We start from the raw sequence: 57,671 nt of genomic DNA on the forward strand, positions 1-57,671 counted from the left end.
AGACCGACCGGTTCCGCGGGAGATCATTGAAACATGCTTGCTTGCTGCCGGTACAGCTCCCAATGGTGCTAATAAACAGCCCTGGCATTTTGCAGTGGTGAGTGATCCCGGAATCAAAAAGAAAATTCGGATCGAAGCGGAAAAAGAAGAGCAGGAATTCTACAATCGTCGTGCACCGGAAGACTGGCTTGAAGATCTCGCGCCACTGGGAACCGATGAACACAAGCCCTTCCTCGAAAAAGCTCCTTACCTGATCGGCATTTTTGCTCAAAGCTATAAACTGGATGAAAACGGCGAAAAAGAGAAGCATTACTATGTGAAAGAATCCGTAGGTATTGCAACGGGAATGCTGATCACCGCCCTGCATAATGCCGGCTTGGCTACACTGACACATACCCCAAGTCCTATGGGCTTTTTGAATGAGATCTTGGGACGGCCTGCCTACGAAAAACCGTTTTTATTACTGGTAGCCGGATACCCGGAGGACGGAGTGAAAGTGCCCGATATTTCGAAGAAGTCTCTGGGAGAGATCGCGAGTTTTATTTGATCGCACATTATCGGCTTAGCGAGCCGAGGTACGTACCACAGTTCGCTGAGCCGTGAAAATTGACCGCATATTTTTAGACTTTAAGGAACGATGCCGAATCACAAAAAAACAGCTAAATAAGCTTGCGAAGTTTATTTGAGTATCTTAACTGCATATTTTTGAATTTGGGGATATGGCTCATCTGTAACTATGTAAAAGTTGCCATTCCCGTCTGCATATTCTGGTTTTAGTAGACTTTCCTTCATTTCTTTACCACGGAAAGAGAATAACAGCCGGCCATTTTTGTAGTAGAAGTCCAAAGATCTTTCAAACTCTAAATCAGGATACTTTCGAGTAACTGCCATTTCTTTTGCTATTTCATCCGGATCAGAAATATTGGTTGGCCAGGATATCCTGTTCACTAAAATACTATCGTTTACAAAATATGGAACCGTACCTCCGCTGAAAGGCACGAATGCTCTTTCAGTTCCATTCCCATCCACATAGTTTCCCGGCTTCACGAATGTATCAATACCTCTTTTAACTTCTCTAATTTTATGACCTTCTACGTCGTAGAAAACAAACGAAAACTCAGCTCCACTCATGATTGCGATTTCATTTCCAATTACGGCTGTCTCTGATCCTAAACCGGTCATATACTCATTCTCTTTATCAAATATCACCTTAAAATCAGAGGTGAGTCTCAAATTATTTGCATAATCCAACACATAAATATGAACCCCAATTTTATTTGTAATATTTGATCGTAGAATAACCTCACCACTTTCTGTAATCCCACAAAGTAAAAGCCTTGAATTTCCAATCCCATCTAAACTATAGGAGCGTATAAAATTACCCTCTACATCAAACACATCAATTCTTGACCCGCCAATATTTGATATCAGGATTTTGTCTCCGTAGGTACTTAAACCTCTAACACCGTCAATATCTCCCGGACCTTTTCCCTTATTGCCGGTTTTCCATCTTAGCTTTCCTTCTTTGTCAAAGGAAATGATTTGGTTTAAACCATTATCAACCAAATATAGATTTTGATTTGCATCTGTATGCAAACTTCGAATATTTCTTGCAGATGATAATACCGCCTCCCCTTGAAATTGCATATCACCAAATGTCATTATCTTTTCTAATTGGATAGGAGGGTTGGTTTCATTCTGCCAAATCCCAAATTCTCCATTTTGGATTACGTTATTTCCACTCTGTTGATTTTCTTCAACTCCAACGCAACCAGTGATGAAAACAGACCAAACCATGATTATTATACTCTTGCATCGATTTTTCATAGTACCCTTTCAATTTAATGGTTATAAAATTCTTAATGCATCATATTAATAAAAATGGACTTGTGATAAAAATCCTTAACCTGGCTCCATACGCTCTGCGTTGGAACCAATGTCTTCTTAAGCAAAGCTGTTACAACAACATCTCATCCCATTCACTTTGATTGTATCTTTACCAGATGAAGTCCAAAGAATCTAAATCCACATCTAAAAAATCCTCCCTCAAAAAAGAACTCATTCAATGGGGTATCATTTTTTTGATCGGGGCAGGTTTATACGGCACCGGCTACCACACCGAAGTGATCGGCAAGCTACAAAGTGTTTTACTTTACACCGGAATCCTTCAGCCGGATACGGATGAATCGATTATGCATGGCAACCGGGCCGACTACAACATGCCTCTGCTAACCATCAATGGAGAAGAAGCTTCACTTTCTGAGTTTGAAGGCAAAACCATTTTCATGAATTTTTGGGCTACGTGGTGTCCGCCTTGTATTGCTGAAATGCCGAACATTCAACGGTTATATGATGATGTAAAAGAGGATGAAAGCATCGTGTTTGTGATGGCCTCGCTGGATCGTGATCCCCAAAAAGCCTGGGATTTTGTGCATCGGAAAGAATTTACGTTTCCGGTGTACTCGGTGATCGCCAAACCCCGGGTTTATGATGCTTCAGTGGTGCCTACTACCTACGTGATCTCTCCACAAGGTGAAATTGTAATGAAACACCAGGGCATGGCCAGGTATGATACGGATAGCTTTAAGGAGTTTTTGAAGGCTGTTTCCTCGAATCAACCGACGGAATGGAACACAGACAAGGCGGACTCTGTGGATGCCCGTTAATTAAGGCCTTTTTTGGCTCAGCGAGCCGAGGTACGTACCGCGATTCGCTGAATCGCCTTTTGTTTTAATCATTCCGCTTTTCTTCACTTATCAAAAAAACGTACCTTGGCGCCGGTTAAATCCTCATTCATTTTACGTTTAGATCTATGGAAAAAGTCATTGCCGGCATTCAGCAAATTGGAATTGGAATTCCTGATGTGTACAAAGCCACGAATTGGTATCGCAAGCATTTTGGGATGGATATCAAAGTGTTTGAAGATGCCGCTACTGCCGAACTGATGCTCCCCTACACCGGCGGAAAGCCACACGACCGAACCGCGATTTTAAGCCTCAACATGAAAGGCGGCGGCGGATTTGAGATCTGGCAGTACACCAGTCGCGAACCTCAACCCGCTGATTTTGATATCCAAATGGGCGACTTAGGTATCAACTGTGGAAAGATCAAATCCATAGATGTACCAAAGTCTTTTGAGGAAATGAAAGCAGCCGGCGTGGAGGTCATTACTCCGTTAGAAAAAAACCCGACGGGCGAGTATAATTTCTTTGTGAAAGATCTTTATGGAAATATCTGGCAGGTAGTAAAAGGACTGGATTTCTTCAAAACCAAAACACCTTCAACAACCGGGGGCGTAGTTGGCGCGGTTATCGGTTCCACGGATATTGAAGCAGCTCGAAAGTTGTATTCCGAAGTGTTGGGTTATGATGAGGTCGTGTACGATGAAACTGCCACTTTTGCTGACTTCAAAGGATTGCCAGGCGGAGATGATGAATATCGCCGCGTTTTACTCCGGCATTCGAAACCACGTCAAGGTGGATTTAGCGCCATGTTTGGCCCAACGGAAATTGAACTGATCGAAGTAAAAGGACGTGAACCGCGCAAGATCTTCAAAGATCGTTACTGGGGTGATCTCGGCTTTATCCATCTATGCTTTGATGTGCAGGGCATGGATGCGTTAAAAGGAGAACTCGAAGCTAACGGCTTTCCCTTCACCGTTGATTCTGCCAATAGTTTTGACATGGGTGAAGCCGCCGGGCGATTTACCTATGTGGAAGATCCCGACGGCACACTCATCGAATTTGTGGAAACGCATAAAGTTCCGATCATCAAAAAGATTGGCTGGTATATTGATATGACCAAGCGCAATCCCAAGAAAAATTTACCGAACTGGATGATCAGCGCACTTCGTTTCAGTCGTATGAAGTGATAGTTTTGAAGTGATTGAAGTGATGAAGCAGGCGGTATCAAGTTACTTTATCACTTCATCACTTGTTCACTCCTTACTTAATCAGCATCATTTTTCGGGTTTGCAGGAAGTTACCGGCCTGAATGCGATAGATATACATTCCGCTTGAAAGGCTTGAAGCATCAAAACTGACCGTATGTTCACCCGCTGATATTCTTCCGTTTACCAAGGTGGCTACTTCGCGACCCAGCATATCATACACCTTTAAGCTTACCTCACTGCTTGCCGGTAGTTGAAAGCTGATGTTGGTGGCCGGATTAAATGGATTCGGGTAATTTTGGCTCAGCTTAAACGCACTGATTGCGCTCGTTTCTTCATTACTTACTCCCACATTATCTGAGTTCGGCTCGGTTTGGAAACGAACCTGTAAGGTGGTAGTTCCAAATTGATTGGTAGATGAGTAGGTCATAGGCTCCGGATCTTCTTCATCCACGATCCAATACAAGTGCTGTGTTTCTTCATTGAAGGTGGCCGAAGCCGGCAGGTTTGTCACCGAAACCATGGCTTTACTTATGTCTTTGTTTCGGGCGCTTACATACAAACTGAGTGTGTCTCCCATCACAGCAATGATCGGATCGTCACTTAAAATTCCAGGGGTATCGTAGTTCGTATTAATGCTTCGATTTCCATAAATACCATTTAGATCTACATACGAGTTTTGGCTGAGGAATTTCCCTTCTTCCGTATTTCTGCTTTGATAGGTTCTGTAGTTGCTCAGATATTTTTTCTTGAGCGTATAATCCCAGTCGTAGTTGATATAAGCTGTGGTTCGATCATCTAACCGGAGGGTATAATTTGCCCGGGCAAAAGTGGTGTCTCCTGCCGCATTGAAATTGTAATATTCAAAACCATAGTTGAAGAGATCTTCATCAAACAAATTGAAAGACTCATAATTCTTAAACAGCTGCTCACTCGCAAAGTCAAATCCGTAACTAATGCTCTGAACCTGACGATAACTCTCCCCAATCAGTTCATAGATATATTGCGTTCGCGATGCCAAAAATAGCTCTCCGGTTCCCAATACATAATTTCTCACCTCAACCTGATTTCCATTGGCATCGTAATCAAACTCCGTTCGTGTGATCGGCTCATCGATTACAGGATTGCCTTGCGCATCTACGCTGTCTGCGTAAAAGCTGTAGTTTAGCACGGAATCGACCTGAGTGACCGTTGGATACAACTCATTATCCTGATCGGGGTTTGGAATAGTTCGCTGGTAGCTTCTGTACAGGTTTTGAAGCACCCAGGTTGAATCGCCCCGGTAGTAACTTCTTCCCTCCACAAAATCATTGGTATAAATAAAATGAACGCTATCCCGCCCAACCAAACCGTCCATGGTGTCGTTGAGCCATTTACTGATCTGGTAAATTGGCATCCGATCTTCACCGTACAAGTAATACGTATAGCTCCAGTTGATAATGGTTCCATCCGGGTTGAAATACTTGTTGGATGACATATATTCATTAGCAGTGTTTTGATACCTGATCTCTGACTCCACCACATACTGCATGCTCGACTGCTGATATTTATAATTGATCGTCAGGGTATCAATGCTGTTCTCATCCTGATATCTTAACGTACGCTGATATTTGTACCATCCCAAAGCAGGACTGTAATTATCAATGAAATACTCCTCATCGGCATTGTCAGATGCCGTTTCCGGGTATCGATATTTGAAACCCGTATACGGCAATGAATCTCCCGGCAGGTAGTTAAGAGAATACGAACTATCCACATCTTGTTCAGAGTACCACGATTTTTGCTCTGATGAAGGATCCCACTCAGCCGATTCCCGGTTCCACTTGTATCCATGGTATGTGGACGTGTGTGCAATTTCATTATCCCCTTCCAGCCAGTAGTATGTGTACTGATCGGGAACATGGGCTGTATCTGCAAATCCTTTTGCTTCCGAGTAAGACCAGGTAGTATCTCCGGTTAAAGGAACCTGCATCTTCGCCATCTGCTGATCCATCAGGATGGGATAATTCGTGAACTTCTTTTCCAACTCAAACCATGCCACATCATTGGCTTTTGTTTGAGGAGAAACGGCATAGATAAACCCTTGAATCACATTATTCTCATATTTTGAATCAATGCTTTTTTTGAGCTCCGCCGTTTGGGCAAAAATAGATAAGCTGGTGAGCACACCAAAAAGTAGTAGCGTAAATCGTTTCATGATCTTCTGATTTTTGTTGAATACATCCGGGTATAATCCGGTTGCATACAAAATCAAAAGAACCGTACAGGTTTTAAATCACCCAAAGGGGGTATTTAGTGAGATAGTGATAGAGTGATGAAGTGATGACGTAGGTGGTATTGATTTACTTTCTCACTTTATCACTTTACCACTAAACAACTTTTCTTCGGAGGGCGAGCCGAACGGCGGCAGCGCGGGAATTCACCTGCATTTTTTTGTAGATGTTTTTGATGTGCGTTTTTACGGTCCATGGACTTAGAAAAACCTGCTCTGCAATCTCTTTGTTGGTTTTGCCATCCACAACCTGCTCAAGAATCCGGATCTCGGCGGGAGTCAAATCAAAAGGAACGGCTTTCATCTCTTCGGTTTCTAATGCCGCCCCTTTTTCCATGGAAGTCATCAAACCCAACATTTTACGGGCAATGCCGGGGGAGATCGGCGCGCCCCCCTTTTTTACTTCCCGAATAGACCGAACCACATTTTCAATCGGCTCATCTTTTAATAGATATCCGGTTGCCCCAACCTGTATGGACTCAAAAATCCGTTCATCATCCTCAAAAACCGTAAACATGATGATGTCAATTTCGGGATAGGACTGTTTTATTTGAAACGTCGCCTCAATGCCGGAAAGTCCTGGCAGCTCAATATCCATTAACAACACATCGGGCCGAACCTCCGCTTTATCGAGGTTTTTTATGCATTGCTCGGCATTTTCCACAGCAAAATTCAGTGAAACCTCTTCATAAAAAGAAAGAAGTTCCGACATCCTTTTTCTAAAAATGCTGTGGTCTTCAATTACAGCAACATTGATTTTTTTCATGCCCCGTGGTTTAGGTCATTAATGTTTATGCTATAATCCGTTATTTCTGGCCCTTAGCCAATACCCCGTTTTTGGTAATTTCTTTAATTGCTCAGGGTTGTGGCCGGGGAGCTAACGGTTCGCCGCCTTCGAGTATATCAAGGCTGTCTTTGTTTACTTCCTGCAGAAAATACCTGCCGGAGGTTGTTTGGTATGCCAAGCGATATTTTTTATTCCTGCTATACAGGTCCATATAGCCCGACAATCTGCCTTTCCGTAAAATAAGCACCGCCTGTCCCGTCTCTGAATCATCCACATACGCGGATATGGAGCGGATGCCCTTGATGGCTTCATCCACACGGCGAATGTTTAGAGTGAAGATGAAAGCACTGTCATCATCGGCATAAATCCTTATCTCGTCACTTTTAGTAAGGGTTTCAAGAGCATTCCTATCCAATTCAATAAAAGTGGTTTCAGGCTTTGTGCCGGCACTTTTTAGGCCGGATTTGCTGCTTTTAACCTCTTTTTTTGTTTCCGGTGCCCCACAAGCTGTAACCAGTAAGCAAACCATTAAAATGAAGCCATGATGTTTTACTATGATTTTTCTCATGGCTCCCTGATGGTTATTTGATAAGAACCATTTGTCGGGTGAACGACTTATTAGCGGTGGAAAGGCGATACATGTACACCCCACTTGAAAGAGTGGAGGCATCAAAGGTTACGGAATGCTCTCCGGCCGCTTGATTTTGATCTTTCAAGATCGTCGCCACTTTTTGCCCCTGCATGTTGAAGACATCCATCCGAACCGTTTGGGCATGATCGAGGCTATACCGGATAGTGGTAGTCGGGTTAAACGGGTTTGGATAGTTTTGGAGCAGTGAAATACGTTGTGGTTTTTCGGATACCTGGTTTTCATTGCTTGTAACTACTTCTTCAGCTAAAACAATGTTGTTCCAAACGCCATATTCTCCATTTGATGCATCATCAGTGAACATTGGGTCAAATCCGCTTACACTATATATAAGATTTGTTACCCCTTGTTCGCCGGTGCCATCATCTAAGCGCAGAGGAATTTTGTTGGTACTGACGTTATCTACGTTGGCTTTGTAAACAATGTGAAAGGTTTCGCCGGCGGTTACTTCTATGTTCCAGTCACGTACATCTATTTGCTGCCAGCCATTTCCCAATTCAGTAAAATCAACGGATTTTGTTTTCACCAACTGGCCGGGCGTACCGTTTTGGTCGCTATAAAATGATATATCAAGCGTTCCATTTCCTTTAACTCCGATAGGCTCGCCGTCGCTATTTGTACCTGAGACGAGGTAAATCTCTACAAAATGAAGTTGAGCATTTATCTCTGATTCAAACTTATTACTAAAGCCAAGCATATTTTCACTGCCTGCGGAATAAGGAATTTCCCAATAGTATTTGGGGGTGTCACTATACGTTCCATACGTCGAAAACTCGAACGATTTCTCTCCTTCTGCGGAAATTGTGAATGAAATTGTTTCTGAGTCTATCGCTTCGTCATCGCTTGGAGACTTGTTAACCAACATCAGATAGACTTCATCATATACCTCATTGGCTTGGTTCAAACTAAAAGAACCGTTTGTAAGCTGTTCCACCTCAATGGCATCGCCTTTTTTTGTTACTAAAACAGCCTCCGCATTAAGATTGGAGTAAGAAACAGATCCTTGAAAGTTTTTTACCTGGGTAAAGCCCACATATTCAATTCCACCGGCTTCAACTTCAATTACCTCATTACTTAAATTTGGCTCTGAGAATGCAACATCTGCTTTAATTGAATTCAAAAACGGGTGTGAGTAGCCGTATCTGCTATCTACATCGGTATCATTAATTAAGTTTGCGACTCCCCAATTAACCAGTAAATCCCCAAAGTTTAAACCTGAGCCAAGATCAGACAGCACACTATTAACTCCATCGGCTCCACTTAACGGCTCTTGGGTGAGAAGTCCTGAGTTCTCAAACCCAAACTGACTCCATAAGTAGCTGGTAAATGCCGCGGCTCTTCCATAATCAGGCAGAACGTTTCCGCTTCGGTTCCATCTAAAAATTGGCACGTTTGTATCTGACAAGTAGTCTCCAATACTATTATGGGGGAAATATCCATTGAGCAATGCGGCAAAATTGGACTGCGCTTCATTTATGAAGGTGAATTCATTATTTCCTGCTCTGTCATTGTAGTTGTAATGAATAATATGCTGGTACTCATGCGATAATGTTCCAAGCGGGCCTTTGGCATTGATTTGTCCATTAGAGTAAATTCCGGGATAGGAATCGATGTACAGAATATCTCTTTCGTTAGAACGTGCGCCAATAGATTGAGCTGTTGCATCAGGAAATTGATCTACTCCGTAAAAAAACCCAGCCGTATAACCGCCGCCTTCCTCCGGATCCCAGCCGTCTTTAATATCGGTAACTAAAAAGTCTACCAATCCATCGCCGTCGTAATTTGGAGGGCTTCCTAAAATCTCATTACTCAACTCGATAATTCCTTTGTTGGGATTGAAGGAGTTTGGATTAGAACTATCTTCGAGATATTTAAACAGGCTGTCGGCTACATCATTGGTAAGATGTCCGTTATTAATTTCGTCAATTTCTAACCATATCTGGGTGTAGTTTCCTTTTTTTATGAGGCGAAATTCCTTTTCATCAAACTCGTCCGTTTCTAAGTTGCTTACAAAAAATGTTTTCTCATCGCCTACCTGATCAACTACTACCTGGCTTTTAAGCAATGATTTTGCCTTATTTGGAAGCTTATTCAATTTCAGCATAAACTCTTTATTGTTCAGTTTATCTGAAACGTGTACCGGGTAGGACTTTTTCTGTATTTCTTGCTGTTGCGTGTAGGCTTCTTGCTGAGCTAATGCTTTTCCATTAGCCAAAATCATAAACATCAATAATAAAATAGTCGTGCGCATCATTACTTTTCCTCATTAACTTTATAAAAATAAACTTTGAAAAACCTTTGGCTTTCTACTGCCTCAATTTTACCGTATACCGTTCCTTTTTTGCCATTTAGGTTTTGAAATTCATTTTCGATGAAATTTTCATCCCCAATTAACAAATACGATTCTGACCCTGAAACAAAAAGTGTTGGCCGTGCAAAAGGCTCATTCCCCGAATAATTAAATTGACCTCTTTTTTCTTCTAAATTACTAATGTCCGATTCTGAGGTAAATTGCTGCGTTGTAAAATTAACTGTTACTGCATTCCCCTCATTGTTCTGTTTTTTTGATGAGGCGCATCCGGCAAGCAACATCAAACTACCCCATATAATTATTTTAATGATCTGTTTTTCCATGTTTTAATCTTTCTTTAGTGTTTGCCTGTTTTGTTAATATCAACAATACTTGTTAATAAAGCACTATTTAAGCAAAACGGTCTGCAAGCCGGTTTATGAGATACCCGCTTTCTTCCAAAGCTTGAGTCGCAAACTTCCCAAAGAAATCCGTAACACCTTCAAATTCTTTGATAAAACCTTCGCGGTCATTCTCTTCCACCAATTTGGCCAGCTTCTGATGATGATCAAAAAACTTGATCAACAATTCCCGGCGCTCTTTATTGGCGAAAACAATGTCGGCATACAGCTCGGCATCCTGCGCAAAAATTCGGCCAGTCATCATCAATTCTGCGCGATAAATAGGAGAAGAATAATCCAGCATGTCGTTGGGTTTCAGATCATATTCTTCCATAAATGAGCCGTGGAGCAGGGCCACAAAGTGTCGTAATCCTTGTACCAGGTGCATCACATGATCGTGTTTTTCGGGGTCGGCTTCGATCACCCGCATGCCCCATAGCCGGCACTGCTCCACAAACCAAAGCGCGTGTTCGCCGCCGCGCGCATCACAAAAAACCATGAGCTGTTTGGAGAGGTTTTGCACATCCGGGCCATGCATGGGGTGTAATCCAACCACCGGACCTTCATGCGCCTTCAGCATAGCTTGAATGGGAGCCGATTTATTACTGGTGAAATCAGCCAAAATCGTTTTTTTGTTGAGCCGGCCGCTGAGCCTCCCGATCACACTTTCGGTTACTTTAATGGGAACCGTGACGATCACCATATCTAATTTGGGGACCCATTCTTCCAGTTCATACCAATTGCTTTTGTCGATGGAATAAGTGACATGCCCGGTTTGATCAGCGATACGTTTATATAATTTTCCCATTCCACCTTCACCGCCTACAAACAGAATGTGCTTGGGCTCTTGGGTTGCAATAGGAAATTTCTCCTGGGATTGGGTATCCCGGGAAGCCGTCATGATCATCCGCAGAAAATCTTCCGCCCACTTCGGATCAATCCCTTTGGATTTGGCCAGCTCCTTGAAGGCTTTCGTCTTTTCCTCTTCGCGTTTGGGTACAAATACCGGAAGCTGGTTTTCAATTTTCCGCTTGATCACATCACGAACAATTTCACCCCGCTCTGAAAGCAGATTTAAAATTTGTTCGTCAATTTCATCCAATCGTTTTCTTGGTGATTCTAATTCTTTATGTCGGTGGGACATTTTGGTGCTTTTATATTTGTCACTAAAACGCTATCTCACAAAATTTTATGGCCTCATTTGAGCCTATTCTTTCGTTCAATCAAGCAATTTTGATATGTAGTGTTTCCGTGATTTAGTGGCATTAATTTTTCATGATTATGGTTTCCTAAGTTACATCACAGTTTGTACCTTTAAAAGCTATTTATGAGTCAATTCAAGCTTCACTCCCCTTACGAACCCGCGGGCGACCAGCCCAAAGCCATTGCTGAGCTAACCGAAGGCATTGAAGCCGGAGATAGATACCAGACGTTACTGGGTATCACCGGTTCGGGTAAGACGCGCACGGTGGCCAATACCATCGAAAATGTGCAAAAACCTACCTTGGTGATGAGCCATAACAAAACGCTGGCGGCTCAGCTTTATCGGGAACTAAGCGACTTCTTCCCGGAAAACCGCGTGGAGTTTTTCATCTCCTATTATGATTACTACCAACCGGAAGCTTATCTCTCTACTCAGGATAAGTACATCGAAAAGGATCTTTCCATCAATGAGGAAATTCAGCGGCTGCGCCTGCGTGCTACCAGTTCCCTGCTTTCCGGGCGCCGGGATGTGATCATCGTTTCTTCGGTGAGCTGTATTTACGGCATCGGATCTCCCTCAGAATATGAGAAACTGATCCTGAATTTGTCGGTGGGGCAAGAAATTCCCCGGAATACGATTTTATACGATCTGGTGGACCTTCACTACAGCCGCAATGACCTGGATTTCAAACGAGGAACTTTTCGCGTTCGGGGTGATGTGATCGATGTGTATCCCGCTTATTCGGATGAAGGGTTACGTATTACTCAATGGGGAGATGAAATCGAGACTCTTCAGCTTTTTGATGTAAATGACGGCTCGGTGATCGAAAATGTGAATGAGTTTCGGGTGTACCCGGCTTCGCATTATGTGACCTCAAAATCACGCCTGGAGCAGTCTATTGAGCAAATTCGCGAGGAGTTGGAATGGCGCAAGAAAGTACTCATCGACGAAGAGAAGTTCTTGGAAGCCAAGCGGATCGAGCAGCGCACTTTATTTGATATTGAGATGATACAGGAGATCGGCTATTGTTCCGGGATCGAGAATTATTCGCGATATCTAAGTGCCCGAAAGCCGGGGGAACGTCCTTATTGCCTGTTCGATTATTTCCCGGATGATTTCTTGCTGGTAGTGGATGAAAGTCACCAAACCATCCCACAAATTAATGCCATGTACGGCGGAGATCGCTCCCGAAAAGTGGAATTGGTGGAACACGGGTTTCGTCTTCCTTCGGCCATGGATAACCGGCCTCTGACTTTTGAAGAGTGGGAGACCCTGGTAAATCAGGCTATTTTTGTGAGCGCCACGCCCGGTGATTATGAACTGGAAAAATCAGGTGGTGTATACACTGAACAAATTATCCGTCCTACAGGGTTGATGGAGCCGGAAATTGAAATCCGACCGCTGGAAAATCAGGTGGATGACCTGTTGGGTGAAATACGGGATAAGATCGAGAAGAAAGAGCGCGTGCTGGTCATCACCCTGACCAAACGTTTGAGTGAAGAGTTGAGTGAATACCTGAAGAATCTCAACATCAATGCGGCATACATGCACAGCGAATTAAATGCCCTTGAAAGAATCGAAGTTTTGTATAAATTCAGGCGCGGCGATTTTGACGTATTGGTGGGTATCAACTTATTGCGTGAAGGAATTGATATTCCTGAACTCAGCTTGGTAGCCATTATGGATGCTGATAAAGAAGGCTTCCTTCGATCCGAGACTTCGCTGTTTCAGATCGTAGGTCGGGCAGCCCGAAACGTAGGCGGAAAAGCCATCTTGTACGCCGATAAGATCACGAACAGCATCGATAAAGTGGTAAAAGAAACCCGCAGACGGCGTAAAATTCAGCAGGAATACAACGAGAAGCATGGTATCACTCCGGAAACCATTAAGAAGGAGTTGAAACCGCTTGTGGATCCGGGCCTCATTTCCAATCAAAGTTTCGACTTTGGCAAGAAGGATGAGCAGCCAGAGGAAGAAGCGCTTGAAGTCATTAAAGTGGCAGAAGATGGCATTCAGTATAAAGCGAGTCCGGCGATGAAGGAAGTGACCTTTGAAAGTAAGGATAAGCTGATCGAACATCTGCGGGAAACCATGTATCATGCTGCCAAGAATATGGAATTCGAGGAAGCTGCCCGCATCCGAGACCAAATTGCACAACTGGAAGACGAACTTTAATCCTATTTATGAAAGGTACGATCGAATTTTTGAAATCTTTTGCAACCGATAAAGATGTTGCATCCATCACTCCCTCTTCAAAATATTGCGTTCGTAAATTATGTGAACATATTGATTTCGCCACGACCGATGTGATCGTTGAGTATGGCGGTGGAACCGGAGTTTTTACCAAGCATTTCCTAAAAAAAATGCGCCCAGATGCCCGACTTTTCGTCTTCGAAACCAATGATAATTTTGCTGACCTGTTGAACCGGATCAATGACCATCGAATCACAGTATTTCATGAATCCGTGGAGGATATCTTAGACCTCTTGCCGGAAGATGTCATTACAAATGTAGATCACGTTGTCTCCGGGATCCCCTTCTCTTTTTTCGATTGGGATATGAAGATCGATATCCTTACCAAAACCAGGAAAGTGCTTCGGCATAACGGCTCCTTTCTCGCTTATCAAACTTCGGGACACTTAAAAGAACCGCTGACAGAAACTTTCGGAAATTTCACCACGGAATTCTGCTGGAAGAATATCCCGCCCTATTTTATTTATGAGGCGGTGAATACCTGATACAATTTCACTTATTCTATGATAACCTCTCCATCACTCTTTTCTTTGGTCGGACGAGTTCTTGCCTGGAGAAGAGATTTCCACTCCACCAAAATCTCGAAGGGATGACCGAGTGTAGCCATGTGGTTTCAACCCATGGCCTAATTGACGATAAAGTTTTGAGTCTCGTAGAGACGGCCCGACTCCTCGTTGACCATAGATTGCAGCCGCAAGCAACACCCCACGAAATTCAAAAAAGGAACAGCTTTTTTGAATTAATCTCCCCTCCAGGGGAGACTTTCCGCAATCGGTCTTTTCCTATTTCTCTGAAGCGTATGGATTTTGGACGAGGGCTTGGTTGTTTTACCCTCTCAGGCCAGGTTATGGAACACTCTTTGAACATCTTCGTCCTGTTCCAGTTTATCGATCAGGGTCAGTACCTCTTCGGCTTCTTCATCATTCAACGAAACCGTAGAAAGTGGAATCCAGTCCGTTTCTGCGCTTAGCGGCTCAATGCCCATTTCTTCCAGGGCTTGCTGCATATTGCCAAATTCCTGGAACTCACAGCGGATCACCAATAACCGCTCGCCCTCTTCACTTTCAGACTCTCCCATTTCCGTGAGGCCAAAATCGATGAGTTGCAGCTCTAGTTCTTCCTCATCAAAATCACCGGGTTTTATTTTAAATGAACCCACTTTATTAAACTGAAAGGCCACACTTCCGGCATTCCCCAAATTACCTCCATTCTTGGTGAAAATAGGGCGCACATTTCCAACCGTTCGGGTGGTGTTATCTGTAGCTGATTCCACCAAAACAGCAACTCCGTGGGGAGCATATCCCTCGTACAAAACCTCGTCATAGTGCGTCGCATCTTTACCCATCGCCCGTTTAATGGTGCGATCGATATTATCTTTGGGCATATTCACGCCCCGCCCGTTTTGAATAGCACGGCGTAAGGCCGGATTCGTTTCCGGATCAGGACCGCCCGCTTTTACCGCTATTACAATTTCTTTCCCCACGCGCGAAAATTGCTTGGCCATTCGGTCCCAACGAGCAAATTTAGCGGCTTTCCTGACTTCAAAAATTCTACCCATATCCTACTGTTTTAAGAGGTAACTAAGTTGATATGCAAAATACGAGGATATTTGCTCTGTTGGGAGTGAGGAATGATTTTTATTTCAGTTGATGGATATGACCCGGATATCTTCCGGCGATTGAAAACAGGCCGGAACGACCGTTCCATCCATCACCCCGCTCTCGCCAATAGTACATTGAATCCCATGCAAAGTGAGCCAGGAGATGGATCTCACTGCTTTGCCCTTGCCATTCGTCGGACCACTTCTTGGTTGTTTACTTAAACTTAATGTTGATATTTCTCCGCCGAAGCAATCTACTCTGCCCTTTTCAGTGGTCGGACGAGTTCTTCCCTGGAGAAGAGATATCCACTCCACCAAATCCCGAAGGGATGGCTGAATAAAGCCACGCGGGTTCAATCCGTGGCATTATTAAGGTGATGATACCGTTTAGAGTCTCGCAGAGACAATCCGATTCCTCGTTGACCATAAATTACTGCTGCAAGCAACACCCCACGAAATTCAAAAAAGGAACGGCTTTTTTAAATTGATCTCCCCTCCCCGAAATTCGGGACGCCGGCACAAAGGGAGGCTATTCTCACCCCTTTCTTTTCCTATTCCTCAGGTGCGTCTTCCATCTTTTTACGGTCGCGAAGTTTTTTGAGGGCGTAGCCTCCACCGGCGGCGGCCAGCAGGCCAAGCCCGCCGTCAATCGGGGCCTGACTTGGAGCCGCCGGCAACCCCGGCTGGGCAAGGGCAATAGTAGTTGCGATTAGGATAATAGTAAGAGTCAGTATTATGAGTAAGAATGTTTTCATGGTTCGGAAATGAGAATTCAAGATTTTGCAGAACGCTTTTAGCTATTTAATCAACGTCAGTTTTTTGGTGATGACCGTATTGCCGGCCTTTAGGCGGTAGATGTACATGCCGGAGGATAGTCGGTTCGCATCAAGTTGCACGCTGTGGCGTCCGGCCGATTTGGCCTCGCGGTTTATAAGCGTGGCCACTTTACGTCCCAGCATATCGAATACCTCCAGGGTGACTTCCACCGCTTCCGGCACTCCGTATTCGATCGTTGTGGTTGGGTTGAATGGGTTCGGATAATTTTGTTGGAGTTCTACCCTCGTTGGCAGTTCTGACAGCCGTTCGTTGGTGACCGCTTGGGCCGATGAGATAGTCAGCGTAAAGCGGGATGTTGAACCAGATTTTGCTTTCATCACTTTCGGGGAAAGTACTTTGTGAACAGGGTTCAGAATTTGCTCGGTCTTCCCTCCCTCACTCGCTACAACGCTCTGCGTAGTAGCGGACTTACCCGCTGAAAGCTGAAAGCTGACCGCTGACTGCTCTTTCAGATCAACCTCTTGCCCGGTTTCGTTATCTCTCAACATAAATTCCCAATCTTCCGGCAGCGCCTCGGCAGTCCACGAAAGCTCAATGGCTCCGCTTACATCAGAACCATCCATATTTAGAGGAATAGAAACCTGGGCTTCCAGTTCTTCAGGCAAAGCGTTGATATCAAGGGCCGAACCGTCTTGCAGCTCAGTAAACAGCGACAGGTATTCTTCATTGAGCGAAGCCAGTTTGTAGGCGTCCAAACGATCTTTCCCAACCGCAGATTCTTCCGAAAACATCACAACCGCATCACTGGCCAGCTGCCCATCACTGAGGGTGAATCTCAGTTCGGGGGTGGGGTTTTCTTTGCGGAAAATACCGCCCGCACTTCGAATCTCATCGCTAAAGCTGATGGAAGGATTAGTGGCATTCGCCTTCACCCAAAATCCCTGCCAGGGGGCGATGAGTCCTTCTGATGTTAATGTACCGGTGGTTCCGTTCCATGATTGGTATTCGCCGTCGTCAGCATTCCAGAGATAGAAAGAGGCATCGAGGTTGGCAGTGGTCCACCCCGAAGCGTCCCAGTCGATGGTGGCGCCGTAGGGATTTCCGAGCAGGTTCCAGCCGTCATTGGCTAAGGTTCCTGAATCGGTGAAAGTCAACGTTGGCAAAATTTCTCCTGCATTCTGACTTCTGTTTGAGAGAATCGTTTTTGGAAAGCCATCGGTGGTTCCATCAAAATTATCATCATCAAAAACGTACACCAGAAAACCTTGCCCCACTTCGGGTGTATCTGAAGCATCAGAGATTGCTGCAAAACTTTGTGTTGTTTCGTCCCATTCCAACACATTCGCTGTACCATCAGCATAATCAGCGCCGGCAAAACCCTGCGTCCATAAGGTGTCGAGAATCTCTCCATAATTAGCCCCTGTCACGGGAGAAGTCATCATCCGCCAGCCTTCGGTTCCACTAATTATGGCGCCATAGGGTCGGGTTTCTGTGCTAAAAGCCGCATCCCCCTGCAACGTACCATTAAGGGTATTTGCGCTGAGATCGGAGGCTCCATTTCCGTTTTCCTCATCAAATGAATAATAGGCTACTATCCCGCTTTCAGTGCCTGTCAGGTGTTCATATAGATAAGTCTGAATTTCTTCTTCGGTACGAACATTATTCCAGATCCGTACTTCGTCAATCCATCCATTAAAAGATTCGATATCGGATTCAGTGTTCCCAATATATAAGTCATTAGCGGATGCCTGAGCTGATCCTAATGTTGTTGATATTTCCCCCACATTTTCTCCATTCACATAAAACGTCACCGTATTTGAGGCATCTATTGTCGCGGCAATGTGTGTCCACAAACTGTCTTTTATAGAATGGGGCAGATTGTAGTCTTGTACTCCATAAGTTGTGAAGCGAAGCGTTGTAGTACTAACCCCCATTCCATAAGCTCCTGCTTTTGAAATCATGCGATGCATATTTCCAACTAGTGCTCTTGGGTGTATCCAACCTTCAATAGTAAACCCGTTGATGAGATCTAAAGCATTATCATCTGGAATTCTTACCTGGTCTCCGGCTCCATCAAAAACAAGGCTACGGCCAGAGAAACTTACAGGAATGGTATTTTCATACCATGCAATTCTGTCATCATTCTGAGATGCAGATACTATATCAAGATCTCCATCCCCATCAATATCAGAAACCTGAACACTACTCACCAAATCAGATGAATTTGAGATCAATTTACTTGAGAATGATGGAGTAGCGGAGCCATCATTTTCCAACCAAAATATTTCACCGGCATTTGAATTTGCCCCTGCTATCAGATCAATCTCTCCATCGGCATTAAAATCTCCGGCGTTTACATCACCAACACGGTAAATACCAGAATTCAAAAGTCGCTCAGTAAAACTTGGATTAGCTAATCCATCATTTTCATACCAGTATATGTTATTGTTAAATAAATCTGAGGCATAAATATCTATATCTCCGTCATTATCTAAATCAGCAGAGCCTACAAACATAAGAGAACCCGTCGTTGACATACTATTCTCAGTAAAACTTGGATTAACTGAACCGTCATTCTCATACCAAAATAGCGTATTGGTTGATGAAGAGGCTGTAAGAATATCAAGGTCAGAATCGTTATCAATATCTGCTAAGAAAACATTTCTTGTTCCGGAATGTGAATTTATAGTTGTTTGTGTGAAGGTTGGGGTTGTACTACCATCATTATCAAACCAGTGTACTCTGCCATTGCTTACCACCACTACATCCAAATCCCCATCATTGTTTAAATCTCCCGTGGCTACAGCTCTAACATTCTGTATGCCAGTACCTATGTCATGTGATGTAAATGCGGGGTTTGTAGTTCCATTATTCTCGTACCAAACAACTTTTTCGCTACCCAAAAGGATACTAACAACATCAATATGACCATCTGCATTAATATCACCTGCATCTACATCAGATGGTAGGCCACCATCCTCATAGCCAACCGTACTTTCTGAAAAATTTTGACTCCCATCATTACTAAATAGAGACACTTTATTATCATTATTATTGGCTGACAATAAATCTATATCGCCATCGCCATTTATGTCTACAGGAAGTATTTTTCTTGGGGAATCCGCAGTTGTTGTCACTATCTCATCACTCGAATTAGTTGCACCGAAACTTCCTCCCTGGGTAGTTATAGAAATTAATTGCAAAGCTGTGTCACTCGAACTATCGCTGGAGCGCTCAACATCAATCGAATAATTTCCGCCATCGGTGGTGGGTATATTTACTGTTAACTTATTTGAAGATTCTGAAAGTACCGTACCAGTTACGGAAGTTCCCCCTGCCACCGGACTGAATGTTACAGTGTTATTGCCAGGAGTTGAATCAAATCCTGTCCCATAAATAGTTATGGAAGAACCCGGGGTTCCATTTACCGGCTGTATTTTTGTAATTTTTAAATTTTGGGCTTGCACTTCTATCGCTGTGAAAGCAATTAAGCTCCAAAAAATGAATAATATTCTAAGACTCATCACATAAATTATTTAGTGTTTCCTTTTGCTTCATTTATCGCCCTAAGTTTACCAAACCTTTCCTTGGATACTGTCTCAACATTCTTTAAAATCGTTGCAAACAATTTGTAAAAGAGGCTTCCTACTGTGTTAAATGTGTTTTTAGGATTTTTGATGCTGTTCCTGCAACTACCAGATTCAAGCAGTAGCCCCGGGGAGTTCATGGTTAAAACTTTTACGGTAGATGATGGCCTTCCGTCAAATACAATTGAGGATATTTATCAGGATGAGCTCGGTTACCTGTATTTTGCTACCCTCAATGGATTGGCTCGTTATGACGGCTACAAGTTTACAATATATAATTCGGCGAATACGCCCGGTATCAGTACTAACAGACTCACTGGTTTTACGAACCGTACCGGAGAAGGAATCTGGATGCTCACTGAGCAATATCACCTGACTTGGATGAACAACGGAACCTTTACCACATTTGAGGATGTACTTACCGTACTTACTGACAGAGACGGGGAGACTTGGGCCGGTACACCTACAGGCATAGCGCGTTACGATTCAGTGCTAAATGATTTTGTGAAGATCACTGACCTGCCAAAAGAAGTTCAGGTACCAACCCGCCAGCTTATTTCTCTGGAAAGAGGTCTTCTGATACGAAACGACTCTGGTATTTTTTTGGAAGAGGGTGGGAGTTTCCGAGGCTTGCTGCTTCACCCAGAATTCCCGATCGGCAATCAGGATTGGACAATTATGGAGCATCTCGATGATGACCGCGTACTCATTCATAGCTCACTGGGGTTTTTTGTATTAGATCTTTCTTTAGAGGAAGTGTCTTTTGTACAGGAATTCAAATCAGAAAATTTTCTGGACATTTGGAACGCAGAACTTCAAAATGATCAAATTATCATCTCTGCTAAGCAAGGGCTTTTTGAATTGGATACTGTTTCGTGGGAAATTAGAAGGCTTTCGGTTGATTCATACAATTATTCACAAGAGGCAGGAAAAGGAGGAAGAATACTCCATAAGGTTGGCCCCAAGTTGACCTTTAACGGAACAGCTTTGTACGATAATACCGATGTAAAAAATGCATTCTTAGACCGGGAAGTTTCTGTGTGGATTGCTACTCCAAGAGATGGACTCCATCAACTTAAAAGTGTTCCGATCATCAACATCAATACTGTGAATGGGCAGCCATTAGAGAATACCTATCCCATTATTCAGGATAACAGTGGGGACATTTGGGTAGGGAGTTTGATAAATGGTGTTTACCGATTTAATGACCGCGGGGTGGATCACTGGAACTCCGAAAACAGTGCGCTTACCAGCAATCTGGCCAGATATTTATTCGAAGACACTGATGGAACCATCTACCTGGCGCTCTGGCAGGACGGCTTATGGAAGTTTACTGGAAATGATTGGGAACGAGAACGTTTTTTAACTTCCATCACTAATCGCGATACCAGGATCTTTGAAGCTATGCACCGCGATCATAACAAGGTGCTGATTATAGGTAACAGAGAGACTTCAATTTTTAAAAAAGGTGACAATTTGATCACCTTCAGTGACTCGTTAGGAGTAGAATTTAAGGGCGTCAGGGTAATCCGTGAAACAAAACAGGGAACCATTTATATGGGAAGCATTGGAGATGGGCTGGGGATATTGCATCCAGATGGAAACTTCCACCACCTCACTTCCTCAGATGGCCTCTCAAGTGATTTTATCAGAGATATTCTTGTTCAATCCAAAGATACGATCTGGATAGCTACAGAAAACATGGGGCTTGATAGATTGGTCTTTTCGCCAGAATCGGAGAACCCGGATGTAGTATCTGTTCGCCAAAGAGATGGACTTATGGATAATGCCCTGCACCGCATCATCGAAGACAGGAAAGAACGCTGGTGGATAAGTTCAAACCGTGGAGTGATGTGGATTAGCAAAAAAGACATCAACGCTTATGCAGATGGAGAGCTGGAATTTCTTCCGGTAAGGAAATATGATGAGAAAAAGGGTATGCTTAACAGAGAGGCAAACGGTGGAGTGATGTCTGCGGGCATCCTGACATCTGATAACAAGATTTGGGTTCCCAATCAAAAGGGGGTAACAATCTTCGATCCAACAAAAGCGGGTCACATCAACTATTTTGAGGCAATTACCCCCGTTATTGAAACGATCGGCTCAGAGGACAGCTTGATTTCTCTTTCCGGACAAGAGACGGTGAGACTACCCCATGGAAAACGCAATTTTTCTGTGAAATTTACAGCACCAAATTTTGAAAGCCCGGAAAGCATCCGGTTTCGTTACCAGTTAACCGGGATCAGTGACAGCTGGCAGACAGCAAATAGTTTGCGGGAAGCCTCATTCACAAATGTAACTTCCGGGGACCATGAATTCCGATTGCAGGTGCTCTTTCCCGATGGACAAACTTCGCTGGCCTCTGTTCAACTAACCGTACCACCCTTTTACTATGAGACCGCTTGGTTCAAAGTATTAATAGCGCTGTCCATTATAGGTATCGGCGTGGCAAGCTTTAGAATTAGAATCCATAGCCTGAGAATGCGGGAAAAAGAGCTGCAGCGCCGGGTGAAAGAACAGACTCTGCAACTTGAACAAGCTGCGGAAGAGAGGTCGCGCTTTTTTACCGGAATTACGCACGAGCTGAAAACACCTTTGTCTTTGATTTTAGGCCCTCTGGATGAATTTATAGCACAAAATGGTTCCAAATCAAAAAAACAGTTTCAGCATTACCTGCACATAATGCAACGCAATGGCTATAGGCTTAAAAACCTGGTAGATCAGATCTTGGATGTTTCCAAACTCAACGCAGAAGCTATCAAACTGGATATTCACCCCTTTGACATAGAGGCATTAACCCGACAAATAGCCGGTCAGTTTCAGTCATTACTCCAGCAAAAATCAATTACTTTAGACATTCAGTCTGATAGGTTTACGGAGCCCATTTATGTAGACAAAGAAGCTTGGGAACGGATCATTATCAACTTGCTATCCAACGCTATTAAATTCTTCTTAGAGGGCGGACATATTATCCTTAAAATAGAAAATCAGTTGAGCCGTATTCGTGTATCTGTCAAAGACTTTGGGAAGGGCATCGCGGTGAGCGATCAGGAAAAAGTATTTGAGTACTTATACCAATCTGAAGGAGAAAAAGCGGCTGAAGGAACAGGCGTGGGTTTATATTTAGTAAAGGGCTTAATCGAGCGGATGGGAGGCTCCATAGAGCTTCGGTCAGAGGAAAAAAGAGGAGCTGAGTTTATTCTGACGCTGAAGAAAGGTTCAGAACATTTTATGAAAGAAGATCACCTTTCGCATGAACCTGTCAAAATAGATAAGATCAAGCCTCCCTCTCATAGAATTTATACAACTAAACCTGAAGGAGATAACAAGAAGTCCTCTATTGGTGAAACGCCTACTAAGGTCTTAATTGTTGAAGATAACCCGGATTTCAGGGATTATCTTGCTTATGTTTTAGAAGGTGAATATTGTATTTATGTAGCAACTAATGGTGATGAGGGGCTCGCAATCATCGAAGAAGTCCAACCTGACTTGGTAATATCTGATGTAATGATGCCCGCAATGGGAGGATTTGAGTTCGTATCTCAGCTTCGGGAAATCGAAGGATTTAAGCAGCTTCCGGTTATCTTTCTTTCTGCCAAAGATCAGGACGCAGATATTCAACAAGGACTCTCTAACGGTGCCGATGTCTACCTCACTAAACCGATCCGCTCTTCAACACTTATTGCACAAATTAATGCTGTATTGCGCCGGGAAGAAGTACTCAGAAGAACAAACCCATTCCAAAAATCATCTGAGCCCAATGAGCCAGAGCTGGTTTCAAACCTCAGAGAAATTATTTACCGCCAAGTAGGTAATCCACACTTAAATGTAGATTTGATTGCCGAAAAATTGTATATGAGCCGAGCTACACTATATCGCTCCTGGAAGCCGGTTAGTGACCTTTCTGTAAGTGATTTTATTAAGAAGATTCGTTTAGAGGAAGCTGCCGTTCTCATTAAGGAAAAAGATTTTTCCATCCAAGACGCTGCCTATGCTGTAGGTTTTACAGATCCTAATTACTTCTCCACCAGCTTCAAAAAGCACTTTGGTGTTCCGCCTTCGCAAATCAGTCAATAATGATTTCCCCGTCGCTTTTCTCTTTGGGTGTGCCTTTATCCTTCCACTGCTTGTAGAATTGGATCAGGTTTGAAACGGCGTACGTCAGCATAAAGAAGGCAATGAAATAGGCGACGGAATCAGGGTTCATCACAATGCCAATCGCAATGATGATGGTGATAATTCCCAAGACGCTCAGGGAAAGACCGAAGAGCATCAGCAAACCAAAAAGCCCCAGGAAGCCGGCAAAAGTAAACGGAATCAGTTCGGGAAAAATGAAGATCAATATTCCGGCTACGATAGGTAATGCAGCCACGCCTCCCGGAAAGCGAAAAGCGATGAACATCAACCCAAGTGCCAGTAAATATCCGCCGGCGATGAGATAGAGGAAGTTGGGGAAGATCAGCGTAAGAATTCCCGTAGCCAGGGTGAGCAGCACATTTACAATTTTCTGCTCTTTTGATTTTCCTAAAATATTGACTTCAATTTGTTTAAACATGGGTTCTTTTTAGTATTTGAGAATTTATTGAAAAAATCGCCCTTATTGTCATTCCGAGTGACTGGAAAGTAGCAAAGAATTAGTCTTGCTTTCACGAGGAATCTCAATCTATAATACAGCTTAGTAATTCAACCTTTGAGATCCTTCGCGGAATACAACTTATTCCCATACAACATCGAAACACTCAGGATGACAACTTACAAGGCTTGATCTATTTTCCTTAATCAAGCACCACAAATTCCACATCCCTCGTTTCCGTATCCAAAAAAGCGATGCTTGCTTCTTCACCAAAACCATGCGCGGTTCCGGGATTGATGTGCATCGTCTCGCCAATCACCCGGTTTACCTTTTCGTGGATATGTCCGCTTACCACAACATCATAACGGCCCGATTCGCATAACGATTTCGTGATCTCCGCATAGGTTCCATGGTATACCGCAATGAGTAAGCCATCGGCTTGAACTTTCAGAAAGTCACCCGCTATTTCGGCGTCAATCTCGTTGAATTTTGAGATCAGCAGATATTTATCGCCATCATTGTTTCCAAAGATGCCTTTCAGGTTCAAACCTTTAAATTCCGGGATGGTAAACGGACTGCAGTAATCACCGGCATGCAGCACCAAATCCACTTTCCGCTTCTTGAACTCAGCTACGGCTTTTTTGATGTTAGGGACATGGTCGTGAGTATCAGAAATAAGACCTATCAGCATGGCTTTTTGCTATGATTCTGAGCATTAGTTCATAAAAAGAGTACCATTTAAAACATTGAACTGCAACCGGATGATGATCTTCTTACACTTTCATTCCTATGTAATTTTTTACTTTTTTATTGAACTTTTTATGCGATGTTATATCCTCACTTATCATCATTAATCTTGTTTGTGCTTTCTATGTTTCAATTCAAACCGGCCCTGCTTTTTTCTGTCCTTTTATTAGTCCCAATTTTTGCCTTTTCGCAACAGCAAGACTCCACCGCTGCCATTCATTTTGTATATGGATCTGACACTTCTACCCCGGGAATTAATGTGAATGACAGAACAAGCTTGTACAACAACGCTGGCTTTGAATTGTTTGCCTCTCCAACGGGTAATGCTGCTCAGGTCATGAAACAGTCATATCGGGATCAGTTCAAAGATTCCTTTGGAAATTCTCTTCCATTAACCTGGTGGATGCAAGGGGGTTCACTTTACCGATATGCGACCAACACAAATATTCCCCTTGGAAGTACCATGTCTATTCACCTGATGCAAAAGTATCACGCGGATAAAGTGGAAGAACTCGGTGATGAAATGACGTTTCACTATCACACCTGGGAATGGTCGGATGTAAATGGAGACGGACGTTTTTACTGGAATCAAACCGATGATTTTAACAAGGTGAAAGATGATTTCATGCTTACTTTAGCTGAACATCTTGTAGAGGAAAACATGTTTCCGGTGTCTTTCCGAAGTGGATGGCATTATATGGATAATGCCTGGCAAGCTACCCTTAACGACTGGATTCCTTTCAGCTTGCATAATAATTCCCCGGTTCAGACAAATCCCACCGTAGAACCTATTGATAACCTGATCGATTGGGGGCATGCCACGCTGGACTTTATCCCCTTCCAACCCAGTGAGGAGGATTATCAGGTGGGAGGAGGAAACCGAGGCTGGAATACAAGATCCCGCTATTTTCTAAGACTTACTGAAGATGAAGTCCGGCAAATTTTTGAACAGGCCAAAGCGGGAACCACGCAAGTTGCCGCGATATGGGGACACCTCGCAGAGCCTACATTCCTGAATAATATGGAACAAAGCCTGGCACTTATTTACAAAGTGGCTGAAGAATATCCCGATGTCCCTTTTCATTTTTCTACTGCCGTGGATGCCATGCAGGACTATTTGGGAACGGCAGATACCACTGCTCCTGAAATATCTGTTATTCCTAACTGGGGATTTTCCGGTAACAGCTTGGTAGATATACAAATCTCTACGGATGAACCTATCTTTCAAAAAACACCCTTTTTGGTATTCAAAGATGTGTATGAAGAGTATCACATCATTCCTATGAATGAAGCCGGAGAAAATACCTGGGGTACAGATTTCATTAATATTGATGGAGTAGCCAAAGTCGGTATTGCGGTCACTGATACAGCTGGAAACTTAGCGACCAAAATCATCAATCCTCTTCCCGATGAAATTTATGTGGACAATGTTGATGATGCTTTTAATTCTTCAGCCTCAGGACAAAGTGTTCTATTTTCATCGGTAAATCATATTTGGGGACGGAATTTTGAACAATTTGTAGTTCAACCCGGGGATTCTGTTTCTGCTTCCTGGTCTGCAACTATCCCTGCTTATGAAGCCGCTCCCGCTGAAAATCAACAACAAGTGTATGTTCGGCTTCCGGATGTAGAAGATCCCGTTCAGGAGCTAAGGGCTGTTATTTCTATCGACGGAGTAAAAGTCACAGAACAAAGATTAGATAATCTCACTCCCAATAAGTGGTTATTTGTAGATATGGTTTCTGTTTCGGAGGGCGAAGAAGTCACAACTCAACTTACTGCTTATAATAACAGTGATACCCCGCTTAATTTTGGGGCCGATGTGGTTAAATACAGCGCGCTGGTTAAAGATCGCCAGTTGGAATTGCCAGCCGGTAAACTGGATTTCCGCGAAGTAATGATCGATCAACCAACAGAAATTGAACTTCCGCTCACCAACCGAGGAAATGAAACCCTGACGGTCAGCAACCTTAGCTGGAATTCAGATGTCATCAGTTTTGATACAGCGCTTCCATTTACCATCCCGGCTCACAGCACAAAATTCTTAACCCTTACGCTGAATTCCTCTGTGCCAACCTTGGTCAGAGATACCTTACATATTGAAAGCAATGACCCGGTTAACCCGGTCTTGTCCAAGAATTACGAGGTGGAATTCCGCAACTATTTCCGAATTGTGGATAATGAAGACCGTGATGCCTATTCAGAAGTCGGAGACTGGAATTACAGTTCAGCCGAAGCGTACGGACAAACCAGTCGCTATGCCTTTATTCAGAGCGCCGGAGACCCTTCAGCCACTTTCACTACTACGGCAGAAAAAGCCGGATTCTATAATATTTCATTTATAGTTCCCAAGGCCACCAACAGCGCCCTCCGATCTGATTACGAGTTATTTATAAATGGAGAATCTGTTAACACGTACCGAATCAACCAAAATTTGGGAAGCGGCAATTGGGTGACATTGGATATGACATTCCTTGAAGCAGGTGATGAAGTAGCTATACAAATTACCGTACCGGACAAGGATCAACCCAATAAAGTTCTGCGGGCAGATGCTTTTCAGATCGCTTATATCGGGGAAGAGCTTGAGGAAGATATCATAGACAATGCCTCTGACTTATACAGCGAAGTTGGAGATTGGTCTACCAGCGTAACCGAAGCTTATGGCAGTAACAGTCGCTATGTTTTTTATGATCCCAACGCCTCAGCAACGTTCAAGTATCCGGTTTCACAAACCAGCACGCATCACCTTTCTATGATTGTGCCTGAAACTGAAAATGCCTCCAACGAAGCCCAATATTCGGTGTACCAAAACGGCAGTTTACGGGGCAGCGTAGTGCTGAATCAAAATGAAAAGAGTGCAACCTGGCGTGATATTGGAAGCTGGTCGTTCGTTAATGGAGATACGCTTTCGGTGGTCGTTCAGAATGTAGAGTCTTACAACTCAAGCCGGGTACTTCGAGCAGATGCTATCAAGGTTCAATACGGTGTTCCAAAAGCCGTCTCAAATGATGCGGTTTCATCCCTGCCCAAAAGCTTTTCGCTTTCACAAAATTATCCGAACCCATTCAACCCTACAACGAATATACTGTACACGGTTCCCAAAAGAGCAAATGTATCTTTGAAAGTCTATAATGTACTCGGTGAACTGGTATCTACCTTAAAAAATGAGGTTCACAATCCGGGCTCGTACCAGGTTTCTTTTAATGGCAAAAATTTAGCCAGCGGTGTTTATTTTTACAGGCTTGAAGCACCTGACTTTACTGAAACCAAATCATTTACGTTGATAAAATAAATGATTTAACGGCCCAGCGCTTAGGCGGCGCTGGGATTATGATTTGGTTGAAGTAGCTAAATTAATTCCTGCCAATCAAGTTTCCATCGCGCCCGTCCAGACAGCCCCGGGCATTCGCGGCGTCCGATTTACGCCTTATTAGGAAGTGAATCTATGGGGCAAACATTTCTTGTAATATACTCAATACTTTTTCCTCGGCTGAAGAACTGATTGTCCCAAGGTTTTTAATTAATCTGCTTTTATCGACAGTTCGAATCTGATCTAATACAATTTGTCCTTTCTTGCCCTGAAATATAGTAGTGACGCGCGTTGGATAATTTTTAATGGCAGATGTCATTGGCGCAATGATCACTGTTCTGATGTACTTATTCATCTCGTTAGGAGATATGATCAAACAGGGACGTGTTTTTTTAATTTCAGAGCCTTTGGTGGGATCAAGCGAAATCAGATGAACTTCAAACCTCCGGAAAGGATTTTTTTCTACCATGTCCACTCAGATTTATCCCAGTCTGAAGATTCTTCTGCCTCTTCTTGATCCAATAAAACATCATCACCTTGTTCCGCCATTTTTTTGAAAGATGAATCCCAATCCTTTCGAATAGTTTCAGCCGAGCGCAAAACAATTTCATTGTCTCTGAGAATCATTTCAATTTCTTTAGTGATCCCACTTTCTTCGATCAGAGGTTTTGGAATCCGAACTCCTTGAGAGTTACCAATACGAATTATCTTGGTTTTCATAGCTTTGGTTATTTGTGAACACCTATATTAATATAATTACAATGTATTTACATTACAACCAATGTCGAATCGATTTATTAAGCCGCCTAACGGTCTACCTGGCATTTAAATGCCAACTTAAACAAAGAGGATGCCTATGCTGAAGATTGTAAAATTCCACCAATCAGACAGGCCCAACCGCGTCAGCTCCCAGGTCAGCATCCAGAGAAGCTAACATGGCCTGAACACCAAAACATTACTCATTTTTTAAAATGGAATAGTCCCATTCATGGAAAAGGTGCGGCCGAAAACAGGTATTTTGTACTATTTCTTGACTCTTAACAAAGAGTAACGCTTGTTAGGTATTTTCTATTCTTCTAAACATAGAGGCTCAGGACTTTCAAAAACAATTTGTTCGTTAATTAGATAAAATTCTTGAGCTGGACTAAGTCCGAAACTTCCTGATAGTTCCTCAACACTAATCTCAATGTCATTGGAGTCGAGATGAAATTTCATTGTTCCTTTGCCTTTGTCGATTCGAACAAAGACATCAAATTTCACAAAGGTATATGAATCAAAATCTGTGGAATAAAGACTTTCTTGCCATTCTTCAAACCAAATAAGTGATGTGTCCTTAAATGCATATTGAACTTCCAAACCGGAAGGGATAGTATTAAATCTTGTTTCTGACTCTGAAAAGAAACTCAATTTACTATCATCAACTATAATTGAATCAGCAGCTCCATCAGTAATACAAGCATCTATGTAATCTTGCCGAGATAAGTTTTTTAAAGATGAAAAGTCTTTTGGTAATTCTTGGTTTTTCTTTTCAAAAACGATAACGGCATCCATTAGATCCCAAAGCGGTTGATAGGGAAGCAACTCCTTATCACCAAAAGGAGAAGTATCGAAATCTTCTTTTGAATCGGTGCAAGCAAAAGAGAATACCAATAAAAGTAGAAGAATTAGCTTGGGCATATTTTAAAATACCTAACATATTAATATGCGACATGGGCTATCTTATGAGACGTCGTATAATATACATAAGCCTATCTCACAATCGCCCAAACGCTTGTTCTTGGTTTTTATGCGACAATGATGTCGCAGAACCTCGTCGGATAATATCCAACTTTTTTGTAAGGAATTGCTTCCTCATCGCTCCACAATATAGTAAGTATGCCGTCTTTATCAATTACATTATAAGTAAATTAAAGCTATCGCGAGATTTAAGAAAAGCTTGCGGCATACCTCACAACCAAAAAACAAATGCATTCCCGTCGAATGCTTCGCGAAGCGTTAACTATAACAGCGCCAAAAAGTTATTCTTCTTCCGGTTTCTTACCCAGCTTCTTACAAATATTGGCCAGTTGTTCTTTTTCCTCAGAAGTGAGTACGGAAAATTCTTCTTTGATCTTTTCAAGGTGCTGAGGGAAGAAATCCTCAATAAAATTCTGGCCTTTTTTGGTGAGCGAAATAATGACGGCCCGGCGATCACTGGGATCGGTTTTCTTTTCTACCAATCCATTTTTTTGGAGGTTGTCGATGACAAGCGTGATGTTACCGCCGCTTTTCAGCAATTTCTGCCCCAGTTCTCTCTGGTTTAGCGGCCCGAGGTGCAGCAGCGCTTCCAGCGTCCCAAACTGACTGACGGTGAGATTGGCATCCGACAAATGTCGGGCTAACCGGCCGTTTACGCTTTCACTTGCACGGGTGAGTTTGATGAACGCATTCAGTGTTCTCTGAACTTCTTTATTTCCTTTGTAGTGTGTTCCCATAATCTAATTTTTAAGCTACCCGAACAACTTCATGCCCAAAACATATCGTTCGTTACAATTCATAGGTGATGGTGACCGGCGCATGATCCGACAGATCCCATTTCATTTCAATTTCGGCATTCACAGCCTTTTTTGCTAATTCCGGTGTAGCCAGGTGGTAATCGATCCTCCAGCCTTTGTTTCGCTCCTTAGAAGCCGCCCGATAGCTCCACCAGCTGTACAGATCTTCTTTGCCGGGATGAAGATTTCGGAATACATCTTCATATCCTGTTTCCAAAAAGTCCGTAACCCATTGGCGTTCTTCGGGCAAAAATCCGGATGTTTTATGCTGCTTGCTCGGGTTGTGAATGTCTATTTCCGTATGACAAATATTGAAATCTCCACAAAAAACCGTCGGCTTTTCGTCTTGGGTGAACCGTTCTCCAAATCGGATAAATTTATCGAGGAAATCCATTTTCATGTCCTGCCGAACATCGCCGGTGGTTCCGCTTGGTGCATAAACGCTAAAAACCCGGAATGTTTCAAATTCCGTCATGATCACACGGCCTTCCGCATCAATCCAGTCTTCGCCGATGCCTTCTTCCACGTTCAGCGGTTCCTGTTTGGAATAAATCGCTACGCCGGAATATCCCTTTTTCTCGGCCACATGATAGGCTTCATGATAGTCGAGTTCCTTGATGTCTTTGGGAATTTGCTTTTCCAGCGCCCGAAGTTCCTGAATGCAAATAATATCGGGATCGCTTTCCTCCACCCAATCGGTAAAGCCTTTTCGGTGAGCTGCGCGAATTCCGTTTACGTTGTACGAACTGATTTTGATCAAACCGGCTTATTTCGCTTTTATAATTCCGAAATTTCGTTTCCCTACTTTCAAAGTAAATTCGTCTCCTTCTTTAAAGGTGAGGGAATAATTTTTGTCGGAGATCTTTTTGTCATCAATACTGATTCCACCCTGTTTGATCATCCGCTTTGTTTCTCCGTTGCTTGGCGAAAAACCGGTCTCGGCCACAATATCCAAAAGACGAATTTCTTCTCCGGTTTTGAATTCAAAAACAGGAGCATCATCCGGAACTTCCTTGTTGATCACCGTTTTCTCGAAGTGCTCTTTGGCAGCTTTTGCAGCGTCATCTCCGTGATACATTCTCACAATGGTAAATGCCAGATCGTGCTTGGCATTTCGCGGATCGCTTTCAATTTTTTCTTTAATGGCCGGAAGGTCTTCCGTCTTGATGTCCGTCACCAATTCGTAGTACGTGTAGATCAAGTCATCCGGGATGGAGAGCGATTTTCCGTACATATCATTCGGCTCTTCGTTGATGCCAATGTAGTTATCATACGATTTGGACATTTTAGCCGATCCATCGGTTCCCACCAAAAGCGGCATCATCAGGCATACCTGAGGATCCTGCCCGTCTTCTTTCTGAAGCTGACGGCCTACCAAAAGATTGAATTTCTGATCGGTTCCTCCCAACTCAACATCCGATTTCAGGTGAACCGAATCCTGCCCCTGTGCCAGCGGGTATAAAAACTCGTGTAAAGAAATGGGTTCGTTATTCTCGAAACGTTTAGAAAAATCGTCCCGCTCAATCATACGGGCAACCGTAAGCTTGGAAGACAATTTGATCACATCCATGAAATCCATTTCACCCAGCCAGTCGTAATTGTTGGTGAGGGTCAGTTTGTCTTCATCCAGGATCTTTTTGGCCTGTTCAATGTATGTTTCGGCATTCTCCTTTACTTCTTCCATGGTTAAAGGAGGGCGGGTTTTATTCTGCCCGGTCGGATCGCCGATCATGGCGGTAAATCCTCCAATGATAAGGATCACTTCATGTCCCAGATCCTGGAATTGGCGCATTTTTCGAAGGATCACGGAATGCCCCAAATGAAGATCCGGACGGGTGGGATCTACCCCTAATTTGATCTTAAGCGGTTTATTTTCTTTTCGTGATTTTTTGAGTTTTTCGATGAGTTCTTCTTCCGGAACAATTTCCGTGGTTCCACGGCGGATGATATCTAATTGTTCCTCAACAGGTAAAAATGCCATGCGTTACGTTAATTATCGTTTTGGTCTTTTAATTCGTTTAAGAAAGGAATGTTTTCCAGCGGGTTATAATCGCCGATATTCTTTTTTAGCGTTTGCGTGTAATCTTCGGCTCCGGGATATACCAGGGCAACACCGTTGTAGGCAAAAGGAGCCAAATAGATCACGTAGGGATAAAGGTAGGATTCTTCCCGGGCCTGATCGCTTGGGATATTAAATCCGGCTAACAGCAGCAGAATAGCACTGACTACCATCCCGCTTTTCAATGCGCCGAAAATGGCCCCCAGAATTCTGTTTATTGAACTCAGCTTTATCGCTTTCAAGAATTCTTTGGTTGCATAAGCGATCAGAGCCACCACCGCAAGCGTACCTGCAAACAGGATCACACCGGAGATAAAAGGAACATAAGATGCGCCTTCTTCAAAGATCGGTGCTATGATATCTGTAAATGCATCCAGGTAATTAAAAGTGAGAAAAATCGCGAGAATGATCCCAACAATATTCAGGATTTCCTTAACTAATCCATTTACTGCACCTTTATATCCAAAATAAACCATTGGAGCAGCGATGATAAGATCCAGGATCAGCATTTGGGATTATCCTCCAAGCTCTTCTTTTACCACTTTACTGACCAGGGAGCCATCGGCCTTGCCCTTGAGTTGCCCCATCAGCGGGCCCATTACTTTACCTATATCCTGCATACCGGATGCACCAACAGCCGCTATCTTCTCCTTCACAACTTTGCGCACGTCTTCTTCATCCATCATCTCCGGAAGGTAGGCTTCTATGATAGCCAGTTCTTTTTTCTCATTATCAGCCAGGTCGTTTCTGCCGCCTTCTTCAAATTGCTCAATAGATTCCTTCCGCTGTTTTGCAGCTTTCATCAGAACCTCAACAGCTTGCTCGTCCGTGAGTTTTGCTTCACCGCCTTTTCTTTCACTGATCTCCTTTTCCATCAATTTTGCCTTCAAAGAACGCAAAACACGCAATTTGTCTTGCTCTTTGGCCTTCATCGCCTCTTTGATGTCAGAAATAATTTGTTCTTGAATGGTCATGGTTGTTCCTCCTCCGCTAAAAATAATCAAAAAAAAAGGTTACACAATCAAAATTGCGTAACCTTATCTATTCATTGATGAATTTGGGTCAGCTTTTGTTCTGCTGAATAAATTCTTTCACATTATCCTGGTCAATCATCACCTCTTTGTAGGCGTATTTCCCCTTATCATTCTTGGTAGAAATAATAACCTTCGCCATTTTCCGGTGAGCTGCCTTTGCTTGTAACGCTTCTTGTCCAAATGCTTGTTGCTTAGCCATAGTGCTGGTTATTTAATTTCTTTGTGAATGGTGTGTTTACGAAGAACCGGATTGTATTTTTTCAGTTCAAGTCTGTCGGTCGTGGTTCTTCTGTTCTTAGTAGTAACATAGCGAGATGAACCGGGCTTTTCGGTGCACTCTAAAATAACCTGAACTCTGTTTCCTTTTGCCATGGTTCTATACTTCTTTTATGAGAGTTCCGTTTTTCCGCGCATCTTTCAGTACTGCGGAAATTCCCTTCTTGTTAATTGTTCTAACTGTTTTAGCAGATACTTTAAGGGTTATCCATCGGTCCTCTTCAGGTACATAAAAACGACGCTTTTGCAAATTCAATTGAAAGCGGTGTTTTGTCTTGTTATTTGACTTTGAAGACCGGTAACCGTTCAAAGCTCCTTTTCCTGTAATATCGTCTTTTCGCGACATCGTATTAATTTCGTTAATTCATAATGAAAATAGACACCAAAGATAGAGCTATAAACATCAAAGTTCAACGGCTTTGAACATGAAAATTTCATTTATCCACAATTTTTCAAATTATCCACATTATGAGCTGTTTTTTTGAAGCCGAATTTAACGCCAGAACGACGGACTCTATTATTTTTAACAAATACCTATGCTTTTTTTGATTTTGCATGTGTAAGCTCTATTTTCAGGCGTTAATCAACTCATCTTACAAAGCTATCACTCCATAAATTATGGCAAAAAAACAAGGTTCCGACTACAAGGCTTCCAATATACAAGTTTTAGAGGGTCTTGAGGCGGTTAGAAAGCGACCTGCAATGTATATCGGGGATACGGGACAGCGCGGTCTCCACCACCTTATTAATGAGGTGGTTGATAATTCCATTGATGAAGCTCTTGCAGGTTATTGTGATCACATCATTGTAACTATTAATGAAGACGGCTCCATGACCATTCAGGACAACGGTCGTGGTATTCCCGTAGACATTCATGAAAAACTCGGGATTCCAGCGGTGGAAGTTGTGCTTACCAAACTCCACGCCGGCGGTAAGTTTGATAAAGACACGTACAAGGTTTCCGGTGGATTGCACGGTGTTGGCGTCAGTTGTGTGAACGCACTAGCATCCTGGTTTAAGGCAGAAATTCACAGAGACGGTGAAATTCATGTAATGGAATTCGAAAAAGGTGGAACAAAAACACCTCTCAGCGTTGCCGGAAAGACCAAAGAAACCGGTACCAAAATTTCTTTCAAGCCAGACCCTGAGATCTTCACACAAACCACCGAGTTCAAGTTCGATATTATTGCTGAACGGATGCGCGAACTTGCTTTTCTGAATCCGGAAGTAACCATTGAGTTGGTCGACGAACGGGAAGAAGATGATGAGCTCAAAAAAGAAATTTATCACTATGAGGGCGGTGTAAAAGATTTCGTTGATTTCCTTGATGAACATCGCGAGTCCATGCTCGACACTCCTATATATATAACCGGTGAAACTGATAATGTGCCGGTTGAAATCGCCATTCAGTATAATCAGTCTTTTTCAGAGAATGTTCATTCTTATGTGAATAACATTAATACACGAGAAGGCGGTAGCCACGTTTCAGGATTTAGAAGAGCCTTAACCCGGTCTCTTAAATCATATGCCGAAAAGAACAACCTGATCAAGTCGAATAGTAAGATTTCTGTTTCCGGGGAGGATTTCCGGGAAGGAATGACGGCTGTTCTTTCGGTAAAAGTTGCTGAGCCTCAGTTTGAAGGACAAACCAAAACAAAGCTGGGTAACTCGGAAGTTCAAAGTGCTGTTGAGGTGATCGTGTATGATCAACTGAACGAATATCTTGAGCAAAATCCTAAAGCGGCCAAAAAGGTAATCGAAAAAGTGGTGCTTGCAGCCGAGGCTCGTGAAGCAGCCCGAAAAGCTCGTCAGCTTGTGCAGCGTAAGAGCGTGATGAGTGGTGGTGGTCTTCCGGGTAAACTGGCCGATTGCTCTATCAAAGATCCAGAGCATTCTGAAATTTACATTGTTGAGGGTGACTCTGCGGGTGGTTCAGCAAAAATGGGCCGTAACCGAAGCTTCCAGGCTATTCTTCCCTTGCGTGGTAAGATCCTGAATGTTGAAAAAGCGAAGATCAACCGAATTCTGGAGAATAAAGAGATCCAGGCAATGATCACAGCCTTGGGAACCGGCGTTGGACATGGCGATGATGACTTCGACATGGAAAAACTGCGGTATCATAAGATCATCGTGATGACAGATGCCGATGTAGACGGTTCTCATATTCGAACCCTGCTTCTTACCTTTTTCTATCGCTATATGCGCCCGCTTATCGAAATGGGCTATATATATATAGCAACTCCACCGCTGTATCGTATCACGGTTGGAAAAGACATTGAATATGCCTGGGATGACGATACGAGAGACAAGATGATTAAAGAACTCAAAAAAGGTCGTCGGAAATTTGATGTTTCCCGATATAAAGGACTTGGTGAAATGAACCCCGAGCAGCTTTGGGAAACCACGATGGATCCCGAAACCCGAACCTTGCAGCAAGTTACGATTGATAGTGCGGCAGGTGCTGATAAACTGTTCTCAACCCTTATGGGGGGCGACGTGGAACCTCGCCGGGAGTTTATCGAGCGAAATGCCAAGTACGCAACCATCGATATCTAATTTTAATCACAACGATTTTAACTGACTTTTCATAGCTGATTTATGGCCAGAGAAAAAATTATTCCAATAACTATTGAAGACGAAATGCAATCGTCCTACATCGATTATTCGATGTCGGTGATTGTTTCACGTGCCCTGCCTGATGTTCGGGATGGGCTGAAGCCGGTTCACCGCCGTATTTTGTATGGCATGAACGACCTGGGAATGCTTCATAACAGAAATTATAAGAAAAGTGCTCGTATTGTCGGTGAAGTTTTGGGTAAATATCACCCCCATGGCGACAGTGCTGTTTATGATTCTATTGTTCGGATGGTGCAGGATTTCTCCCTGAGATATCCACTTGCAGACGGACAGGGTAACTTCGGTTCCATAGATGGTGATAGCGCAGCAGCCATGCGTTATACGGAAGTTCGAATGGACCGACTTTCGGAAGAAATGCTTGCCGATATCAACAAAGAGACGGTTGATTTTTCACCTAACTTTGATGATACCCTGGAAGAGCCAACGGTGCTTCCAAGTATGCTTCCCAACCTGTTGATCAATGGTGCATCAGGAATTGCAGTGGGAATGGCTACCAATATGGCTCCTCACAATATGACCGAAACCATAGATGGCATCAATGCCTACATCGATAACCCGGAAATAACCATCAAGGAGCTGATGCAGTATATTAAAGCTCCTGATTTTCCTACTGCAGGAATTATTTACGGATATGAGGGTGTCAAGGAAGCATATGAAACCGGTCGTGGTAAAATCACCCTTCGCGCCCGAGCCAATACGGAAGAGCTTCGCGGAAATCGTGAACAGATCGTTATTACTGAAATTCCTTATCAGGTTAACAAGAGTACTCTTATTCAAAAGATCGCAGGCCTTGTTAATGATGAGAAAATTACGGAGATCTCTGAAGTTAGAGATGAATCTGACCGGGAAGGGATTCGCATCGTTATCATTCTTAAGCGTTCTGCAAACGCGGGTGTTGTACTTAATCAATTGTACAAGTACACTCAAATGCAGACCACATTTGGAGTGATCAATCTTGCGCTTGTGAAAGGCCGTCCGAAAGTGATGGACCTCAAAGAGCTGATCCATCACTGGGTTGAGCATCGAGTAGAGATTGTTATCCGTCGTACCATGTACGATCTGGATCAGGCCGAAGCCCGAGCTCATATTCTTGAAGGACTCAAAATTGCCCTCGACAACCTGGATGAGGTTATCAAAACTATTCGTTCTTCAAACAATCCGCAGGAGGCAAATGTTAAATTACGCAGCAAATTCGCTCTCACCGATATTCAGGCGAAAGCAATCCTGGATATGCGCCTTCAGAAACTTACCGGACTGGAGCGTGAGAAAATTGATGGCGAATATCGAGAGATCATTGATAAGATCGCAGATTACAGAGAAATTCTTTCAGACAGAACTCGCCAGACAAATATCATTCAGGAAGAACTTGCTGATCTGAAAAACAGATACGGAGATGAGCGAAGAACTCAAATCGTACACTCTGCCGATGATTTCAGTATCGAAGATATGATCGCGGATGAGGATGTGGTCGTTACGATTTCCAACAAAGGTTTCATTAAGCGAATGCCTGTGAGTGGATATCGTCGTCAACGCCGTGGCGGTAAAGGAATGAAAGGCACCACTACCCGAGATGAGGAATACGTCGAACATTTATTTGTGGCCACTACTCATAATTACATTCTGTTTTTCACAGAGAAAGGAATGTGTTATTGGTTGAAGGTCTACGAAATTCCGGAAGGAGGACGACTTGCCCGGGGACGTGCGATTGTAAACCTTATCGATATTGATAAAGATGATTCGATCAAGGCTTTCGTTCCCGTAAAAACGCTAGATGAAGAAGATTACATCAACGAACATTCCATCATCATGGCCACTAAAGATGGACAGGTTAAAAAGACGACGCTTGAGGCTTACAGTCGCCCGCGAAGAGATGGTATTATCGCCATCAACATCAAAGAAGGAGACAGCTTATTGGCTGCCGAACTTACTGATGGTGACAGCCAGGTTATTCTCGCGAATAAAGGAGGTCGTGCTATCCGATTCCACGAAAGTGAAGTTCGCGAAATGGGTCGTAATACTTCCGGTGTAAAAGGAATGACCTTAGGCAAAGATGATGAAATCGTTGATATGGTTGTCATCAAAAATGCTCATGAAGCAACTGTCTTAGCCATGTCAGAAAATGGATATGGGAAACGATCCCTTGTAGAAGATTACCGAGAGCAATCCAGAGGCGGTAAAGGTGTGATTACATTGAAAGTAACACCTAAAACCGGAAGCCTTATAGCTCTTAAAGAAGTAACGGATCAGGATGATCTGATGATCATTACTGAGCAAGGTAAAGTGATTCGCATGAATTGTGGCGGCATCCGAACTATGGGAAGAAATACTCAGGGTGTTCGCATCATGCGACTCGATTCTGAAGGATCCATAGCCGCTGTCACCCGAGTCGTGAATGAAGAAGAAGGAGACGACGATGATGGGGATGATAGTGATGACTAAAAATTCCTCAAAACTTTCTTCTTAAGCAGAAACTAAAAGGGCTCCAATTTGGAGCCCTTTTTTATTGGTCATATGTTTTCGTCGAATCCCGGCCGGATAAATTTTTCTGCATCAGGAAAATATTCCTCAATACTCTTCTTAAGGAATGTCAAGTTTGCCAGGTTTCTTAACGCCACGTCTTCCTGTTCAGGCATGTGTTTCAAGATCCCGTTCCATGCAAAGGATGATCTCTCGATGCACTTCAAAACTACTTTGGCGGTTCCATTGGCATCATTCTGAATATCATCCTCTTCCCACGTATCAAAAGAACTCATCACCGCCCTCTTGGCTTTCACAAAAATCATGGTGTGATACCAATTTATGATTTCGAATAAATCGCTAAGTATCAGTGTGTTATTTGTGTTTTCCTCTGGGTTGATATTCATTTTCACAAGGTCGCTGTACTCCTGAGCTTTCTCCTTAAACACTTCATGATAACTATCCAGCCATTTCCGGGAAGACTCAAAATAAGCTTCCGATGCTTTGGTTACCGGATGATTTTCAATTTCAGGATCATCCAGTTTTAGGTAGTCGGTATCTTCATCATCCAGAGCATCTAAATCAATTCCCTCTTCTTCTGCAATTTCGTAGAGCAATTCCCAGGTGAGTGCAAAAACATCTGAAAGCTCGTCCCAAAATTCTTTGTTCCGTAGATCCTGTGATTCTTCGCTTCGAGGCTCCCTCATTTCCATTTTATAAGTAAAACATCGCGAAGACAAATAACAGCGTTCGCACCACCGGTCACAATAATTATAAATGCCTGGAATTAAGTCCGAATCGCTTTCCGCATTTTTAATGTCATCCAAATCCATTTGTCCCGATTTTTTAATTTCATTCGTAGAGCATTTCTTTTAAGAGTGATCTTCTTTTTTCAACCAACTCTTTCGGCGCCTCAATTTTTATTTTACTCCCGAATTGAAGCAACCATTCATTTATAAAGTCCAAATTATCGAATTCAAACTCCACCTTAATTTTTTTAGAATTTACAGCCTTTCTATTAATAATTTTAGCCGGCAAATTTCCCTCCAGGCGCTCTATCTCATATTTTTCGACCCATACTATTATTGAATGAGAACTTTCCTCAGAACGAAAAATCAGTGCCTCTATGTCCAATTCTGATTTTAAGGTGTAATTTTCTTCCAGAATTAACACATCATCAATGCTTTCCAGGATAAAATTTCTAATATCGCCCCGAAGATGAGATTTCCCGATCACATTCCAATGGTCTTCATAAAAAACCAAAATATAAGGATCGATCTTTCGGATATCGGTATCGCCAGATTTCGTTGTGTATTTAAATTGAAGTCTTTTTTGTTGAGCTATGGCACTGCTAATTAAATACCAACTTCCTCCCCTTCTTTTCTTTCCTCCAAACCTGAGATAGGGATCAACAATGGTACGCCCCTCAAGTGAAATCATGAAATCCTTTAACTCATCTGGCAAAACTTCTTTAATTTTAAGTTCTACTCCCCTTGCGTCTTCCACCAGACCTTCATCTACCTGAGATTTAACAAAGTTCAAACCCACCATTATTGTTGCAAGTTCTTTTGATGTGAACATCAGAGGCGGAACCTTAAAACCATCTATCAGTCCATATCCGGAATAGCGGTCCCAGGTTACCGGCACATTTATCTCCTGCAAAGCATTGAAATCACGAAAGATAGTCCTTCTGCTAACACCAAATTGTTCAGCCAGCTCCTTTACTGTTTTCTTTTTACCCGGCTGCTGCAGCAATAACATTAACTTTAATCTTCGCTCAGAACTATTCATTTTCTATCTGTTTAATTTCGACTAATGCCTTGCCATCATAAAACGAATCATCAAATACATCAAGAGAATATACTTTTAATTTTAAGGGCTTAGAAACAGGGGCTATTTCTCTTTCAACCTCATGTTTACCCTTTAGCAGAATTATACCTTTCCATTTTTTTTCGCCAAGTAATTCAACCAGATCATTAATTTTGAATGCGTGTTTCGAAACAACGATTTCTTCTTTTTCAATTGGCACATTTCCTATCGAGCCCTCCTTCAAAGTAATATTGTTCAACCCCAGCTTTAATACCATTTGCTTACAGGCCATGATCTTTTTCGAAACAATATCGTTCAAAAGTATTTTTTTATCCGGATTTACTATACCAAGGGGAATACCCGGCAACCCCCCACCGGTTCCGGTATCAATTACACTGCTAGCCTCCTTAAACAGACGAGAAGCACTGACTATTAATGAATGCTCAATATGTTTTTGAAGGGTTTCACGTGAAACACCCCTGCTCACCAAATTGATTTTATCATTCCACCAAAGAAGTTGATTTAAGTAATCTTCTAATTTCTGAGCGTTTTTTAAATAAAGACTCTCAATTAATTCTCGTTCTGCAAACCGGATGTATTCAATTTGATGTTTCACGTGAAACACATGGGGTTAATTTTTCAAATAAACCATAAGTACCGAAAGGTCGCTTGCCGAAACCCCGCTTATTCTGCTTGCCTGGCCAATTGTTTCCGGCTTAATTTTAGAAAGCTTCTGGGTTCCTTCCGTAGAAAGGCTTTTAATGTTTGAATATTCGATCTGTTCAGGAATCGGCATATTCTCTTGCTTCTCCATTTCCTTAACCATCTCAAACTCTTTTTCGATGTACCCGGCATACTTGATTTGAATTTCTACCTGCTCAAGAGCCTTTTTATCTTCAGTGACCTCAATAATTTTTGATGCAAATTCATCATCATGGTCAAGCATATCCTGTAGAGAAACTTCTGGACGAAGAAGGATTTTCTCTGCTTTCATAGGTTGATTCATCGTAGAACTGTTTTTGCTTTCAAGCATAGGATCCATTTGCTCAGGCCGAACGGTATAGTCTTTAATTAATTCATCAAGCTGAGCAACCGCTTCCTTTTTCTTCTGCATTTTTTGAAGGCGTTCTTCAGATGCCAATCCGATTTTATGCCCCAATTCAGTTAACCGAAGATCCGCATTATCTTGACGGAGCAGAATTCGATGCTCTGCCCTGGAGGTAAACATTCGGTATGGCTCTTCTGTCCCCTTATTAATAAGGTCATCAATGAGTACTCCGATATACGCTTCAGATCTTTGGAGGATTAACGGCTCCTTTTCCTGAACTTTGAGCGCTGAATTAATTCCAGCCATTAAGCCCTGACACGCAGCTTCTTCATATCCTGTAGTCCCATTAATTTGACCGGCAAAGAAAAGTCCGTCCACAATCTTCGTTTCTAAAGAACGGCGAATTTGATGTGGGGGGAAATAATCATATTCAATGGCATAGCCCGGCCGAATCATAATAACATTTTCAAAACCGGGAATAGTACGAAGCGCTTTGTATTGAACATCCTCTGGAAGCGATGTTGAAAATCCATTCAGATACATTTCATAGGTATCCCAACCTTCCGGTTCCAAAAATAATTGATGCCTGTCTTTGTCAGCAAAACGATTGATCTTATCTTCTATACTTGGACAATAACGGGGACCAATCGACTTGATTCTACCATTGAACATTGGGCTGCGATCAAACCCGGTTTTGAGGACTTCATGAACTTCATCATTGGTATAGCCTATCCAGCAAGAAAGTTGTTCATCAATTCCGGGTAATTTCTCTGTTAGGAATGAAAAACCTGAAGGATCTGCATCTCCCAATTGTTGCTCAAGTTTGGAGTAATCAACAGTTCTGCCATCTATTCTGGGAGGAGTTCCTGTTTTAAGTCGCCCCACTTCAAAACCTAATTTTTCGAGTGTGGCAGATATTCCAGTCGAAGCCCTTTCTCCTGACCGGCCTCCTCCATAATGTGTTTCTCCAATGTGAATTAAACCATTCCCAAAGGTACCTGTTGTTAGTACCACAGCTTTAGATTTAAACTTTTGTCCAGTTTGCGTAATCACTCCCTGAATTTCTTTGCCATCTTCGGAGTACATCAGATCCACTACATTATCTTGTCGGAAATAGAGGTTCTCTTTTTCCTCTAATCTCTCTCGCATTTTCTTGGAGTAGAGCATCCGGTCGCTTTGACATCTTGGGCTCCACATAGCCGGTCCTTTACTCAAATTCAACATTCGGAACTGTACGCCAGTCTCATCACTTACAATTCCGGAAAGTCCACCAAGAGCATCTATCTCTCTAACCAATTGTCCTTTTGCAACGCCACCCATAGCCGGATTACAAGACATCTTTGCAATGGCCTCCAGGTTCATGGTGATTAAAAGGGTTTTGGCTCCCATTTGTGCAGCAGCTCCGGCCGCTTCACTTCCGGCATGACCTCCACCGACCACAATGACATCATAGGTTGGATTTAAATACGACATTACTCTCTGTTTTTTATTTACTTAATAGTGATAGTAGAATCGAATTCCTTTATAAAGATAAGAAATTGTTGCCCCTTCAACTACAATCGTGAATTAGCCACGATGTTTTCAATACACTTTGTTGAAATGAGCATAAACAAAAAAAGCTCCCAACAATGTTGGAAGCTTTTATTGCGATCCGGAAGGGACTCGAACCCTCGACCTCCTGCGTGACAGGCAGGCGTTCTAACCAACTGAACTACCGGACCTTTTTGAGAGCATCAAATATACAGACCATCATCGGTCGAAGTCAAGCTTTTTCGGAATCTTTTCCAAAAAAATGAGGAACACAAAATCAATTGTGCTCCTCTTATCGGGATGGTGATGGGATAAAAGTTCTTACCTTAATTCTTTTTCAATAGCCTTAACAATTTCCTCATTCTGAGGTTCCACATTACTGCGGAATCTTCTGATTAATTTACCTTCCTTAGAAATCAGAAATTTTTCAAAATTCCATTTGATCTCACCTTCAAAATCGGAATTAGGTTGTGAGGTCAAATATGTGAATAACTCAGCTTGATCATCACCTTTCACAGAGACTTTGGAGAACATGGGAAATTCAACCCCATATTCTAAAGTGCAAAACTGTTTAATTTCCTCATTGGTTCCGGGCTCTTGACCTTTAAAATTGTTAGCGGGAAATCCTAATATCACCAAACCATCATCCTTATATGTTTCGTACAACTCCTGGAGCCCTTCATACTGAGGAGTATACCCACATTTAGAAGCTACGTTAACAATCAAAATTGCGTTACCTTTATATTGTTCAAGTTGAACGTCTTTACCATCTATATCTTTGACTACGAAATCAAAGACAGATTCGGCGGATTTTGAGATAGCAAACCCAACTAATGGAATAAGTAAAAGAGATAAAATTTTCATCGTAATTTTTTTGTTTTGCTTCGTTAGTGTTTAAACTGTTTTAAACTTTTAAATCATTCCCAATGCAGAAAAGTTATTCAAAATACATTCTTTTTATCTTTCTATTGTTTATTCCTCTTCATTCTTTTGCACAAATGTTTTCTGTAGATGATGAATATGAAAGACAAACCAATCCATTTGCTCCCTATTTAAGAGTTGGCGTCCAGCCGGTTTCATTCGACTTTACCGGGGATCCATCCGCGCTGCAGCAAAGCCCTCTTACTTTTTCCGGAACAATTGGGCAACTTGGGTTTGAAACAGGCGGTTTTAATCTTGGGCTCAGCTTTGGAAATGATTTCACAGGCTTAGAGGATCGAAAACTATTCAGCATTGCTTTAAAATTTTCAAACCCATTTTATATAGTACGTGAACCACGCTTTGGTTTGGGAATACCTCTCCAACTCGGAACAAAGTTAACCTCTGTACGAAGCGATAATATTAATACCGAATTTGCTCAAACTAATTTACATGCCGGAGCCGGTTTTGCCGGAATTCTTTTTCTTCCTGATAAACTAAGTCTCACTGCCAGTTTAATCCCCAGTTTTGGTTTTAGCACAACAAGCGGGGGTTTGATTGGCGGAAATGTATTCTCATGGAGAGGACAAGCCCGGCTGAACTTTTTTGATGTTATTTTTGGAAGAAATATTAGTTTAGGCTATGATTACATCTTCGACTCTTACGATATTGACGGAGAAGAGTATGATTATGACTTAAGCGGACATTCACTAACATTGGGAATATCACTTTGAAACCTGAAAAATTTCTTCTTGAATTAGAACAGATCTTAGAACAGGCCGGCTATACCCTGCGAAAAGAACGCGGTTCATTCAGAGGTGATGAATGTATTATTGAAGGCCAAAAATTAGTGGTTGTAAATAAGAATAAACCTATTGAATCTCAGCTTGGAACTATGGGAAGGGTTCTTGGGCAGGTTGATCTTACCGGCGTTTACATTAAGCCGGCTGTACGAAAGAAATTAGAAGAACTTTGGGATCAGTTACAGGTCATGCCTGAAGAATCTTCAGGGGATTTCGAATTAGAATGAAGATCACTTTTTTGGGAACCGGAACCTCTATGGGCGTACCTGTTGCCGGCGGTTTTCGCCGAGAAAAGACATCGCATGATCCCAGGAATGAAAGAACACGTTGTTCCGTCTGGATCCAATCAAAAGGAGAATCCATCTTGATTGATGCCGGGCCTGAATTCCGGCTTCAAAGCATTCAGGCAAAACTTCAGCATCTCGACCATCTGTTGATCACCCACGAACATATGGACCACGTAGCCGGTTTAGATGATCTTCGGGTATTCTCATATATCAATAAAGCTCCTATACCTGTTTACACATATCGCCGGTGTATTGAATCGATCAAGCGGCGCTTTGATTATATGTTTGGTGATGATAAATATCCCGGATCTACTTCTCTTGATCTCATCGAAGTAGACAGCCCGTTTAACCTTGGAGAAATACCGGTAACCCCGCTTCCTGTTGAACATGGAAACCTGGAAATACTTGGTTTTCGTGTGGGGGACTTTTCGTACCTCACGGATGTGAAAACTATTCCCCAAAAAACAAAAGAGTTGATCAAAGGATCAAAAGTGGTGGCAATGGGTGCGCTTCGATGGGAGCCTGAACATCCCACGCATCAAACCATACCCGAAGCTGTTGAATTGATCAACGAACTTGAAGTTCCAAAAGCCTACCTTATCCACATGAATGGTTTTGTGGATCACGAACCCTCCAACCGAAAGCTGCCCGACCATATTAAGCTGGCCTACGATCAGATGGTCATTCATATTTGAGAGCTACAAAAATTTGTGCAGTTCTTCGTCAGATTTAAGCTGCTCTACGATATCCTTAACCTTCTGGGCATCATCGAGTTTACAAACCAAAATAGCATCATCGGTTTCAACAATAGCCAATCCCTCAACCCCAACAAGAGAGATCATTTTTTTACTGCTTGATGAGATCAGGTTGTACCGTGAATCTGCAGCAGTTATATATTTCGCGCGTTTTACATTTCCCGCGTTGTCCTTTTCACCTAAATCATAAGCTGCAGTCCAGCTGCCAACATCATTCCATCCAAACTCTCCCGGAACTACGAACACGTTCTCAGCATCCTCCATGATTCCATAATCAATAGACACAGATTCACAGCTATGATAAAATTGGTCGATCGCATTCGTATGATCTGAAGTATAGAGTGCCGGACCAGTTTTCTTAACCAATTCATACATCTCCGGTAAAAAACTCTTGAAAGCCTGAAGCACACTTTTTACCGACCAGATAAACATCCCGCTGTTCCAATAATAATCGCCGGATTCTAAAAATGATTTAGCTGTATTGAGGTCCGGTTTTTCTTTAAAGGCATGAACCGGATGAACAGACATCTTATTAAATGTCTCCGAAACGTCCCTATTTCCATGAATATATCCATATCCGGTTTCGGGGCGGTTTGGCTTAATGCCCATAGTAACCAGGTAATTACCCGATTCAGCCTTATCAATAGCCGCTTTAAGATATTCGTTAAAGGCGTTTGGATCTGTAATATGATGATCGGCCGGCAAAACAACCATTGTTGCATCCGGGTCTTTTCTGAACAACATTTCTGCGGCTATAGCCACGCAAGGAGCCGTATTTTTAGCTACCGGTTCGCCCACAATATTCTCATCAGGAACTTTTGGAAGTTGCTCTTTAACCAGATCAACATAACGGTCGTTGGTGACTACTAAAATTCGTTCTTGTGGAATGATAGGTTCGATGCGTTTTGCTGTGTTCTGGATCATCGTTCCTTCCCCAAAAAGTGATAGAAATTGCTTGGGGAGTTTTTTTGTGCTGCTTGGCCAAAATCTTGTTCCCGATCCCCCGGCCATGATCACTGCGTATACCATTGTCTTCAATCTTGTTATTCATTTAAGTAAAGAAGGAAGGTACAACTAATTTGATCAAACGTGAACAGGTTCTGATTTTCTCAAGCTAATCGTAAATGTGGAGCCTACATTTGGTTCACTTTCTATCATGAACTTTTCCCCATGGGCTTCCATGATGTGCTTCACAATTGCTAATCCCAAACCTGTTCCTCCCCTTTCACGTGATCTTGATTTATCTACCCGGAAAAATCGTTCGGTAACTCTTGGAATGTCTTTCTCGTCAATACCAATGCCGGTATCTTTGACGGATAAGAAAACACGATGCTTCTGTTTGGGCTTTGTGAATACCGTCACCTCAACTTTACCATTGGGAATATTGTATTTAATCCCATTCTCGATCAAATTGATCAACACTTGTTTTAACTGATTTTTATCCGCTTTAACGCGTGTATTTCGATCAAACTCGTTGATGATGAGCTCGATATTCTCTTTTTCAGCTTTATAATTCAAACTCTCAATGATGTCATTCAAAACTTCGTACAAGTAGATGTCATCGATCTCTGATTTGAGTTCTCCTGTTTCCAATTTTGAGATCTCCATCAGGTCTTTGGTAAGGTATATGAGTCGGTTCACATTTCTCATGGCCTTTTTAAGAAAATCCCGGTTTACTTCTTCGTCTTCCAAAGCTCCATTTAACAGTGTTTCAATAAAACCCTGAATGGCAAAGATGGGAGTCTTCAATTCATGAGAAATATCCCCGATGAATTCCTTTCGGTAATTTTCGATCCGGTTCAGGCGCTGGATCTCACGCTCTATGGTTCGGCTCGACTTTATCCCTTGCTTCATCAGGTAGTCGATCTCATCCCGGCGAGAGGTGTTAACATCTGCGTATTCCATGAACCGTTTGCGAGCCATATTCTTGAATAATCGCTCAATGGTTTCTAACCGTTTATAGGTAAGAAAGAAAAGCACCGCATAGACGATCAGGAATAGTGCACCTCCTGAAACCAACGCAAGAAAAGCGGCTTCTTTTGGAGCAAGATCATACCAAAACCAAACCGCCAAGAACAGAAAAGCTGCTGAAATAGCAGAGATCAAAAACCCGGCTTTTATCCCAAGTTTATAAATTTTAGGTTTTTCTTTTTTTGATTTACTCATTCCTTGAATCGGTAGCCTACGCCTTTCACCGTTTCTATATAATGGTCGCCTAATTTTTCCCGAATTTTGCGAACATGAACATCAACCGTTCGGTCGACCACATAAATGTTATCTCCCCAAACTTTATTCAGCAGCGTTTGCCGGTCCCGAACTTTTCCTTTCCGGCTCGCTAAATAATAAAGCAGCTCAAACTCTTTTCGGGGAAGTTGAAATTCTTCATCTCCGCGAATCACGATATATCGGTCCTTGTCGATCACAAGGTCGTGTACTTCCAACCGGTTCACTTCTTCTGTTGTTTCTTCAAACCTCCTCATCACCGCCTTGATACGAGAAATCAATTTGGTTGTGCTGATCGGCTTGGTGATATAATCATCTCCGCCAATATCCAGCCCTTCCACCTCAGTCTTTTCATCACTTCGTGCCGTAAGGAAAATGATAGGAATTGCCTTCAGGTCATCATCGGAGCGGATATGCTTAACGGCCTCCAGACCATCCATTTTCGGCATCATAATATCCATTAAGATAAGATCCGGATTGTGTTCTTTAGCAATTTTAATGCCTTCTTCGCCATTTTCGGCCTTCAATACATCAAAGCCCTCTTTTTTAAGATTGTATTCAATTAGATCCAGAAGGTCTTTTTCGTCGTCTACAACGAGGATTGTTTGCTTAGCCACAACTTTGAGGTTTTGTGAAGATTTCAGGTGTACAATGGTACTAATGTACTGTATTAATAGAAAATGTACAGCCGTTAAGAAATTGTTACGCCCTGTAGTAGTTTACCCTAACAAATACCCTATTCCCGCAGGTTGATGCAGCAGCCAACCGGTTAAACTATAGCGGGGAACATGAGTTGTTAATACTTCGTGCTCAATCACATCGCTTTTGAAGAGGAGCAATCGTTTGGCAATTGGTTCCACCATAATCTCCTTTCCATCTTTATAAATCACCAGCTCTCCGCCATTTCCTTTTTTCCAGCCTTTATTCAAATAGATAAGCACCGTGATCTGCCGGTTTGTTCGTTCATGAAACTGATCGAGATGGCGATGATAAAATGATCCGGCAGGATATTTGGCGATATGAAATTCAGAACCCGATAAACTGAGATAACAAAACCGTTTTAAATTTTGGCTAAGCTCGTCCATCATTCCAAAAAAAGGAGTCAATTCCTGGTCACGATCTTCATCAAGCCAATAAATGAAATCCCCGCGAATTTCAGCTCTTACCTGAAAATCTTCCTGAGCTCCAATACCGGCTTTTTTAAGTTTATCCTCCTCTTCCATGGTATGAAAGAAATCCATGATCTGTGAATACATCTTTTCACTTATAAAATCATCAACGACCACAAAATCGTCTTCAGCGAGTCGATCCATCCACTCAATCCATTGTTCATCGGGGTAATTTGGCATTTTAAATAAGGTAAGCTGTTGGTTTCTCTTGATTAGAATATAAATATACACTCTTTTAAAACTGAAAAGAATAGCAGCCCATAGAAATATTTTTGATGGTATTCTGGTTGTTATCAAAAAACAAGATCAACAGCCAATACCTCTTTCTTTTCAGCAGGTTAAGCTCCATATTCTCTTATGAAATTTTTTACGTCTCAGATAAGCTACTTTGTGTCGAACCGAAATACCCGAACCAACATAAAACGGCTCATACGGTTTATCTTTATCCTTATTGCCATGATCATCGTATATGGAGTGTTGTTTCATGAGATCATGGAAATGGAAGGACAAAAACATTCCTGGGTTACCGGTTTTTACTGGACGCTTACCACCATGACAACTCTTGGCTTTGGTGATATAACTTTTCAATCAGATATTGGACGTATTTTTTCTATCCTTGTGCTCGGTTCAGGAGTGATCTCTTTGCTGATCATGCTTCCCTTCACATTTATTGAATTTTTCTATGCCCCCTGGATGGAAGCACAAAAACGAGCTCGTGCTCCCCGCGAACTCCCTGCTAAAACCGAAGATCATATCATTATTACCAGCTTCGATGCCATCACCCGAACACTTATCGAAAAACTGCAGCAATATGGACATGAATACGTTCTTTTGGTCAATGACCTTCAGCAAGCCCTGGACCTTTACGACCAGGGATTTAGGGTAATGTTGGGTGAACCGGACGACCCGGAAACCTACCGAAAAATGAATGTCCAAAAAGCAGCCATGGTAGTGACCGGAGGAACAGATATGTTCAATACAAATGTCACGCATACCATCCGTGAGTTTACGGAGGACGTAAAAATTGTATCAACGGCTAACTCCTATGATTCTATAGATATTTTGAAATTGGCTGGTGCAGATCAAGTACTTCACATGGGAAATATTTTGGGCCGCGCTCTTTCCAGAAGAACATTAGGTCAGGATGCCAGGGTGCATACGGTAGGACGTTTTGGAGAATTGGTGATCGCTGAGGCAACCACCTTTGGGACCCCTTTAGTTGGTAAAACGCTACGAGAAAGCCGGTTGCGTGAAGATCTCGGAATTAATGTAGTGGGGATCTGGGAGCGTGGATCTTTTCAGGGTTCGCACCCCGATGTTGAGATCAAAAATCACAGTGTGCTTTTGCTTGCGGGTTCTGTATCACAATTGAGAAGATACGATGAGTTATTTGGGATTTATGGTATTAGTGATGAACCGATCGTGATCATAGGTGGGGGCCGTGTTGGCAGGGCAACTGCGTTTCATTTAAATCGAAGAAACATTAAATATAAGATCGTAGATAAAAATCCGGATCGCATTAAAGATTCCGAAAATTATATTTATGGAGATGCTGCCGATCTGGAAACCCTGAAAAAAGCCGGGATTGAGAAAGCGCCAAGTGTGATTATTACCACCCATGAAGACGATGTAAACATTTATCTAACAATTTACTGCCGTAGTCTTCGGCCAAACATTCATATTATCTCAAGATCTACGTTGGAGCGAAATGTAAGCACCCTTCACCGTGCAGGTGCTGATTTCGTAATGAGCTATGCCTCGATGGGTGCCAATGCCATCTTCAACATCTTTGAGGAGAATGATATTGTGATGATCGCAGAAGGACTGAATGTATTTAGTTTAAAGACCCCTGAAATGCTTATTGGAAAATCATTGATACAAGCCGATATTCGAAATAAAACCGGTTGTAATGTAATTGCATATCAGGTTAATGGAGATCAAATTATAAATCCTGATCCAAATGAAGCTATTCCTCAGGACAGTGAGATCATTCTGATCGGGCAATCTGAGGATGAACAACGGTTCATAGAGTTTTATAGAACAGAGGATTAAGAAGATTCTTTCTTTATAATGGTTATAGCCTCCAGAATGATCCAGATGGTAAACCCGAGTATGATGGCTCCAAAAATAAATAAAAGCATGTTGGATTCTGATTCACCGTAACCGGACCATTCAAAAACTACCTGATCTACCATTGCCCAAAGCGTCATCACCATCAAGAAGATCATAGGAATGAGAGTATATAAAATACTTCTTCCTTTTCTTTTCAACCATATGGTAACCAACAGTAAACTTATACCAGCAAGTAATTGATTGGATGTTCCGAATAATGGCCATAACAGGTATCCACCGGAACCTAATCCACGGGGTCCTTCCGGAAGTAATACAAGCGCCGCACTTGCTCCAACAGCCACTAATGTAGAGAAGTGAACTTTAGTGAGTGGTTTGATCCGGTATTCTTCCCCTAATTCATTAAGTATGTAGCGCATCAATCTAACGGAAGTATCGAGGGTAGTAGCTGCAAAACTGATAACGATCACTGCAATAATGGTTTTAGCAGCTTCCAAAGGAATATATAACGCGGTAGCCAGTTGAGCAGCCCCTTCTACAAAAATACTTAAACCGACCGATCCTGCTTCTGAGAATGAATGGTACACATCCTTGAATTCTCCGGTAGAATTAAAGTAAGTGACAACCGCAACAATAGTGATCAAAGCAAGAGACCCTTCACCAATTGCACCTAAATAACCCACAAAACGGGCATCTGTTTCTTTATCCAGTTGTTTGGCTGTTGTTCCCGAAGAAACCAATCCGTGAAAACCAGAAATAGCTCCACATGCAATGGTTATAAACAACAGCGGAAACCAACTCACATCCGTTGCTTCTGCATTAGTAACCGGAGCCGTAATCTCCGGATTGCTGATAAATAGCCCAAGATATAACAGTGCCAATCCCAATATAAGCTGGTAGGCATTAATAAGATCTCTGGGCTGAAGTAATTTCCAAACAGGAAGCGTGGAAGCAAAATACACGTAGATCATCAATACTAAGATCCACACAAAAAATGCCATTTCTATACCGGATAGCCCTAAAATTACCATGTTTTCACTACCACCAAAATATTGAACCAGGTCAATTTGTAAGATGGGAACATAGCTGGCTAAAATGGCGGTGAAATACATAACAAAAAGGACAAATACTGAAGGAATCACCATATTACCTGATTTTCGATAGGAGCGTACTCCAATCCAAATAGCCAAAGGTATCTGTATAAAAATAGAAAGAACTGTTGCAGGAAAATTAATGAACAGGTTTGAGATCACCCATGCAAAAACCGCATTCACCATCAACACAAGAATCAAAATGATAAATAGAAAAAGAAGTTTTGCCCGGTGGCCTATTAACTTATCAGCGAGTGTGCCTACCGACTGTCCCCTATGACGAACCGATAATACCATGGTTCCAAAATCATGGACTCCGGCCGCAAGTATGGTACCCAAAACTACCCAAAGCATGGCAGGCAGCCATCCCCAATATACAGCTATAGCAGGTCCAACAATTGGGGCTGCACCCGCAATGGAGGTAAAATGATGTCCCAAAAGCACAAATTTGTTGGCCGGTACATAATCAACACCATCTTCAAACTCGTGTGCGGGCGTCATAAAATCCGGATTGAGCTGGTAGATCTTTTCAGCTAAAAATTTTGAATAGTATCGATATCCAATAAAAAATAAGAACAGCGAAAGCGCAGCGACCCAACTTGCTTGCATAAATAATGATTCTGTTTAAATATTAATGCACTCCATTACCATTACTTTAATTACTATTTTTCATTTTGTGATGCAAATACTGAACATTATGCTCATAGCTCAGAAAATGTAATGTACGATTCTACTTTCCTCATAAAACTGGTGCAAGCTAAAATGCCTTTTGGACAGTACAAGGATCGGTATATCACCAGTTTGCCAGTGCATTACCTGGAATGGTTTTCGAGACAGGGATTTCCAAAAGGACAACTGGGTCAATATTTAGCCACGATGTTCGAAATAAAAACCAACGGGTTGGATGACATTCTCAAGCCTATTATTCGGGAGCATAGAAATTTTGGAATGGAACGCAGATAAGACGGATTCAATAACTCATTCCCTAACTCCTGCTTGGGAATGCCGTCTTGGAAACTCCGTCTTCCAGATATCAAATATCCCCTAATCATTCCGCTGAATTGCCACCAACATCACCAAATCATAAACGGCATGAGCGGCCATTGCGGCAAATAAACCGATGTGCTCAAAAAGAAGCCCAAGTGTAAAACTGAGCCCAAACATCATCGCACCAAATGCAATGTGAATCGGGGACTTAAATTTAAAATAACCGTGAATTCCTATAAAAATGATGGATGTAAGTGTATTGCCAAGAACAGGTTGAATTGCACCGCGAAATAATAACTCTTCCCCTGCCCCGGCAAATAGCGATACCTGAGTGTTATCAAAGAAAGAAAAGTTGGCGTTCGACAAAGCATTGAAGACTGAAAAATCAGAAAGGACATCTTTCACTGAAGTCCGGGTAATCACAAAATAAATAATAGCTGCTAAAATCAGACCAACACCGGTACCAAGACCCATCTGTTGTCCTATTGAAAAATTACTTCCAAAAACTTCAAATATACCTCCCTCGTGCCAATAGCGTATGATCAGGAAGGAGAAAAACACATATATATTAGCCGAAACCAACGATAAGATCAGCAACTTCAACGAGGAAAGTTCTAAAAAAGACCGGTCTTCGGGTGATTCTTTTTGAGGATCATCCATAAAATATTCTTAAAAAACTTTGGTTGCCAATGATCCGGTATAAGTTGTTGAATCCTGAATGATCTCAAAGTTTATGATTCCTAATACCAGTTCATCGTTGGTTACTACATCAACCTTCCACTTCCCTTCCATCATATTCGATTTGTAAGTATATCCGCGAAATCCACCTTCACGCCCCCCCGTTATTTCGAATCCGATCTCATCGATAACTTCCCATTTATTAGTATAAGGACTAAACCATTTCCAGCGATGCATTACCGATTCCTTGAGATCGGAAGGGGCAAAAATAGACGTAAACACAAATAAACTATCACCGGGTTTATGATGATATTGATACTGATTATCGCGCCAGATTTTATACCAGGGATTCTGTTCGTAGGTCACAAAATATTCATCAGTTTCAATATTTCGTTCTACATTATGAGCCACCAATCCTGACTCCATCGCCAAAGGCACCGGTGGTATCAAGTTGAAAAAATAAAAGGTGTTGATGAGAAGATAGATCCCAAGGATCAATCCTGACATCCGTCCCATGCTAATCTCCTTTTGGGTAGAAGGACTGGTATTATATATATAAATGATGAGCGCCAAGGTAATACTCAGGCTGATGGTTCCCGAAAGCATAAACAAAAACGTATTCATACTCTTCACCAGCACCGGAATGAAAAACGTGAAGAAGGTGAAATTCACAAAAAAGTAGGCACTAAACTGAAGATATTTATTGGATATTCGTTTTTTCAGAAGTTCATTGGCAAACAGCAAAACCACTAAAATGATGAAAAAACTGATGGTCTTTGAAAAGGAAACGCTGCGGGAAAAATAGATCACATAGGCACTGCATAATCCTCCCAGGAAAAACTGAATAGCCAGTGGGAGATAATCCTCATATTTCTCAAAAAAAGTGCCTTTCCATTTATCATCGCCGGAAAGATTAAACAAGTAGAGACAAATGGTAAGTGAAGTGAGATAGGTAGATAAAATGATTTGATCATACAGCCGATCGATACGGCCGAGTGTGAGTGAATCCCACAAAAATCCGACCATAAAAAAGACCACCGGCAAATACCGCTGGTTAGCCCGCACAAAAGCCCTGAACCGATTGATCATGTTCTACCTGAAATTTTTGGAATAAAATTCAGCCCGAAGATAGGGTTGGTTGGGCTTTTTTAGAAATGGGATTGGAACGCGGATGATAAGAATTTGTTGAATGCTCGCTGAGTTCTTATGCTGACTGGTTCCACACGCTCTGCGTTGGAACCAATGGATATTTTAATAACTGATGAGCCAACAACTACACTCCAACGCAGAGCGTATGGAGCGAGATAAGTTGATACTTTAGAATTTACAACTTCTTAGGTGGCATTCTTGCCTCATGAACAACTGTTAAAACAAATAGAACTTCTTCTCTCACTTCATACATTATTCGGTAAGGATGTACAAAGACCTCTCTTATGGAATCCTTTTTATATTCGGGTACTATTCTTCCCTGTAAAGGTTGGGTAACTACTTTTTCAGCTCGGTTTATTATCTCTAAAATGGTTGAATTGGCATAAAAAGGAGAATCTTGAGCTATGTAATCATAGATTTGATCTAATTGCTTTTCTGATTTTTTAGACCAGATAATTTTCATTTACACCGAAAGTTTATCAGCAAACTTTTTCTTTAGCTCTTCATGAGAAATTACTCTGCCTTCTTCTATATCTTCTAATCCCTGTTCTATCGACTGTCGGACGTAAATTTTATACATCACATCATTCCAAGTAGCATCTTCAGGGAGTTCATTCAACAATTCGTTAATCTCTTTTTTAAGTACGGCCTTTTCCATGATTTTCCTATTTAGTCTCATCTATTATCGCAAGGAAGGGAATAAAATGCAATTTTAAGACGATTGCCAAATGTTCTCTTTTGAACCTTTATTGGAAGGATTTTTGGGTTTTACTGATTAAAGCAGAAATACTGTGAATCCTTAAATCCAAAAAATCATGGTTTCTAATTGATGAGCCTACAGTACACTCCAACGCAGAGCGTATGGAGCGAGTGCAAATCCAAAATTCATTATTTAGAATTTTAAATTATCGCCCCAACTTCAAAAACCTCTTCTCCCAATTCCTTAGCTTTAGCTTTCACCGTATCCACTTCACTCTCAGAAACAACCGCAATCAATCCAATTCCAAGATTAAAAGTGGCTTGCATATCTTCTTCGGGGACGTTGCCGATTTCCTGAATCAAATTATAAACCGGAGGTCGTTCCCAGCCTTTCCAGTTGATATCCAGCTTCAATCCTTCCGGTAAAATGCGTTTGGTGTTTCCTACAATTCCGCCGCCCGTGATGTGGGAAAACCCATTTACGCCATCCAACTCTTTCAATGCTGTGATCAGCGACAAATACGATCTATGCACTTTTAACAATTCATCTCCAACCGTGCTACCCAAATCTTCCACATAATTCTCAACTTTGTATTTGCTGAACAACACTTTTCGGGCCAGGGAATATCCGTTGGTATGTAATCCGGAGCTTTTAAAGCCGAGCAACACATCTCCTCTTTCGATATCAGATCCGTTGATGACTTTTTCTTCATCCACAATGCCCACGATGGTTCCGGCCAGATCGAATTCTCCCGCATCATAAATATCCGGCATCTCGGCAGTTTCGCCTCCGATCAGTGCTACGCCATTATCTTTACAGGCTTTAGCAAATCCTTTGACTACGTCCACGCCTACATGCTGCTCCAATTTCCCCGTAGAAAAATAATCGAGAAAGAACAGCGGCTTTGCTCCACAAACGGCAATATCATTTACGCAGTGATTCACGAGATCCTGTCCCACCGTGTTGTATCGACCGGCTTTAAAAGCAACGATCAGCTTGGTTCCCACTCCATCTACAGAACTCACAAAAACCGGCTTTTGGTAGGAGCCGAGATCCGGACGAAAGAATCCTCCAAAACCTCCAATATTGGAGAGCACCTCCGGTCCATGGGTATCTTT

General features: G+C 42.4%; 53 protein-coding genes, 1 tRNA gene and 1 pseudogene (2 of these 55 cut by a window edge). 15 read left to right on the forward strand and 40 right to left on the reverse strand.

Annotated elements, in window-relative coordinates:
- On the forward strand, positions 1-547 hold the 3' portion of the coding sequence (locus B151_RS0109795) for a nitroreductase family protein (RefSeq protein WP_020403451.1). The gene continues 122 nt to the left of window position 1, outside the view; 547 of the gene's 669 nt are visible here — the last part of the coding sequence; the start codon falls outside the window, past its left edge; its stop codon occupies positions 545-547.
- 131 nt (positions 548-678) lie between these two features.
- Here the strand turns inward: B151_RS0109795 and B151_RS0109800 are convergent, their stop codons facing one another.
- Complete coding sequence (locus B151_RS0109800; protein WP_157470879.1) at positions 679-1,827, reverse strand: NHL repeat-containing protein; 1,149 nt, start codon at positions 1,825-1,827, stop codon at positions 679-681.
- Positions 1,828-2,003: 176 nt separating this feature from the next.
- Here B151_RS0109800 and B151_RS0109805 point away from each other — a divergent pair, with 176 nt between their 5' ends.
- Positions 2,004-2,666, forward strand: coding sequence for a TlpA family protein disulfide reductase (locus B151_RS0109805; RefSeq protein ID WP_040516897.1), 663 nt, complete (start codon positions 2,004-2,006; stop codon positions 2,664-2,666).
- A gap of 146 nt (positions 2,667-2,812) precedes the next feature.
- Positions 2,813-3,871: a VOC family protein gene (locus B151_RS0109810; protein ID WP_020403454.1), complete on the forward strand. Its 1,059-nt coding sequence runs from the start codon at positions 2,813-2,815 to the stop codon at positions 3,869-3,871.
- A 73-nt stretch (positions 3,872-3,944) separates the two neighbouring features.
- Here the strand turns inward: B151_RS0109810 and B151_RS19540 are convergent, their stop codons facing one another.
- From B151_RS19540 to tyrA, 6 genes are all read right to left on the reverse strand, one after another.
- Positions 3,945-6,086 (reverse strand): T9SS type A sorting domain-containing protein, encoded by a 2,142-nt coding sequence (locus B151_RS19540; protein ID WP_211207846.1) that lies wholly within the window; start codon positions 6,084-6,086, stop codon positions 3,945-3,947.
- 172 nt (positions 6,087-6,258) lie between these two features.
- A complete protein-coding gene (locus tag B151_RS0109820) occupies positions 6,259-6,927 on the reverse strand; it encodes a response regulator (RefSeq protein ID WP_020403456.1) in 669 nt (222 codons plus the stop codon).
- A gap of 91 nt (positions 6,928-7,018) precedes the next feature.
- Entirely contained in the window at positions 7,019-7,516 is a 498-nt protein-coding gene (locus tag B151_RS0109825; protein ID WP_020403457.1) for a hypothetical protein, read from the reverse strand.
- A gap of 13 nt (positions 7,517-7,529) precedes the next feature.
- On the reverse strand, positions 7,530-9,851 hold the full coding sequence (locus tag B151_RS0109830) for a T9SS type A sorting domain-containing protein (RefSeq protein WP_040516853.1): 2,322 nt from the start codon (positions 9,849-9,851) through the stop codon (positions 7,530-7,532).
- Positions 9,851-10,231, reverse strand: a complete 381-nt coding sequence (locus B151_RS0109835; protein WP_020403459.1) for a hypothetical protein — start codon at positions 10,229-10,231, stop codon at positions 9,851-9,853. Before B151_RS0109835 ends, B151_RS0109830 begins: the two co-directional genes overlap by 1 nt.
- 67 nt (positions 10,232-10,298) lie before the next feature.
- Positions 10,299-11,432, reverse strand: coding sequence for a bifunctional chorismate mutase/prephenate dehydrogenase (tyrA, locus tag B151_RS0109840; RefSeq protein ID WP_020403460.1), 1,134 nt, complete (start codon positions 11,430-11,432; stop codon positions 10,299-10,301).
- 183 nt (positions 11,433-11,615) lie between these two features.
- Between tyrA and uvrB the strand changes: the two genes are divergently transcribed.
- Positions 11,616-13,667 (forward strand): excinuclease ABC subunit UvrB, encoded by a 2,052-nt coding sequence (gene uvrB / locus B151_RS0109845; protein WP_020403461.1) that lies wholly within the window; start codon positions 11,616-11,618, stop codon positions 13,665-13,667.
- Positions 13,668-13,675: 8 nt separating this feature from the next.
- Complete coding sequence (locus tag B151_RS18425) at positions 13,676-14,230, forward strand: class I SAM-dependent methyltransferase (RefSeq protein ID WP_020403462.1); 555 nt, start codon at positions 13,676-13,678, stop codon at positions 14,228-14,230.
- Positions 14,231-14,580: 350 nt separating this feature from the next.
- On the opposite strand, the gene B151_RS0109860 is transcribed toward B151_RS18425, so the two are convergent.
- Positions 14,581-15,303: a YebC/PmpR family DNA-binding transcriptional regulator gene (locus B151_RS0109860; RefSeq protein ID WP_020403464.1), complete on the reverse strand. Its 723-nt coding sequence runs from the start codon at positions 15,301-15,303 to the stop codon at positions 14,581-14,583.
- Between the two features lie 72 nt (positions 15,304-15,375).
- On the opposite strand from B151_RS0109860, the gene B151_RS0109865 reads away from it, so the two are divergent.
- Positions 15,376-15,567: a hypothetical protein gene (locus B151_RS0109865; protein ID WP_020403465.1), complete on the forward strand. Its 192-nt coding sequence runs from the start codon at positions 15,376-15,378 to the stop codon at positions 15,565-15,567.
- Positions 15,568-15,896: 329 nt separating this feature from the next.
- On the opposite strand, the gene B151_RS0109870 is transcribed toward B151_RS0109865, so the two are convergent.
- Positions 15,897-16,100, reverse strand: a complete 204-nt coding sequence (locus B151_RS0109870) for a PID-CTERM protein-sorting domain-containing protein (RefSeq protein ID WP_020403466.1) — start codon at positions 16,098-16,100, stop codon at positions 15,897-15,899.
- Between the two features lie 42 nt (positions 16,101-16,142).
- Entirely contained in the window at positions 16,143-19,646 is a 3,504-nt protein-coding gene (locus tag B151_RS0109875; RefSeq protein WP_020403467.1) for an FG-GAP-like repeat-containing protein, read from the reverse strand.
- Positions 19,647-19,847: 201 nt separating this feature from the next.
- Here B151_RS0109875 and B151_RS0109885 point away from each other — a divergent pair, with 201 nt between their 5' ends.
- The gene (locus B151_RS0109885; protein WP_020403469.1) at positions 19,848-23,786 is read left to right on the forward strand and encodes a hybrid sensor histidine kinase/response regulator transcription factor; all 3,939 of its coding nucleotides are present in this window, start codon (positions 19,848-19,850) and stop codon (positions 23,784-23,786) included.
- Here the strand turns inward: B151_RS0109885 and B151_RS0109890 are convergent.
- On the reverse strand, positions 23,776-24,264 hold the full coding sequence (locus B151_RS0109890) for a hypothetical protein (RefSeq protein ID WP_020403470.1): 489 nt from the start codon (positions 24,262-24,264) through the stop codon (positions 23,776-23,778). The genes B151_RS0109885 and B151_RS0109890 overlap by 11 nt on opposite strands.
- Before the next feature lie 220 nt (positions 24,265-24,484).
- The gene (locus B151_RS0109895; RefSeq protein WP_020403471.1) at positions 24,485-24,973 is read right to left on the reverse strand and encodes a metallophosphoesterase; all 489 of its coding nucleotides are present in this window, start codon (positions 24,971-24,973) and stop codon (positions 24,485-24,487) included.
- Between the two features lie 180 nt (positions 24,974-25,153).
- Between B151_RS0109895 and B151_RS19545 the strand changes: the two genes are divergently transcribed.
- On the forward strand, positions 25,154-28,321 hold the full coding sequence (locus B151_RS19545) for a T9SS type A sorting domain-containing protein (RefSeq protein ID WP_020403472.1): 3,168 nt from the start codon (positions 25,154-25,156) through the stop codon (positions 28,319-28,321).
- A 151-nt stretch (positions 28,322-28,472) separates the two neighbouring features.
- On the opposite strand, the gene B151_RS0109905 is transcribed toward B151_RS19545, so the two are convergent.
- From B151_RS0109905 to rpmB, 11 genes are all read right to left on the reverse strand, one after another.
- Positions 28,473-28,808 (reverse strand): type II toxin-antitoxin system PemK/MazF family toxin, encoded by a 336-nt coding sequence (locus B151_RS0109905; RefSeq protein WP_020403473.1) that lies wholly within the window; start codon positions 28,806-28,808, stop codon positions 28,473-28,475.
- Positions 28,802-29,059: an AbrB/MazE/SpoVT family DNA-binding domain-containing protein gene (locus B151_RS0109910; protein WP_020403474.1), complete on the reverse strand. Its 258-nt coding sequence runs from the start codon at positions 29,057-29,059 to the stop codon at positions 28,802-28,804. The genes B151_RS0109905 and B151_RS0109910 overlap by 7 nt, the downstream gene beginning before the upstream one ends.
- Before the next feature lie 348 nt (positions 29,060-29,407).
- On the reverse strand, positions 29,408-30,016 hold the full coding sequence (locus tag B151_RS0109915; RefSeq protein ID WP_020403475.1) for a hypothetical protein: 609 nt from the start codon (positions 30,014-30,016) through the stop codon (positions 29,408-29,410).
- A gap of 341 nt (positions 30,017-30,357) precedes the next feature.
- Complete coding sequence (locus B151_RS0109920) at positions 30,358-30,813, reverse strand: MarR family winged helix-turn-helix transcriptional regulator (RefSeq protein ID WP_020403476.1); 456 nt, start codon at positions 30,811-30,813, stop codon at positions 30,358-30,360.
- 52 nt (positions 30,814-30,865) lie between these two features.
- Complete coding sequence (locus B151_RS0109925; protein WP_020403477.1) at positions 30,866-31,633, reverse strand: exodeoxyribonuclease III; 768 nt, start codon at positions 31,631-31,633, stop codon at positions 30,866-30,868.
- 6 nt (positions 31,634-31,639) lie between these two features.
- Positions 31,640-32,854 (reverse strand): tyrosine--tRNA ligase, encoded by a 1,215-nt coding sequence (gene tyrS / locus B151_RS0109930; RefSeq protein ID WP_020403478.1) that lies wholly within the window; start codon positions 32,852-32,854, stop codon positions 31,640-31,642.
- A gap of 8 nt (positions 32,855-32,862) precedes the next feature.
- A complete protein-coding gene (locus tag B151_RS0109935) occupies positions 32,863-33,441 on the reverse strand; it encodes a CvpA family protein (protein ID WP_020403479.1) in 579 nt (192 codons plus the stop codon).
- Positions 33,442-33,447: 6 nt separating this feature from the next.
- Positions 33,448-33,906, reverse strand: a complete 459-nt coding sequence (locus B151_RS0109940) for a GatB/YqeY domain-containing protein (protein ID WP_020403480.1) — start codon at positions 33,904-33,906, stop codon at positions 33,448-33,450.
- Positions 33,907-33,994: 88 nt separating this feature from the next.
- Positions 33,995-34,165, reverse strand: a complete 171-nt coding sequence (locus B151_RS19905) for a DUF4295 family protein (protein ID WP_020403481.1) — start codon at positions 34,163-34,165, stop codon at positions 33,995-33,997.
- Between the two features lie 8 nt (positions 34,166-34,173).
- Positions 34,174-34,338, reverse strand: coding sequence for a 50S ribosomal protein L33 (gene rpmG / locus B151_RS0109950; RefSeq protein ID WP_020403482.1), 165 nt, complete (start codon positions 34,336-34,338; stop codon positions 34,174-34,176).
- 4 nt (positions 34,339-34,342) lie between these two features.
- Positions 34,343-34,588 carry a 50S ribosomal protein L28 gene (rpmB, locus tag B151_RS0109955; RefSeq protein ID WP_020403483.1) on the reverse strand — a complete coding sequence of 82 codons (246 nt, stop codon included), beginning with the start codon at positions 34,586-34,588 and terminating at the stop codon, positions 34,343-34,345.
- Between the two features lie 272 nt (positions 34,589-34,860).
- On the opposite strand from rpmB, the gene gyrB reads away from it, so the two are divergent.
- Both gyrB and gyrA read left to right on the forward strand, forming a co-directional pair.
- On the forward strand, positions 34,861-36,798 hold the full coding sequence (gene gyrB, locus B151_RS0109960; RefSeq protein WP_020403484.1) for a DNA topoisomerase (ATP-hydrolyzing) subunit B: 1,938 nt from the start codon (positions 34,861-34,863) through the stop codon (positions 36,796-36,798).
- A gap of 42 nt (positions 36,799-36,840) precedes the next feature.
- Positions 36,841-39,318 (forward strand): DNA gyrase subunit A, encoded by a 2,478-nt coding sequence (gene gyrA / locus B151_RS0109965; protein ID WP_020403485.1) that lies wholly within the window; start codon positions 36,841-36,843, stop codon positions 39,316-39,318.
- A 68-nt stretch (positions 39,319-39,386) separates the two neighbouring features.
- Here gyrA and B151_RS0109970 read toward each other — a convergent pair whose 3' ends face one another.
- From B151_RS0109970 to B151_RS0109995, 7 genes and pseudogenes are all read right to left on the reverse strand, one after another.
- Complete coding sequence (locus tag B151_RS0109970) at positions 39,387-40,043, reverse strand: hypothetical protein (protein WP_157470885.1); 657 nt, start codon at positions 40,041-40,043, stop codon at positions 39,387-39,389.
- A gap of 145 nt (positions 40,044-40,188) precedes the next feature.
- Positions 40,189-40,917 carry a helix-turn-helix transcriptional regulator gene (locus tag B151_RS0109975; protein WP_483788257.1) on the reverse strand — a complete coding sequence of 243 codons (729 nt, stop codon included), beginning with the start codon at positions 40,915-40,917 and terminating at the stop codon, positions 40,189-40,191.
- A gap of 45 nt (positions 40,918-40,962) precedes the next feature.
- Positions 40,963-41,127, reverse strand: a pseudogene (locus B151_RS20525) (helix-turn-helix transcriptional regulator); the annotation flags it as partial.
- Positions 41,120-41,761 carry an RsmG family class I SAM-dependent methyltransferase gene (locus B151_RS19550; RefSeq protein ID WP_169332206.1) on the reverse strand — a complete coding sequence of 214 codons (642 nt, stop codon included), beginning with the start codon at positions 41,759-41,761 and terminating at the stop codon, positions 41,120-41,122. The pseudogene B151_RS20525 and the gene B151_RS19550, both read right to left, overlap by 8 nt.
- Positions 41,762-41,776: 15 nt before the next feature.
- Complete coding sequence (gene mnmG, locus B151_RS0109985; RefSeq protein WP_020403489.1) at positions 41,777-43,666, reverse strand: tRNA uridine-5-carboxymethylaminomethyl(34) synthesis enzyme MnmG; 1,890 nt, start codon at positions 43,664-43,666, stop codon at positions 41,777-41,779.
- A gap of 174 nt (positions 43,667-43,840) precedes the next feature.
- Positions 43,841-43,914, reverse strand: a tRNA-Asp gene (locus tag B151_RS0109990).
- Between the two features lie 130 nt (positions 43,915-44,044).
- On the reverse strand, positions 44,045-44,593 hold the full coding sequence (locus tag B151_RS0109995) for a glutathione peroxidase (protein ID WP_425402412.1): 549 nt from the start codon (positions 44,591-44,593) through the stop codon (positions 44,045-44,047).
- Positions 44,594-44,649: 56 nt separating this feature from the next.
- Between B151_RS0109995 and B151_RS0110000 the strand changes: the two genes are divergently transcribed.
- The 3 genes from B151_RS0110000 to B151_RS0110010 are packed head-to-tail and all read left to right on the forward strand — an operon-like array spanning position 44,650 to position 46,426.
- Positions 44,650-45,375 (forward strand): hypothetical protein, encoded by a 726-nt coding sequence (locus B151_RS0110000; RefSeq protein ID WP_020403491.1) that lies wholly within the window; start codon positions 44,650-44,652, stop codon positions 45,373-45,375.
- Entirely contained in the window at positions 45,372-45,671 is a 300-nt protein-coding gene (locus B151_RS0110005) for a hypothetical protein (protein WP_020403492.1), read from the forward strand. Before B151_RS0110000 ends, B151_RS0110005 begins: the two co-directional genes overlap by 4 nt.
- A complete protein-coding gene (locus tag B151_RS0110010) occupies positions 45,668-46,426 on the forward strand; it encodes an MBL fold metallo-hydrolase (RefSeq protein WP_020403493.1) in 759 nt (252 codons plus the stop codon). Before B151_RS0110005 ends, B151_RS0110010 begins: the two co-directional genes overlap by 4 nt.
- 3 nt (positions 46,427-46,429) lie before the next feature.
- On the opposite strand, the gene B151_RS0110015 is transcribed toward B151_RS0110010, so the two are convergent.
- The 4 genes from B151_RS0110015 to B151_RS0110030 form a co-directional block, all read right to left on the reverse strand.
- A complete protein-coding gene (locus B151_RS0110015; RefSeq protein WP_020403494.1) occupies positions 46,430-47,515 on the reverse strand; it encodes a mannose-1-phosphate guanylyltransferase in 1,086 nt (361 codons plus the stop codon).
- Positions 47,516-47,569: 54 nt separating this feature from the next.
- Positions 47,570-48,652: a sensor histidine kinase gene (locus B151_RS0110020; protein ID WP_020403495.1), complete on the reverse strand. Its 1,083-nt coding sequence runs from the start codon at positions 48,650-48,652 to the stop codon at positions 47,570-47,572.
- The gene (locus B151_RS0110025; protein WP_020403496.1) at positions 48,649-49,326 is read right to left on the reverse strand and encodes a response regulator transcription factor; all 678 of its coding nucleotides are present in this window, start codon (positions 49,324-49,326) and stop codon (positions 48,649-48,651) included. The genes B151_RS0110020 and B151_RS0110025 overlap by 4 nt, the downstream gene beginning before the upstream one ends.
- A gap of 102 nt (positions 49,327-49,428) precedes the next feature.
- A complete protein-coding gene (locus tag B151_RS0110030; RefSeq protein ID WP_020403497.1) occupies positions 49,429-50,058 on the reverse strand; it encodes a 2OG-Fe(II) oxygenase in 630 nt (209 codons plus the stop codon).
- Positions 50,059-50,235: 177 nt separating this feature from the next.
- On the opposite strand from B151_RS0110030, the gene B151_RS0110040 reads away from it, so the two are divergent.
- Positions 50,236-51,930, forward strand: coding sequence for a potassium channel family protein (locus tag B151_RS0110040; protein ID WP_020403499.1), 1,695 nt, complete (start codon positions 50,236-50,238; stop codon positions 51,928-51,930).
- Here the strand turns inward: B151_RS0110040 and B151_RS0110045 are convergent.
- Positions 51,927-53,648, reverse strand: coding sequence for a carbon starvation CstA family protein (locus tag B151_RS0110045; protein ID WP_020403500.1), 1,722 nt, complete (start codon positions 53,646-53,648; stop codon positions 51,927-51,929). The two genes, B151_RS0110040 and B151_RS0110045, sit on opposite strands and share 4 nt — an antisense overlap.
- Positions 53,649-53,759: 111 nt before the next feature.
- Here B151_RS0110045 and B151_RS0110050 point away from each other — a divergent pair, with 111 nt between their 5' ends.
- Positions 53,760-54,002 (forward strand): DUF3820 family protein, encoded by a 243-nt coding sequence (locus B151_RS0110050; RefSeq protein WP_020403501.1) that lies wholly within the window; start codon positions 53,760-53,762, stop codon positions 54,000-54,002.
- An 81-nt stretch (positions 54,003-54,083) separates the two neighbouring features.
- On the opposite strand, the gene B151_RS19555 is transcribed toward B151_RS0110050, so the two are convergent.
- The 5 genes from B151_RS19555 to purM all read right to left on the reverse strand — a co-directional run.
- Positions 54,084-54,686, reverse strand: a complete 603-nt coding sequence (locus B151_RS19555; RefSeq protein ID WP_020403502.1) for a CPBP family intramembrane glutamic endopeptidase — start codon at positions 54,684-54,686, stop codon at positions 54,084-54,086.
- Between the two features lie 9 nt (positions 54,687-54,695).
- Positions 54,696-55,793, reverse strand: coding sequence for a DUF2914 domain-containing protein (locus tag B151_RS0110060; RefSeq protein WP_020403503.1), 1,098 nt, complete (start codon positions 55,791-55,793; stop codon positions 54,696-54,698).
- A 235-nt stretch (positions 55,794-56,028) separates the two neighbouring features.
- Positions 56,029-56,316 (reverse strand): type II toxin-antitoxin system RelE/ParE family toxin, encoded by a 288-nt coding sequence (locus B151_RS0110065; RefSeq protein ID WP_020403504.1) that lies wholly within the window; start codon positions 56,314-56,316, stop codon positions 56,029-56,031.
- Positions 56,317-56,511: a hypothetical protein gene (locus B151_RS0110070; RefSeq protein WP_020403505.1), complete on the reverse strand. Its 195-nt coding sequence runs from the start codon at positions 56,509-56,511 to the stop codon at positions 56,317-56,319.
- A gap of 242 nt (positions 56,512-56,753) precedes the next feature.
- Positions 56,754-57,671 carry the 3' portion of a phosphoribosylformylglycinamidine cyclo-ligase gene (gene purM, locus B151_RS0110075; protein WP_020403506.1) on the reverse strand. It continues 72 nt past the right edge of the window, so 918 of the gene's 990 nt are visible here — the last part of the coding sequence; the start codon falls outside the window, past its right edge; its stop codon occupies positions 56,754-56,756.

The organism is Gracilimonas tropica DSM 19535 (assembly GCF_000375425.1).
Lineage (GTDB): Bacteria > Bacteroidota > Rhodothermia > Balneolales > Balneolaceae > Gracilimonas > Gracilimonas tropica.

Bases quoted from the DNA above. Each gene is read 5' to 3' on its own strand.
- B151_RS0109800 (WP_157470879.1), bottom strand. From the start codon at position 1,827: ATGAAAAATCGATGCAAGAGTATAATAATCATGGTTTGGTCTGTTTTC.
- B151_RS0109805 (WP_040516897.1), top strand. From the start codon at position 2,004: ATGAAGTCCAAAGAATCTAAATCCACATCTAAAAAATCCTCCCTCAAA.
- B151_RS0109810 (WP_020403454.1), top strand. From the start codon at position 2,813: ATGGAAAAAGTCATTGCCGGCATTCAGCAAATTGGAATTGGAATTCCT.
- B151_RS19540 (WP_211207846.1), bottom strand. From the start codon at position 6,086: ATGAAACGATTTACGCTACTACTTTTTGGTGTGCTCACCAGCTTATCT.
- B151_RS0109820 (WP_020403456.1), bottom strand. From the start codon at position 6,927: ATGAAAAAAATCAATGTTGCTGTAATTGAAGACCACAGCATTTTTAGA.
- B151_RS0109825 (WP_020403457.1), bottom strand. From the start codon at position 7,516: ATGAGAAAAATCATAGTAAAACATCATGGCTTCATTTTAATGGTTTGC.
- B151_RS0109830 (WP_040516853.1), bottom strand. From the start codon at position 9,851: ATGATGCGCACGACTATTTTATTATTGATGTTTATGATTTTGGCTAAT.
- B151_RS0109835 (WP_020403459.1), bottom strand. From the start codon at position 10,231: ATGGAAAAACAGATCATTAAAATAATTATATGGGGTAGTTTGATGTTG.
- tyrA (WP_020403460.1), bottom strand. From the start codon at position 11,432: ATGTCCCACCGACATAAAGAATTAGAATCACCAAGAAAACGATTGGAT.
- uvrB (WP_020403461.1), top strand. From the start codon at position 11,616: ATGAGTCAATTCAAGCTTCACTCCCCTTACGAACCCGCGGGCGACCAG.
- B151_RS18425 (WP_020403462.1), top strand. From the start codon at position 13,676: ATGAAAGGTACGATCGAATTTTTGAAATCTTTTGCAACCGATAAAGAT.
- B151_RS0109860 (WP_020403464.1), bottom strand. From the start codon at position 15,303: ATGGGTAGAATTTTTGAAGTCAGGAAAGCCGCTAAATTTGCTCGTTGG.
- B151_RS0109865 (WP_020403465.1), top strand. From the start codon at position 15,376: ATGATTTTTATTTCAGTTGATGGATATGACCCGGATATCTTCCGGCGA.
- B151_RS0109870 (WP_020403466.1), bottom strand. From the start codon at position 16,100: ATGAAAACATTCTTACTCATAATACTGACTCTTACTATTATCCTAATC.
- B151_RS0109875 (WP_020403467.1), bottom strand. From the start codon at position 19,646: ATGAGTCTTAGAATATTATTCATTTTTTGGAGCTTAATTGCTTTCACA.
- B151_RS0109885 (WP_020403469.1), top strand. From the start codon at position 19,848: ATGGTTAAAACTTTTACGGTAGATGATGGCCTTCCGTCAAATACAATT.
- B151_RS0109890 (WP_020403470.1), bottom strand. From the start codon at position 24,264: ATGTTTAAACAAATTGAAGTCAATATTTTAGGAAAATCAAAAGAGCAG.
- B151_RS0109895 (WP_020403471.1), bottom strand. From the start codon at position 24,973: ATGCTGATAGGTCTTATTTCTGATACTCACGACCATGTCCCTAACATC.
- B151_RS19545 (WP_020403472.1), top strand. From the start codon at position 25,154: ATGTTTCAATTCAAACCGGCCCTGCTTTTTTCTGTCCTTTTATTAGTC.
- B151_RS0109905 (WP_020403473.1), bottom strand. From the start codon at position 28,808: ATGGTAGAAAAAAATCCTTTCCGGAGGTTTGAAGTTCATCTGATTTCG.
- B151_RS0109910 (WP_020403474.1), bottom strand. From the start codon at position 29,059: ATGAAAACCAAGATAATTCGTATTGGTAACTCTCAAGGAGTTCGGATT.
- B151_RS0109915 (WP_020403475.1), bottom strand. From the start codon at position 30,016: ATGCCCAAGCTAATTCTTCTACTTTTATTGGTATTCTCTTTTGCTTGC.
- B151_RS0109920 (WP_020403476.1), bottom strand. From the start codon at position 30,813: ATGGGAACACACTACAAAGGAAATAAAGAAGTTCAGAGAACACTGAAT.
- tyrS (WP_020403478.1), bottom strand. From the start codon at position 32,854: ATGGCATTTTTACCTGTTGAGGAACAATTAGATATCATCCGCCGTGGA.
- B151_RS0109935 (WP_020403479.1), bottom strand. From the start codon at position 33,441: ATGCTGATCCTGGATCTTATCATCGCTGCTCCAATGGTTTATTTTGGA.
- B151_RS0109940 (WP_020403480.1), bottom strand. From the start codon at position 33,906: ATGACCATTCAAGAACAAATTATTTCTGACATCAAAGAGGCGATGAAG.
- B151_RS19905 (WP_020403481.1), bottom strand. From the start codon at position 34,165: ATGGCTAAGCAACAAGCATTTGGACAAGAAGCGTTACAAGCAAAGGCA.
- rpmG (WP_020403482.1), bottom strand. From the start codon at position 34,338: ATGGCAAAAGGAAACAGAGTTCAGGTTATTTTAGAGTGCACCGAAAAG.
- rpmB (WP_020403483.1), bottom strand. From the start codon at position 34,588: ATGTCGCGAAAAGACGATATTACAGGAAAAGGAGCTTTGAACGGTTAC.
- gyrB (WP_020403484.1), top strand. From the start codon at position 34,861: ATGGCAAAAAAACAAGGTTCCGACTACAAGGCTTCCAATATACAAGTT.
- gyrA (WP_020403485.1), top strand. From the start codon at position 36,841: ATGGCCAGAGAAAAAATTATTCCAATAACTATTGAAGACGAAATGCAA.
- B151_RS0109970 (WP_157470885.1), bottom strand. From the start codon at position 40,043: ATGAGGGAGCCTCGAAGCGAAGAATCACAGGATCTACGGAACAAAGAA.
- B151_RS0109975 (WP_483788257.1), bottom strand. From the start codon at position 40,917: ATGTTCACATCAAAAGAACTTGCAACAATAATGGTGGGTTTGAACTTT.
- mnmG (WP_020403489.1), bottom strand. From the start codon at position 43,666: ATGTCGTATTTAAATCCAACCTATGATGTCATTGTGGTCGGTGGAGGT.
- B151_RS0110000 (WP_020403491.1), top strand. From the start codon at position 44,650: ATGCAGAAAAGTTATTCAAAATACATTCTTTTTATCTTTCTATTGTTT.
- B151_RS0110010 (WP_020403493.1), top strand. From the start codon at position 45,668: ATGAAGATCACTTTTTTGGGAACCGGAACCTCTATGGGCGTACCTGTT.
- B151_RS0110015 (WP_020403494.1), bottom strand. From the start codon at position 47,515: ATGGTATACGCAGTGATCATGGCCGGGGGATCGGGAACAAGATTTTGG.
- B151_RS0110020 (WP_020403495.1), bottom strand. From the start codon at position 48,652: ATGAGTAAATCAAAAAAAGAAAAACCTAAAATTTATAAACTTGGGATA.
- B151_RS0110030 (WP_020403497.1), bottom strand. From the start codon at position 50,058: ATGCCAAATTACCCCGATGAACAATGGATTGAGTGGATGGATCGACTC.
- B151_RS0110040 (WP_020403499.1), top strand. From the start codon at position 50,236: ATGAAATTTTTTACGTCTCAGATAAGCTACTTTGTGTCGAACCGAAAT.
- B151_RS0110045 (WP_020403500.1), bottom strand. From the start codon at position 53,648: ATGCAAGCAAGTTGGGTCGCTGCGCTTTCGCTGTTCTTATTTTTTATT.
- B151_RS0110050 (WP_020403501.1), top strand. From the start codon at position 53,760: ATGTACGATTCTACTTTCCTCATAAAACTGGTGCAAGCTAAAATGCCT.
- B151_RS19555 (WP_020403502.1), bottom strand. From the start codon at position 54,686: ATGGATGATCCTCAAAAAGAATCACCCGAAGACCGGTCTTTTTTAGAA.
- B151_RS0110060 (WP_020403503.1), bottom strand. From the start codon at position 55,793: ATGATCAATCGGTTCAGGGCTTTTGTGCGGGCTAACCAGCGGTATTTG.
- B151_RS0110065 (WP_020403504.1), bottom strand. From the start codon at position 56,316: ATGAAAATTATCTGGTCTAAAAAATCAGAAAAGCAATTAGATCAAATC.
- B151_RS0110070 (WP_020403505.1), bottom strand. From the start codon at position 56,511: ATGGAAAAGGCCGTACTTAAAAAAGAGATTAACGAATTGTTGAATGAA.